Genomic DNA, 57,671 nt, shown 5'->3' with positions numbered 1-57,671 from the left:
CCAGGGCGGCGAGGTCGCCAAGACCATCGTCGGCGCCAAGCCGAAGGCCGCCATCCTGCGCGACCTGGACGGTTTCATCGAGGTCAAGACCGCCTGACCCGTCGTGTGTTTCACGTGAAACGGGGCCGACCCTACGAGGGGCCGGCCCCGTTTCGCATGGCCGGTGACCGTCACAGGGGCCGCAGCACCGGTTCCTTCCGCGCCCTCGCCCCGCCCAGCAGCCGGTCCAGGGCCAGTTCCACGTCTTCCTTCCACGACAGCGTCGTGCGCAACTCCAGCCGCAACCGCGGATGGGCCGGATGGGGGCGTACCGTCTTGAAGCCCACCGCCAGCAGATGGTCGGCCGGCAGCAGGCAGGCAGGTCTCTCCCAGCGGGCGTCGCCGAAGGCCTCGATGGCCTTGAAGCCCCGCCGCAACAGGTCCTTGGCGACCGTCTGGACCATCACCCGGCCCAGGCCCTGCCCCTGATAGCCCGGCATGATCCAGGCGGTGATCAGCTGCACGGCGTCCGGGGAGACCGGGCTCGTCGGGAAGGACGCGGCACGCGGTACGTAGGCGGGAGGAGCGTAGAGGACGAAGCCCACGGGGACATCGTCCACGTAGACCACCCGGCCGCAGGATCCCCAGTCCAGGAGGACGGCGGAGATCCACGCCTCCTTCTCCAGTTCCGCGGTACCCGCTTTCACGGCAGCTTCGCCGGTGACGGGATCGAGCTCCCAGAACACACAGCTCCGGCAACGCCCGGGCAGGTCCTGGAGGTTGTCCAGCGTGAGCGGTACGAGCCGACGACCCATGACCGCATCGTAACCACTGCCCCCTGCTTCTTCGAGGGTGGACATCTCGACAAACAGGGGGCAGTGGGAAACGCGAGGGGAGGAACTACTCCCCGGAGAGGCCCTGCTCCAGTACCCGGCCCTCGCCCGGCGCCAGGGTTCCCAGGATCCGCTCCAGATCCTCCATCGACGCGAACTCGACGGTGATCTTGCCCTTCTTCTGGCCCAGGTCGACCTTCACCCGGGTCTCGAACCGGTCCGACAGACGTGTCGCGAGCTCGCTGAGCGCAGGCGACACCCGGCCGCCGGCCCGCGGGCCCTTGGGCTTCACGGTGCTCGAAGGCTCCGAGCCCAGCAGGGCGACGATCTCCTCGACCGCGCGCACCGAGAGCCCCTCGGCCACGATCCGCTGCGCGAGACGGTCCTGTTCCTCGGTGTCCTCCACCGACAGCAGGGCCCGGGCGTGACCCGCCGACAGCACCCCGGCGGCCACCCGGCGCTGCACCTGGGGCGAGAGCTTCAGCAGGCGCAGGGTGTTCGAGACCTGCGGACGCGAGCGCCCGATCCGGTCGGCCAGCTGGTCGTGGGTGCAGTTGAACTCCCGGAGGAGCTGGTCGTAGGCGGCCGCCTCCTCCAGCGGGTTCAGCTGCGCCCGGTGCAGGTTCTCCAGGAGGGCGTCGAGCAGGAGCTTCTCGTCGTCCGTCGCCCGGATGATCGCGGGGATGGTCTCCAGCCCCGCCTCGCGGCAGGCACGCCAGCGCCGCTCGCCCATGATCAGCTCATAGCGGCCGGGGGACGCCGCCTGCCGGACGACCACCGGCTGGAGCAGGCCCACCGTCTGGATCGAGGTCACCAGTTCCGCGAGGGCGTCCTCGTCGAACACCTCGCGCGGCTGCTTCGGGTTGGGCGTGATGGCGTCCAGCGGAAGCTCCGCGAACGTCGCGCCGGCCACCGCGTCCGCCTGCGGCTGCGGCGGCGCCGCTTCCGGCTCCAGCGGCATCAATGTTTCACGTGAAACATCGGCCTGCGACAGCGCTGCGAGCTTCGCCGCGGCGATGCCCCGTTCCGACGTCAGGACCGGTACCGCCGACGGGGACGTGGACCCCGCGCCCATCGTCGGCGTCTTCTCCTGGGGAGCGGCCGGGATCAGCGCGCCGAGCCCCCGCCCCAGACCCCTACGTCGCTCACTCACTGGATCCCCTCCGCCATGCTCTGCGTGCTGTTCATGCCCGCGCCCAGGTGGGCGTTCTGGGCGTCGTAATGGATTCCGGCTCCCCGGAGCGCGATCTCGCGCGCCGCCTCCATGTAGGAGAGGGCCCCGCTGGAACCCGGGTCGTATGTGAGGACCGTCTGCCCGTAGCTCGGGGCCTCGGAGATGCGCACCGACCGCGGGATGCTCGTACGCAGCACCTCCTTGCCGAAGTGCGTGCGCACCTCCTCCGCCACCTGCGAGGCCAGCCGCGTCCTGCCGTCGTACATCGTCAGCAGGATCGTGGACACGTGCAGGGTCGGGTTCAGGTGGGCCCGCACCAGGTCGACGTTGCGCAGGAGCTGGCCCAGCCCCTCCAGGGCGTAGTACTCGCACTGGATGGGGATCAGTACTTCCGCGCCCGCCACGAGGGCGTTCACGGTCAGGAGCCCCAGGGAGGGCGGGCAGTCGATCAGGATGTAGTCGAGCGGCTGCTCGTATGCCTGGATCGCCCGCTGGAGCCGGCTCTCGCGGGCCACCAGCGAGACCAGCTCGATCTCGGCGCCCGCGAGGTCGATGGTCGCCGGAGCGCAGAAGAGGCCCTCCACGTCCACCACCGGCTGGACGACCTCCAGCAGCGGTCGGCTGTCGACGAGCACGTCGTAGATGGAGGGCACGTCCGCGTGGTGGTCGATCCCCAGCGCCGTGGAGGCGTTGCCCTGGGGGTCGAGGTCGATCACGAGCACCCGCGCGCCGTGCTGCGCCAGGGAGGCCGCCAGGTTCACGGTCGTCGTGGTCTTGCCGACGCCGCCCTTCTGGTTGGCGACCACCATGATCCGGGTCTCCGCCGGCCGGGGCAGGGGCACACCGGTACGGCCGATGGACTCGACCGCCAGCTGTGCGGCACGACCGATCGGGGTGTCCTCGTCGTTGTCCACGAGGGGCGCGGGCGCTTCCGACCCGGCCACCGCCGGGGGTGCGCCCAGCGAAACGTCGTCGCCTGGCGGTTCAGAGCGGGGACCGGGGACCGGATCGGCCATCGGCCCCGCGAGGTTGGCGTCGGACCGCACGGTGTCACTCTCCTCGGCAGCGGGCTCGCGATGAACAGAGCCTGCCATGCCACCCGGGTGGTGAACCAGCGGGGCCCGTGCTCCTGTGGATGAATCCACCGTTGTGGACAACTCCGTCACCCCCGCGTCCCGGCGGGGGCGGGGGGCCGCAGCAGCCCGGCCGCGGCTGATGATTCCGTGCAGCAGAGAGCGACGTTTCACGTGAAACACGATGCCGGGACGGAGTCTTCAGCCCTCTACGACACTCCGAAATCCATACCTATAGGCATCAAACCGCCCCGCATCGCCCCTTCCGCGTGGCGCTCAGGAGGCCGTCAGCGGCGCCGACGCGTCCGGCCGACCCGCGCCGCCTTCGCCCGCTTGGCCGCGAACCGCACCCCGCCGGGGCTCTCCCCGACCTCCACCCGGACCACCGTGGACAGGGGGTCGACCACCCCTTCTCCGACCTGGAGCACTGAGGTCTTCACCACACCGAGCTTGCTGAGCGCGACCTTCGCCGAGACCAGCTCCTCCTCGGCCGTGTCGCCCTTGAGCGCCAGCATCTCGCCGTAGGGACGCAGCAGCGGCACGCCCCACCCCGCCAGCCGGTCCAGGGGGGCAACCGCCCGCGCCGTGACCACGTGCACCGGCTGGACCTTGCCGAGCACTTCCTCGGCCCGGCCGCGCACCACCGTGACGTGGTCCAGACCCAGCAGCTCCACGGCCTCCTGGAGGAAGGTCGTGCGGCGCAGCAGCGGCTCCAGCAGAGTGATCTTCAGGTCCCGCCGGACCAGGGCGAGCGGGATGCCGGGCAGGCCGGCGCCCGAGCCCACGTCGCACACGGTGACGCCCGCGGGCACCACCTCGGAGAGCACCGCGCAGTTCAGCAGGTGCCGTTCCCACAGCCGGGGAACCTCACGGGGCCCGATGAGGCCTCGTTTGACGCCCGCGTCCGCGAGCAGCTCCGCATACCGCACAGCTTCCGGGAAAAACTCACCGAACACCGCGCGCGCCTCTTCAGGCGCCGGGGGAAGCTCCGCTGCCTCCGTCACGGGGACCGTCCTTCCGTACAGAACCGCTCGCGCCACATCCGTGGTCGCTCGACTGCCAGGCTTACAAACATCGGCCCCGCCTGCGACACAGGCGGGGCCGACTCACAACATTCCGGGTCAGGCCGGAAGCACAACGACGAAGCGCTGCGGCTCCTCGCCCTCGGACTCGCTCTTGAGGCCGGCGGCGGCCACCGCGTCGTGGACGACCTTCCGCTCGAACGGGGTCATCGGAGCCAGCTTCAGCGGCTCGCCCGAGGCCTTCACGTCCGCCGCGGCCTTGGCGCCCAGGGCGGCCAGCTCCGCGCGCTTCCTGGCCCGGAAGCCCGCGATGTCCAGCATCAGCCGGCTCCGGTCCCCGGTCTCCCGGTGGACCGCGAGGCGGGTCAGCTCCTGGAGGGCCTCCAGGACCTCGCCGTCGCGACCCACGAGCTTCTGCAGGTCGCGGCTGGCCGAGTCGCTGACGATCGACACCGAGGCGCGGTCGGCCTCGACGTCCATGTCGATGTCGCCGTCGAGATCGGCGATGTCCAGCAGCCCCTCAAGGTAGTCGGCCGCGATCTCGCCCTCCTGCTCAAGGCGGGTGAGGGTGTCGCCACTCTCAGCGGCGGCGGTGGTGGTGCCTTCCGTCACGGGAGGGACTCCTTCTACTTCTTGGAGGGCTTGCTGGGGGGCGTCTGGCGCTTCGACTTCGACTGCCGCTTGGGCTGCTGCCGCTTGGTCGCGACACCGCCGCTCGCCGCGTCCGCGTCCGCGGTGGCCTCGGAACTCCTGACCACGGAACCGTCGGCCTGCGCGGCCATGCCCTGCTTCGACAGCGCGGTGATGAACTTGCGCTCGTTGTCGTTGCGGTCCGGGCCCTTGGCCACGATCGCCGCGACGATCTTCTTCTTGCTCCGGCCCTTGACGTCCCCGTGGGTGGAGACGTGCTTCAGCAGTCGGGTCAGGTACTGGTCCTGGGCCTTGCTGCCCGGGGTCGGGTTCTGGTTGATCACGTACATCTGCTGGCCCATGGTCCACACGTTGGTGGTCAGCCAGTACACGAGGACACCGACGGGGAAGTTGATGCCCATCACGGCGAAGATCACCGGGAAGATGTACATGAGCATCTTCTGCTGCTGCATGAACGGCGTCTTGACCGAGAGGTCCACGTTCTTCTGCATCAGCTGGCGCTGCGTGTAGAACTGCGACAGCGACATCAGGACGATCATGACCGCCGTCACGATCCGGACGTCGGTGATCGAGGCACCCAGGGAGGCGGCCTTCTCGGCGCTGTCCGTGAACTTCGCGGCCAGCGGGGCGCCGAAGATGTGCGCCTGACGCGCGCTCTCCAGGAGCGACTGGTTGATGACGCCGATGGTCTGGCCGTTGGCGATGGCCGAGAGCACGTGGTACAGCGCGAAGAAGAACGGGGACTGCGCCAGGATGGGAAGGCACGAGGAGAGCGGGTTGGTACCCGTCTCCTTGTACAGCTTCATCATCTCTTCGGACTGGCGCTGCTTGTCGTTCTTGTAGCGCTCCTGGATCGCCTTCATCTTCGGCTGGAGCGCCTGCATGCCACGCGTCGCCTTGATCTGCTTCACGAAGAGCGGGATCAGGCAGATGCGGATCAAGACCACCAGGGACACGATGGACAGGCCCCAGGCCCAACCGCTGTCCGGCCCGAAGATCGCGCCGTACAGGCTGTGGAACTGGACGATGACCCACGAGACTGGCGTGGTGATAAAGCTGAACAGACTGGCAATCGTGTCCACTAATCAGGCTCCTTGAGCATTGCGAGGTCGACGCAACGCACTGCGCAGCTGCTCGTGCCAACGCGGGCGTTTACGGGGTGGGACGTGGTCCACACCACCCGCGGACCACGGGTTGCACCGCAGGATCCGCCAGGCGGTCAGGGCCGTCCCCTTCACCGCACCATGCCGGTCGATGGCCGTGAACCCGTAGCGCGAGCACGAGGGGTAATAGCGGCACACCGGCCCGAGCAGCGGACTGATCGTCCACTGGTACAGCTTGATCAAAGCGAGCAGCGGGTACTTCATCGAGCCACGCCTCCGAGGAGCCGCACCAGAGCGGCGTCCAGGTCCCGGGCCAATTCGTCGACGCCGGCCTCACCCGCTCCGGGCAACGCCCGCACCACCACCAGGCTACCGGCGGGCAGCACGGAGAGGCGCTCCCGTACGAGGTGACGCAGACGACGCTTGACCCGGTTACGGATCACCGCGACGCCGACGGCCTTGCTGACGACGAAACCCGCACGCGGCGAGGGATGAGTCTCCCCCGGCTCGTGCGGGTCCGTGGCACCGCTGGTACGTAGGTGGACGACGAGGAGCGGGCGACCGGCCCGGCGGCCTCGGCGTACCGCGCTCGCGAAGTCCTCGCGCCGCCTCAGCCGATTTTCGGGAGACAGCACGACGTCACGACCTGCGTGTTGTTACGCGGAGAGGGCGGCGCGGCCCTTGCTGCGGCGGTTCGCCAGGATGGCGCGACCGGCGCGGGTACGCATACGCAGGCGGAAGCCGTGGGTCTTGGCACGACGGCGGTTGTTCGGCTGGAAGGTGCGCTTGCTCACTCGGGGGCTCCAGAAAATGAATCGTTGTGGCGGTACATCGCCTGGCTGTCACCGTGCGCCCACGAGGAACTCGCGTGTTCGCCCGAGTGGACACCGCTAAATGATCACGGTCAGTGATCTTCGCCCATCGGTAGGCAGGCGGCAGCAGCCATCGACAACTCGACCTCGCTACGGTACGCGGGGCTACGCCATCCGGTCAAACCGAGCGCCCTCTGCCCCACACTGTGCACAGGCTGTGGACAACGACTTGAACCGCACCCACCGGCCTGACTACCGTTGTCTGATCCCCGTTTTTTGTCCCGACCGTCCCAAAGAACCACACATTCGTGGGACGAGGGACCTGTGAGAGAGCGTGCTCTGTGGCTGACGTACCTGCCGATCTTGCCGCAGTGTGGCCACGCGTGCTCGAAAAGCTGCTCGGCGAGGGTCAGCAGGGGATCGAGCCGAAGGACAAGCAGTGGGTGGAGCGCTGCCAGCCGCTGGCCCTCGTCGCCGACACCGCCCTGCTCGCCGTCCCCAACGAATGGGGCAAGCGGGTCCTGGAGGGCCGGCTCGCCCCGCTGATCAGCGACGCGCTCAGCCGCGAGTGCGGCCGCCCGATCCGGATCGCCATCACCGTGGACGACTCCGCCGGCGAGCCCGCGCCCCCCGCCGCGCCCGCCCCCTCCTCCCGCGAGTCCTACGAGCCCTACGGCGGCCAGCGCCCCGGGTCCGGCCCCGGCGAGGAGCAGCTGCCCACGGCCCGCCCCGCCTACCCGGAGTACCAGCAGCCGCGCCCCGAGCCCGGCGCCTGGCCCCGCGGCGGCCAGGACGACTACGGCTGGCAGCAGCAGCGCTTCCCCGAGCGGGACCCCTACGCCTCCCCGCAGCCCGGCTACCTCCAGCAGCCGGAGGCAGGCGGCTACGACCAGGGCGGTTACGAGCAGCAGAAGTACGAGCCGCCCTCCTACGAGCAGCAGCCGTACGAGGGGGGCACGTACGAGCCCCAGAAGTACGAGCAGAAGGGGTACGAGCAGCAGTCCTACGACCAGCCGTCGTACGAGCAGCCGGCCGCCCGGCCCGCCCCGGGCCGGCCGACGCCCGCGCCGCCGCCGTCGGCCCCGTCCGGCGGCTCCACCTCGGGTCCGCTGGAGCCGACCGCCCGGCTCAACCCCAAGTACCTCTTCGACACCTTCGTCATCGGTGCCTCCAACCGCTTCGCGCACGCCGCCGCGGTGGCCGTCGCCGAGGCGCCGGCGAAGGCGTACAACCCCCTTTTCATCTACGGGGAGTCGGGTCTCGGCAAGACGCACCTGCTGCACGCCATCGGGCACTACGCGCGGAGCCTCTACCCCGGCACCCGGGTGCGGTACGTGAGCTCGGAGGAGTTCACCAACGAGTTCATCAACTCCATCCGCGACGGCAAGGGCGACGCGTTCCGCAAGCGCTACCGCGAGATGGACATCCTGCTCGTCGACGACATCCAGTTCCTCGCGAGCAAGGAGTCGACGCAGGAGGAGTTCTTCCACACCTTCAACACGCTCCACAACGCCAACAAGCAGATCGTGCTGTCCTCCGACCGGCCGCCCAAGCAGCTCGTCACCTTGGAGGACCGGCTCCGCAACCGCTTCGAGTGGGGCCTGATCACCGACGTCCAGCCGCCCGAGCTGGAGACGCGGATCGCGATCCTGCGCAAGAAGGCCGTCCAGGAGCAGCTCAACGCCCCGCCGGAGGTACTGGAGTTCATCGCCTCGCGGATCTCGCGCAACATCCGCGAGCTGGAGGGGGCGCTGATCCGGGTGACGGCGTTCGCGAGCCTCAACCGGCAGCCGGTGGACCTGGGGCTGACCGAGGACGTCCTCAAGAACCTGATCCCCGGCGGCGAGGACAGCGCGCCCGAGATCACGGCCGCCGACATCATGGCGGCCACCGCGGACTACTTCGGCCTGACCGTGGACGACCTGTGCGGATCCTCGCGCAGCCGGGTCCTGGTGACGGCGCGGCAGATCGCCATGTACCTGTGCCGCGAGCTCACGGACCTCTCCCTGCCGAAGATCGGCGCCCAGTTCGGCGGCCGCGACCACACCACCGTCATGCACGCGGACCGCAAGATCCGCGCCCTGATGGCGGAGCGGCGCTCCATCTACAACCAGGTCACCGAGCTCACCAACCGCATCAAGAACGGCTGACGGCGGCCCCCGGCCGGCGCGTCGGGGGCCTCTCGAACCCCACACAGGGCGCTCCCGGATCCCACCGGGGGCGCCCTTCGTCGTTCGCGCGCCCCTGCTCTGTTCGAATACGCCCCCGGGAGCGGCAGTTGTCCACAGATTCCCCAACTTTCTTCCGTCCACAGCATGGGGACAGCGATCCTCGCCCACAATCTGTCCACAGGAGCACCGGTTGAGGGTCCATCAGCCCAGGTCACACGGCTGTGGAATTGTGCGCAAGCGTCATCCACAGGCTGTGGACAGAAAAATCATCCACAGGCTCATCCACTCCTCCGTCCACCGCCGACTCACAGGTTCCCGCATCCTGTGCACAGGTTCCCGACGGTTCTCCACACCGTTGTCCACTGTTCGGCAAGCGGCCCCCTCCCCTCACCTCCAAGAGTGAAAGCCGTCACACGGATGTCGACGTTTCGCCTGTGGACTTCTGGGGAAAAGCTGGGGACACACCTGTGGAGTAGTGCGGGTCCCCTGGGGACGGCCTGTGCAGAACTTTCCTTTCTCCACAGAGACACCGTGTTGTCCACCGGTGCCACCCACAGGGTGTGGGGATAAAAAACCCGGCATGACCTGCGAGAACGAGCTTTTCCACCGTTTCCACAGGCCCTACTACTACCCCCATAGACAGTTAGCGCGGATTCGGTTTTCAAGCAGGGCCTGTGCACAACTCGTCGAGCGGCCGTCCCGCCGCCTCGCTCCCGACTTGACCGCCAGCCGCAACGACTGTCGGCGCCGTACGTCAGACTGGTCACCGGCATCGGTCGAGGCATCGACGACCGACGACGAAGGCCGGCAGACGAGCGAGCAACAGCAGGAGGCGGTTCCGGTGAAGATCCGGGTGGAGCGCGACGTACTCGCGGAGGCGGTGGCCTGGGCTGCACGCAGCCTCCCGGCCCGGCCGCCGGTGCCCGTGCTCGCGGGCCTGCTGCTCAAGGCCGAGGACGGGACCCTGTCCCTCTCCGGCTTCGACTACGAGGTCTCGGCCCGCGTCTCCGTCGAGGCGGACGTGGAGGAGGACGGCACCGTCCTCGTCTCCGGCCGGCTCCTCGCCGACATCTGCCGCGCCCTCCCCAACCGTCCGGTGGAGATTTCCACAGACGGTGTACGGGCGACCGTGGTCTGCGGCTCCTCGCGGTTTACCCTCCACACCCTGCCTGTGGAGGAGTACCCGGCACTCCCGCAGATGCCCACCGCCACCGGCACCGTCCCCGGCGAGGTCTTCGCCTCCGCCGCCGCCCAGGTGGCCATCGCCGCCGGCCGCGACGACACGCTGCCCGTGCTGACCGGTGTCCGCATCGAGATCGAGGGCGACCGCGTCACCCTGGCCTCCACCGACCGCTACCGCTTCGCGGTCCGCGAGTTCCTGTGGAAGCCGGAGAACCCGGACGCCTCGGCCGTGGCCCTGGTGCCCGCCAAGACCCTCCTCGACACCGCCAAGTCCCTCACCAGCGGTGACACCGTCACCCTGGCGCTCTCCGGCTCCGGCCAGGGCGAGGGCCTCATCGGCTTCGAGGGCGCGGGCCGCCGCACCACCACCCGCCTGCTCGAAGGCGACCTGCCGAAGTACCGCACGCTCTTCCCGACGGAGTTCAACTCGGTCGCCGTGATCGAGACCGCCCCGTTCGTCGAGGCCGTCAAGCGCGTGGCCCTGGTCGCCGAGCGCAACACCCCCGTCCGCCTCAGCTTCGAGCAGGGCGTCCTCATCCTGGAGGCCGGCTCCAGCGACGACGCACAGGCTGTGGAGCGCGTCGACGCGACGCTGGAGGGCGACGACATCTCCATCGCCTTCAACCCGACCTTCCTGCTCGACGGCCTCAGCGCGATCGACTCGCCGGCCGCCCAGCTCAGCTTCACCACGTCGACCAAGCCCGCGCTGCTCAGCGGCCGCCCCGCGGTCGACGCCGAGGCGGACGAGGCCTACAAGTACCTGATCATGCCGGTCCGCCTCTCCGGCTGACCCCCGTCCGGTACGCGGACGCCGGGCCCGGTCCCGCACCAGCGGGGCCGGGCCCGCGCCGTGCGGAGCGCCCCGCGCCACCGCCCGGCGTAGGCTCGGACCCGGCGGGCCGCCCAGGAGAAAACGGCCGGAAACCACCCGGCCCCCGGGCAGCCCCGATACAGACGGCCCCAACGCTTAAGGAACCCACCTGATGGAGCTCGGTCTCGTCGGTCTCGGCAAGATGGGCGGCAACATGCGCGAGCGCATCCGCCGCGCAGGCCACACCGTCATCGGATACGACCGCAACCCGGACCTCGCGGATGTCCACAGCCTGCGGGAGCTTGTGGACAGCCTCCAGGCCCCCCGCGTGGTGTGGGTCATGGTCCCGGCAGGCGCCGCGACGCAGTCCACCGTGGACGAGCTGGCGGAGCTGCTCTCCCCCGGCGACGTCGTCGTGGACGGCGGCAACTCCCGCTGGACGGACGACGAGAAGCACGCCAAGGAGCTGGAGGCCAAGGGCATCGGCTTCGTCGACTGCGGCGTCTCCGGCGGCGTCTGGGGCCTGGAGAACGGCTACGCGCTGATGTACGGCGGCGACGAGAAGCACGTCGCGGCCGTCCAGCCGATCTTCGACGCCCTCAAGCCCGAGGGTGACTTCGGCTCGGTGCACGCGGGCAAGGTCGGCGCCGGCCACTTCGCGAAGATGGTCCACAACGGCATCGAGTACGCCATGATGCAGGCCTACGCCGAGGGCTGGGAGCTCCTGGAGAAGGTGGACTCGGTCACCGACGTCCGCGAGGTGTTCCGCTCCTGGCAGCAGGGCACGGTCATCCGCTCCTGGCTGCTGGACCTGGCCGTCAACGCGCTGGACGAGGACGAGCACCTCGACCAGCTCCGGGGCTTCGCCCAGGACTCGGGCGAGGGCCGCTGGACCGTCGAGGCGGCGATCGACAACGCGGTGCCGCTCCCGGCGATCACCGCCTCCCTCTTCGCCCGCTTCGCGTCCCGCCAGGACGACTCCCCGCAGATGAAGATGATCGCGGCGCTGCGCAACCAGTTCGGCGGCCACGCGGTCGAGAAGAAGTAACCGCACCACAGCAGCACCAGCACAGCAGCAGGAAGCCGGGGGAGGTCGGCGCCGTATGCACGTTTCGCATCTCTCGTTGGCCGACTTCCGCTCGTACGCCCGGGCCGAGGTCCCCCTCGCCCCGGGCGTCACGGCTTTCGTGGGCCCCAACGGCCAGGGCAAGACCAACCTCGTCGAAGCCGTCGGCTACCTGGCCACCCTCGGCAGCCACCGGGTCTCCTCGGACGCCCCGCTCGTGCGCATGGGCGCCGACCGGGCCGTCATCCGGGCCGCCGTGACCCAGGGGGAACGCCAGCAGCTGGTCGAGCTGGAGCTCAACCCCGGCCGGGCCAACCGGGCCCGCATCAACAGGTCCTCGCAGGTCAGGCCCCGGGACGTGCTGGGCATCGTGCGGACCGTGCTGTTCGCCCCCGAGGACCTCGCCCTGGTCAAGGGCGACCCCGGTGAGCGGCGCCGGTTCCTGGACGAGCTCGTCACCGCCCGCTCCCCCCGCATGGCGGCCGTCCGCTCCGACTACGAGCGGGTGCTCAAGCAGCGCAACACCCTGCTGAAGTCCGCGGCCATGGCCCGCCGGCACGGCGGCCGGTCCATGGACATGTCCACCCTCGACGTGTGGGACCAGCACCTCGCCCGCGCGGGCGCCGAGCTGCTCGCCCACCGGCTGGACCTGCTCGCCACCCTGCTGCCGCTGGCCGACAAGGCGTACGAGCAGCTCGCGCCCGGCGGCGGCCCGCTCGGCCTCTCCTACAGGTCCTCCGCCGGCGAGGACGTCGACGGCGGCGGGGCCCGCACCCGCGAGGCGCTCTACGAGGTCCTGCTCGCCGGCCTGGCCGGGGTGCGCAAGCAGGAGATCGAACGCGGGGTCACCCTGGTCGGCCCGCACCGCGACGACGTGCTGCTGCGCCTCGGCGAGCTCCCCGCGAAGGGGTACGCCAGCCACGGCGAGTCCTGGTCGTACGCGCTGGCGCTGCGGCTGGCCTCGTACGAGCTGCTGCGCTCGGAGGGCAACGAGCCGGTGCTGGTCCTGGACGACGTCTTCGCCGAACTGGACGCCCGGCGCCGCGAGCGGCTCGCGGAACTGGTGGCTCCGGGCGAGCAGGTCCTGGTGACCGCGGCGGTGGACGACGACGTGCCGGGGGTGCTGACGGGGACCCGCTTCGCGGTGTCCGGAGGTGAGGTGACCCGGCTGTGAACGACGGCGAGGAGCAGAAGCGGAAGGCGCCCGAGCCCTCCGGGGTCGACCTGGCCCGCCAGGCCCTGGCCGCCGCCCGCGAGCAGGCCCGGGCCCGCGGCAACGCGGTCGGCGGGAAGAAGCGCCAGCAGCAGTCCGGGCTGCGGTCGGGCGCGCGGGCCGACGGCAGGGACCCGATGCCGTTGATGGCGGCGCTGGACCGGCTGCGCACCGAACGCGGCTGGGAGATGCCGATCGCGGTGGCCGGGGTGATGGAGCGCTGGGCGGAGATCGTCGGCCCGGAGATCGCCGCGCACTGTGAACCGGAACGCTACGAGGACCGTGAGCTCCTCGTGCGGTGTGACTCCTCGGCCTGGGCCGCCCAGCTGAAGCTGCTCGCTCCGCAGCTGGTGGCGCGGCTCAACGCGGAGCTCGGGCAGGGCACCGTCCGGCTGATCAAGGTGCAGGGGCCCGGCGGGCGGCCGAAGCGGTACGGGCCCCTGCGGGCGCCCGGCAGCTCGGGCCCGGGGGACACCTGGGGCTAGTCCCGGTCGCGGGGTGAGCCGTGCCGGGACCCGGGGTTCCGGCCCCGGATCCCGCGCGCCCCGGACGTCGGCGGGGCCGGATGTGGTCCATGGGGGCGGAGGGGTCCGGCAGGGCTGCGGTTCCCGTGGCCGGTGCGGTGTCCCTCACCGTAGCGACGGGTTGACAGGCCGAAGCGCTGGATGCCCGCGTGAGCCTCTTTGAGCCCCTCCCCGGATATGGGGAGTCGGAGAGTGGAGGTTCAGGGCGGCACATGCGGACTCAGGCACCGGCAAACCCCCACTCATGTCAGCGGTACCGGTAGACTGGAGACAATCCCGCCCGTTCGCGGGGTGACACCGACAACGCAGACAACGCAGATCGACGCGGCCGCTCCCGCCGGCGCACACGCTGGTCCGGAGTACGGGCTGCGCTGTGCCAGAAAGGGCGCTTCGTGGCCGATTCCGGCGACTCCAACGAGAAGAATTACGACGCCAGTGCGATCCAGGTCCTGGAGGGCCTGGACGCGGTCCGCAAGCGGCCGGGTATGTACATCGGCTCGACGGGTGAGCGTGGTCTGCACCACCTCGTCTACGAGGTCGTCGACAACTCGGTCGACGAGGCGCTGGCCGGGCACGCGGACACCATCGACGTGACGATCCTCGCCGACGGCGGGGTGCGCGTGATCGACAACGGCCGGGGCATCCCCGTCGGCATCGTGCCGTCCGAGGGCAAGCCGGCCGTCGAGGTCGTCCTCACGGTCCTGCACGCGGGCGGCAAGTTCGGCGGGGGCGGGTACGCCGTCTCCGGCGGTCTGCACGGCGTCGGTGTGTCCGTCGTCAACGCCCTGTCGACCAAGGTCGCGGTCGAGGTCAAGACGGACGGCCACCGCTGGACCCAGGACTACAAGCTGGGCGTGCCCACGGCCCCGCTGGCCAAGAACGAGGAGACCGACGAGACCGGCACGTCGGTGACGTTCTGGGCCGACGGCGACATCTTCGAGACCACCGAGTACTCCTTCGAGACGCTGTCGCGGCGCTTCCAGGAGATGGCCTTCCTCAACAAGGGCCTGACCCTCTCGCTCACGGACGAGCGCGAGTCGGCCAAGGCCACCGCGGACGCCGACAACCCCGACGCGGACGCGATGGAGCCCAAGGCGCGCACGGTCCGGTACCACTACGAGGGCGGCATCGTCGACTTCGTGAAGTACCTCAACTCGCGCAAGGGCGAGCTGATCCACCCGACCGTCATCGACGTCGAGGCCGAGGACAAGGAGCGCATGCTCTCGGTCGAGATCGCGATGCAGTGGAACTCGCAGTACACCGAGGGCGTCTACTCCTTCGCGAACACGATCCACACGCACGAGGGCGGCACCCACGAGGAGGGCTTCCGCGCGGCGCTGACCGGCCTGGTCAACCGCTACGCGCGGGACAAGAAGCTGCTCCGCGAGAAGGACGACAACCTCGCCGGCGAGGACATCCGTGAGGGTCTGACGGCCATCATCTCGGTCAAGCTGGGCGAGCCCCAGTTCGAGGGCCAGACGAAGACCAAGCTGGGCAACACCGAGGCCAAGACCTTCGTGCAGAAGGTGGTCCACGAGCACCTCAGCGACTGGTTCGACCGCAACCCGGTCGAGGCCGCGGACATCGTCCGCAAGGCGATCCAGGCGGCCACGGCCCGCGTCGCGGCCCGCAAGGCCCGCGACCTGACCCGCCGCAAGGGCCTCCTGGAGAGCGCCTCGCTGCCGGGCAAGCTCTCGGACTGCCAGTCGAACGACCCGACCAAGTGCGAGATCTTCATCGTCGAGGGCGACTCCGCCGGCGGCTCCGCGAAGTCCGGCCGCAACCCGATGTACCAGGCCATCCTGCCCATCCGCGGCAAGATCCTGAACGTCGAGAAGGCCCGGATCGACAAGATCCTCCAGAACACCGAGGTCCAGGCGCTGATCAGCGCCTTCGGCACCGGTGTGCACGAGGACTTCGACATCGAGAAGCTCCGCTATCACAAGATCATCCTGATGGCGGACGCCGACGTCGACGGCCAGCACATCAACACCCTGCTGCTGACCTTCCTCTTCCGCTTCATGCGCCCGCTGGTCGAGGCCGGACACGTCTACCTGTCCCGCCCGCCGCTGTACAAGATCAAGTGGGGTCGCGACGACTTCGAGTACGCCTACTCGGACCGCGAGCGCGACGCCCTGGTCGAGCTCGGCAAGCAGAACGGCAAGCGCATCAAGGAAGACTCGATCCAGCGCTTCAAGGGTCTGGGCGAGATGAACGCCGAGGAGCTGCGCGTCACCACCATGGACGTGGACCACCGCGTGCTCGGCCAGGTCACGCTCGACGACGCGGCCCAGGCCGACGACCTGTTCTCGGTGCTGATGGGTGAGGACGTCGAAGCGCGGCGTTCCTTCATCCAGCGCAACGCCAAGGACGTCCGCTTCCTCGACATCTGAGTCGGCCCGACGCTGACCGCCCGAAAGGACTTCTGACCGGCAATGGCCGACGAAACCACCCCCACCGCAGAGAACGCCGCGGAGGAGCAGCCGCAGCTGCGCATCGAGCCCGTCGGGCTCGAAACGGAGATGCAGCGCTCCTACCTCGACTACGCGATGTCCGTCATCGTCTCCCGCGCGCTGCCCGACGTACGGGACGGCCTCAAGCCCGTCCACCGGCGTGTGCTGTACGCGATGTACGACGGCGGCTACCGGCCCGAGAAGGGCTTCTACAAGTGCGCCCGCGTCGTCGGCGACGTCATGGGCACCTACCACCCGCACGGTGACTCCTCGATCTACGACGCCCTGGTCCGCCTGGCCCAGCCGTGGTCGATGCGCATGCCGCTGGTGGACTCCAACGGCAACTTCGGCTCCCCGGGCAACGACCCGGCGGCCGCCATGCGCTACACCGAGTGCAAGCTGATGCCGCTGGCCATGGAGATGCTCCGGGACATCGACGAGGAGACCGTCGACTTCCAGGACAACTACGACGGCCGCAACCAGGAGCCCACCGTCCTGCCGGCACGGTTCCCGAACCTGCTGGTGAACGGTTCCGCCGGCATCGCCGTCGGTATGGCCACCAACATCCCGCCGCACAACCTGCGCGAGGTCGCGGCCGGCGCCCAGTGGGCGCTGGAGCACCCGGACGCCACGCACGAGGAGCTCCAGGACGCGCTCATCGAGCGCATCAAGGGCCCGGACTTCCCGACCGGCGCGCTCGTCGTGGGCCGCAAGGGCATCGAGGAGGCGTACCGGACCGGGCGCGGCTCCATCACGATGCGCGCGGTGGTCGAGGTCGAGGAGATCCAGAACCGCCAGTGCCTGGTGGTCACGGAGCTCCCGTACCAGACCAACCCGGACAACCTGGCGCAGAAGATTGCCGACCTGGTCAAGGACGGCAAGATCGGCGGCATCGCCGACGTCCGTGACGAGACCTCGTCCCGGACCGGCCAGCGCCTGGTGATCGTGCTCAAGCGCGACGCCGTCGCCAAGGTCGTGCTGAACAACCTCTACAAGCACACCGACCTGCAGACGAACTTCGGCGCGAACATGCTGGCGCTGGTGGACGGGGTGCCGCGCACCCTGTCGATCGACGCGTTCATCCGCCACTGGGTGCAGCACCAGATCGAGGTCATCGTCCGCCGTACGCGCTTCCGTCTGCGCAAGGCGGAGGAGCGGGCCCACATCCTGCGCGGCCTGCTCAAGGCGCTGGACGCCATCGACGAGGTCATCGCCCTCATCCGGCGCAGCAACACCGTCGAGATCGCGCGCGAGGGCCTGATGGGCCTCCTGGAGATCGACGAAATCCAGGCCAACGCCATCCTGGAGATGCAGCTGCGCCGCCTGGCGGCCCTGGAGCGCCAGAAGATCGTCGCCGAGCACGACGAGCTCCAGGCGAAGATCGACGAGTACAACGCGATCCTGGCCTCGCCGGAGAAGCAGCGCTCCATCGTCAGCGAGGAGCTGGCCGCGCTCGTCGAGAAGTACGGCGACGACCGCCGCTCCAAGCTGGTGCCGTTCGACGGTGACATGTCCATCGAGGACCTGATCGCCGAAGAGGACATCGTCGTCACCATCACGCACGGTGGCTACGTCAAGCGCACCAAGACCGAGGACTACCGCTCGCAGAAGCGCGGCGGCAAGGGCGTGCGCGGCACGAAGCTGAAGCAGGACGACCTCGTCGACCACTTCTTCGTCTCCACCACGCACCACTGGCTGCTGTTCTTCACGAACAAGGGCCGCGTCTACCGGTCCAAGGCGTACGAGCTCCCGGACGCCGGCCGCGACGCCCGCGGGCAGCACGTGGCGAACCTGCTGGCCTTCCAGCCGGACGAGAAGATCGCCCAGATCCTCGCGATCCGCGACTACGAGGCGGCGCCCTACCTGATCCTGGCCACGAAGGCCGGCCTGGTGAAGAAGACGGCGCTGAAGGACTACGACTCGCCCCGTTCGGGCGGCGTCATCGCCATCAACCTCCGCGAGACGGAGGACGGCAGCGACGACGAGCTGATCGGCGCCGAGCTGGTGTCCGCCGAGGACGACCTGCTCCTCATCAGCAAGAAGGCGCAGTCCATCCGCTTCACGGCGACGGACGAGGCGCTGCGCCCGATGGGCCGCGCCACCTCCGGTGTGAAGGGCATGAGCTTCCGCGAGGGTGACGAACTGCTCTCGATGAGCGTTGTCCGGCCGGGTACGTTCGTGTTCACCGCGACCGACGGCGGATACGCCAAGCGGACCGCGGTGGACGAGTACCGCGTCCAGGGCCGTGGCGGTCTGGGCATCAAGGCCGCCAAGATCGTGGAGGACCGCGGGTCGCTCGTCGGCGCGCTGGTGGTGGATGAATCGGATGAGATCCTCGCCATCACGCTCGGCGGCGGTGTGATCCGTACGCGCGTCAACGAAGTCAGGGAGACGGGCCGTGACACCATGGGCGTCCAGCTGATCAACCTGGGCAAGCGGGATGCCGTGGTGGGTATCGCCCGCAACGCCGAGGCCGGTCAGGAAGCTGACGAGGTCGACGAGATCGAGACAGGGATCGAGGCCGCGGCAGCCGAGGGTACGGCCGCCGAGGCCGCCGGGGACGCAGCGTCCCCGGATCGGGAGCACGAGGAGTAAGTCGTGAGTGGAGCCACGGGCGCCGGACCGGCCAAGACTGGAGCGAACGGTGCCCGTGGCCCCGCCGCGGACTCCGAGGGCGGGGACACCCCCGCCGAAGGCAGGGGGGGAACGGTGACGGACACCCGAGGACCGCAGGCGAAGCCGCAGTCCCAGTCCAAGCAGAAGCAGAAGCCCGCTGCCGCGGCCAAGGACGCCGCCGAGCAGCCCTACCACCCCCCGCAGGCGTACGCGGCTCCCAAGAAGCCGGCGACGCAGCGGGGGCCCGTTCCGGGGACCCGTACGACGCCCCGGACGCGCAAGGCGCGGCTGCGGGTGGCCAAGGCCGACCCGTGGTCGGTGATGAAGGTCAGCTTCCTGCTGTCGATCGCGCTCGGCATCTGCACGATCGTGGCGTCCGCGGTGCTGTGGATGGTCATGGACGCCATGGGCATCTTCTCGACCGTCGGCGGCACGATCAGCGAGGCCACCGGCTCGAACGAGGGCAACGGCTTCGACCTCCAGTCGTTCCTGTCGCTGCCGCGCGTGCTGATCTTCACCTCGGTCATCGCGGTGATCGACGTGGTGCTGATGACCGCCCTGGCGACGCTGGGCGCGTTCATCTACAACCTGTCGGCGGGCTTCGTGGGCGGCGTGGAGCTCACGCTGGCCGAGGACGAATGACCCGCTGACTGACCTGCGGGAAAGGCCCGCGGGAACGGATTTGGGTTCCACAGCGTCTGTGCGCTAATCTTCAGGAGTCAGCGCGCAGGCGCGGAGGGGCTATAGCTCAGTTGGTTAGAGCGCATCCCTGATAAGGATGAGGCCACAGGTTCAAATCCTGTTAGCCCCACAGTGACGAAGACCCCCAGGCCACCGGCCCGGGGGTCTTCTTCGTTGGTCCGTCCAGGGACCCCTAGATAACCGATCGGTATCGGTCGGTGTGTATTGTTGGCGCCCAGAAGTCCCCAACGTCAACGAAAGACGAGGTCGCGCGGTGAAGAAGCTGCTCCTGGTCGCACTGGCCGCCATCGGCGGGCTCCTCGTGTACCGCCAGATCCAGGCGGACCGCGCCGAGCAGGACCTGTGGACGGAGGCTACCGACTCCGTGCCTTCCGGTTCCGGCGTGTGAGCCCCACGTTTGATCTCATGAAGCCCCGGCTGCCGCTGCTGCCGGGGCTTCGTGCTGTTCCGGGGCGCCCGGTCCCCGTCCGCGTCGTCGGGCGGGGTGGGGAGCAACTGGGCAAGCCCGGCAAGGGCCTTGTGCGCCCTTGTGGCGCTCTGGAACCGGCTTGGGGGTTCCGGGGTGCGGCGCGTGCATGATCACGCCGCACAGCGGCGCCGGGACCCCGTGCGCTGCCGCCCCCGCCGCCCCCGGTGCGTCAGTTCTGGTGGGCCTCGTAGTGGGCCACCGCTTCCGCGGTGCGCCCCGCGCCGTACACCCGCAGGAACTCGGCCAGTTCGGGGTGGCTGGGGGCGAGGGCGTTCGCCGCGTCGATGATGTCGCCGGCCGCCGAGACGGACCGCAGCAGCGACTGGATCTCGCGGACCACCCGCTTGACGGTCGGGGCGCCGGAACTCGTGGCGGTCTGACCGTTGTTGCTGAGGACGGAACCGCCCTGGGTGTTCTTGATCTCGTCCATCCGGTCGGTGGCCTCGCCGGCGCTGACGCTGCCGTCCGCGACCTGCCCGGCGAGGTCCTGGAGGGCCTGGACCCGCTGGACGACGGCCGGGTTGCCGATCTTGGCGCGCTGCCCGCTCATCAGCTGGGACAGCATGGGCGCCGACAGTCCGAGGACAGCAGCGAGGCGAGCCTGGTTCAGGCCGAGGTCGTCTATGAGCCGTCGGAACAGGGCGCCGAGCGGTTCCCCGTACCAACTGCGCTGAAGCTCCCGGGCTCTGGCGGTGGCCTCTTGCTGTACTGCGTCCACGCTTACTACTCCCCTTCGCTGGTGCGAACCTCGCGAGCATCTTACGGAGCGTGGTCGCGGGGCGGGAGTCCCTATCATTTTGCGGGATGAGGGGGTGCACCGGGTACTCTGTCCTGCGGAACGGACACTCCCTCCCGGGGGAGGAGCCGCGTCCGGACGCACGGGGCCTTAGCTCAGTTGGTAGAGCGCTGCTTTTGCAAGGCAGATGTCAGGAGTTCGAATCTCCTAGGCTCCACTTCACGAAACCCCCTGACCTGCGGAAACGCCGGTCAGGGGGTTTCGTCGTCCCCGCCCTGGGGCCCGCCCCCGACGCGCCTGGGGCCCGCCCCCGGCCCGCCCCGGTCCCGGTCCGTTCCCGCCCCGGTCGGGGTCTCCTGGAGGATCCCCGGAAGGAGTCTCGGGCGGCGCTGGACGGACCGCGGCCCCTGCCGGTACGTATCCGGACAGTCCGGAAAAGACATCGGCCCTTCAGGACCACCGAGGGATCTGATCGGGAAGGCGGGGCGTCACTATCTCCCCGGAAGTCCGAGAAGGGGGACACGGTGAGTGACAGCCAGACGGCACAGCGGGCGAGGCGGGCCCTGCTGGTGATGCCCGGACCGGGGCTCGTACGCGCGGCCCGCGCGGCGGGTCTGGAGGTCTGGGCGGCCCTGGACCACAGGCTGGAGGTGGAGCCGGGCATCCGCGCGGAACTGCCGCCCGAGCGCATCCTGCGGGTGGACTTCGCGGAGGCCGCCGAGCTGCGCGCCGTCCTGACGGACACGGCCCGTCACCGCGGGATCGGGCACATCCTCTACCTCCCCGGAGCCCTGACGGGCGGGGCCTCGGCGGCGGCGGAGGCGGTGGCCCGGGAGCTCGCGGAGGGCCGGGAGGAGCAGGGGGACGCGGTACCCGGCCTGCCGGACGCGGCGGCCATGCGGCGCGTCCTGAACGCCAGCGGGATCTCGGCCGTGCGCGCCGAGGAGGCGGCCACCGTCGCCGAGGCCCGCGCGCTGGCCGAGGCCTTCCCGCTGCCGGTGGTGATCAAGTCCGCCGACGCGGCGGGCGTGTGGCACACGGCCCCCGTACGGGACCACGCGGCCCTCGCCGACTGGGCCGAGGGGGCCGTCGCCGGCCGGTACCCGGGCCCGCACCTCGTCGAAGAGCTGCTGACCGGGCCGCAGTTCAGCGTGGAGACCTTCTCGGTGGGCGGTATGCACCTGGTCGCCGGCATCACGGCAGAGGGTCACGAGGAGCCCCTCTCCGAGGAGGACCGCGCGGGCGTACGCGCGACCGTGCGGGCGCTGCTGGACCTCGCGGGGTACGAGTGCGGGACGACCCGCACGGACGTCCTGATCACCGCCCGGGGCTCCCGGATCGCGGCCTCGCGGGAACCGTACGGGAACCCGGCGCGCGCAGCGGCGCAAAGCGGTGCGCCGGCCTGACGGCCGGTTATCGGACAGCGGTAACGAGCCAGGTTTGCAAGGGAGTTGGACAGGTATCGGGACGGGAACGCTCCGGTATCGCCCTGGCCCAATCTCAGTGATGTCGAAAGCGGCCCACCGCAACGGGGGCCGCACACCGCAGACATCAGGGGGATGGCGATGAACAGCAAGCTGGCGGGCCTGGCGGGAATCTTCGCGGCGGCGGCTCTGGTCCTGGGCCTCGGAGCCACGGTCCAGGCCCCGGACGCGGGCCCGTCGGCGGGCCACCAGGTCCTCGCCGACGACCGCGGCCCGGCGGCCCCCTCCCCGGCCCCGGCCCCCTGACCGGGCCCGCACCCGGAAAGTGACGTGCCCCGCACCGGAGAACCGGTGCGGGGCACGTGCGCGTCCGCCGGTCAGCCGGCGCGGCAGCGTTCCGGGATCCCCATGAAGGCGAAGATCTCCTCCGCCTTCGCCCACTGCTGCGACGCGGCCGTGAGGTCCCCCATGGCCTCCGAGGCCCTCGCCAGGCCGACCAGGGCGTCGGCCTCCTCGGGACGCAGGCGCATCCCCGTCGCGATCTTGTAGGCGTGGCCGTGCAGGGCGCGCGCGGCCTCCCATTCCCCCCGGCGCACGTGCCGGCGTCCGAGCAGGTTCTCCACCTTCGCCAGCCGGATCGGGGCACCGTTGGCCCGGGCCAGCGCCAGGGCCCGCGCCGCGAAGCCGGAGGACTCCTCCTCGTTGCCCAGCCGGTCCGCGACCTCCGCGCACAGCGCGAGCAGCACGGCCCCGTCCACCTGCTCCCTGGCCCAGTCGCACAGGCCGTGCGCCGTGCGCAGGGAGGCGGACGCCTCCTCGTACGCCCCGCGGCCCGCCTGGGCGAAGGCCAGGTCCGTCAGCGCCGTGACCTCCCCGCTCCGGTACCCGAGGCTGCGGCTGATCCCCAGCGCCCGGCGCGCGGTCTCCTCGGCCTCCGGGTAGCGTCCGCAGCGCTCGTGCAGCGTGCTGAGCATGGTGAGGCCTTCCGACTCCTCGCGCCGCGCGCCCAGTTCCGCGGCCATCCCGATCGCCCGCTCGATCAGGGGGACGGCCGCGGTGTACTGGCCGAGCGTGGACAGCAGCAGGCCGATGGTGGACTCGCTGTGGGCCTCGATGTGCCGGTCGCCGAGCCGTACGGCGGTGTCCCGGCTCTCCGCGGCGACCTCCAGGCCCTCCTCGAACCGGCCGAGCTTCCAGCAGGCGGCGCCGAGGTTGGCCAGGCTGACGGTCAGCAGGTGCGGGTCGTCGAGCCGGCGGGCGGCGGCCACCGAGAGGCGGCCGAGGCTCCAGAAGTCGTCGAACCGGCCCCGCGCGTGCAGATGGAACGCCAGGTTGCGGCTCAGGCAGGCCGTGTAGCGGTCGTGACCGCGCTGGTCCGCGAGGGTGACCGCGGCCATGAGGCCCTCGTGTTCCTGGTCGAACCAGCGGCCCGCCAGGTCGGCGCGGGTGAGGGGCGGCAGTTCGCCCTCGTACGGAGGGATGCCGGTGGGCCGGTGCTTGCGGCCCGGGAACAGCACCTCGCAGGCGGTGTCCGTCGCCGTCAGGTAGTAGCCGAGCAGCCGCTCGACCGCCGCCGCGTCGGCGGCCTCGGTCGCCGGGACGCGCAGGCTCTGGGCGAAGCTGCGCACCAGGTCGTGGAAGGTGTAGAGGCCGATGTCGGGCTGCTGGACGAGGTGTACGTCGAGCAGGAACTCCAGGGTGTCCTCGGCGTCCCGGACGGTCGTGCCGAGGAGCGCGGCCGCCGTGTGGACGTCGATGTCGGCGCCCGGGTGCAGGCTCAGGATGCGGAAGGCCGTGCGGTGCTTCTCGTCCATCGCCAGGTACGACAGCCGCAGTGTCGCCGCCACGCTGCGCTCGCCCGAGCTCAGCTCGTCCATCCGGCGGGTCTCGTCCCGCAGCCGCTCGACCAGGTAACGGACGGTCCAGCGTGGCCGGTTGCGCAGCCGGGCGGTGGCGATGCGCAGGGCCAGCGGCAGGTGCCCGCACAGCTCCGCCAGTTCGGCGGCCGCCTCCGGCTCGGCGGACACGCGGGCCGCGCCGAGCGTCTGCGTCATCAGGTCGGTGCTCTCCTCGGGCTTCATCAGGTCGATGGAGACCCACTCGACCCCGTCGAGGTCCAGCAGCCGGGCCCGGCTCGTGACCAGCACCAGGCAGCCCGGCGTGGCCGGGAGCAGGGGCCGGATCTGGGCGGCGTCGACGGCGTTGTCGAGCAGCAGCAGGATCCGCCGGCCGTCCAGCGCCGCCCGCCAGAGGGCGGCGCGTCCCTCCAGGTCCTCGGGGATGCGGTCACCGGGGGCGCCGAGGGTGCGCAGCAGGGTGTCGAGCGCGGCGGCGGGCGTCACCGGGGTCTCGCCCGGGGTGAACCCGCGCAGGTCGATGAGGAGCTGGCCGTCCGGGTAGCGGTCGGCCAGCCGGTGGGCGGCCCGGACGGCGAGGGAGGTCTTGCCCATGCCGCCCATGCCGTCGATGGCGATGACGCGCGAGTACCGCTCCTGGTCCGGGCGGCCGTCCCGGACGAACGCGAAGAGCTCGTTCAGCTCCTCGGCCCGGCCCGTGAAGTCGGGCAGGTCGTAGGGGAGCGTGCACGGGGCGTCGGCGGCGGGGCCCGGCGGCGCCGCCGGCGCCTCCTGGACGGGCGCCGGTACGGGTGCGGGCGGGGCGGCGGGTTCCGGGGCGGCGTCCGCCGGCGGCTGCGGTTCCCGTGCCCCGGGTGCCGCGCGCTCGGGGCCGGCCAGTTCGGGGCCGTCGCGCAGGATCGCCTCGTACAGCTTGGCCAGCTGCGGCCCGGGGTCGATGCCGAGCTCCTCCACCAGCAGCTCGCGCACCCGTCCGTACTCCTGGAGCGCCTCGGCCTGCCGGCCGGTGCGGTACAGGGCGAGCATCAGCTGCCCGCGCAGGGTCTCCCGCAGCGGGTGCTCGGTGATCAGCGCACGCAGCCCGGAGACCAGCTCGCCGCTCTCCCCGAGGGTCAGGCGCAGGCCGAAGTACTGTTCGGCGGCGGACAGCCGGCGCTCCTCCAGCGCGGTCGCCACGGTGTCGATCACCGGCCCCCCGGCGCCGGACAGGACGGGACCCCGCCACAGGGCCAGGGCGGCGGCCAGGTGCTCGGCGGCGGTGGTCAGCCGCCCGTCCTTCGCGGCCTGGCCGGCGGCCTGCACGAGGGCGTCGAATTCGAGCAGGTCGAGCTGCCCGGCGGTCACGGCGGCCCGGTAGCCGGGGCCGTCGGTGACGATCACCGCACCGCCGTCGGGGAGGCGCCTGCGCAGGTCGGCGACGGCTTTGCGCACCTGGTGCGAAGCCGTTGCAGGTGGATCCTGCTCCCAGGCCGCCTCGACCAGCCGGGCGACGGTCACCACCCGGCCGGATTCCAGCAGCAGCATGGACAGGACGCGCTCCTGGATCGCCCCACCCAGTCTCAGCCGCCCCCCGGCGGCCCAACTCTCAAGGGATCCGAGCACGTTGAAGCGCAGCGGATTCCCTTGGGGAATCGCTTCGCCTCTCTCTCCGGACCCTGGTTCTGTCGCGGTCATCGACAGCTGATACCCCCCCAGCCCAACAAATCCCCAGGTAGGGGCCTTTGCCAACGGGATCATAGGCGGTTCCCCTGTGTGCGGTAAGGCTCCGGGAAGGGAACGGGAATCCGAACGCGGAGGCTGTGCGGGTCGACAGGACCGGCCCGGACGGCCGGTGTCGCCAGGCGCATTCGACACAGCGAGCGGCAAAGGAGCAGAAGGTGGGCAGACTGGAGAGACCCCTCGCCCCGGACGCGGGACCCGTCACCGCGTTCGCCCGGGAGCTGCGCAGGCTCCGCACCGCCGCGGGCAGCCCCGGCTACCGCGACATGGCCAACCGGGCGATGTTCTCCGCGTCGGTGCTCTCCGACGCGGCCGCCGGATACCGGCTCCCGACCCTCCAGGTGGCCCTCGCCTTCGCCGAGGCCTGCGGCGGCGACCGGGCGACCTGGGAGCGCCGCTGGCGCGAGGCCGCCGGGGCGGAGGGGGCCGAGGGGGTCTCCCGTCCGGCCGCCAAGAGCGTGCAGCAGCACCAGGAGGCCGAGTTGCGCGCCGCCGCGGTACGGGCCGCGGTGCCGCCGCCCGCTCAGCTGCCGATGGCGCCGCACCGGCTCGTCGGGCGCGGCCACCTGCTCCAGCGGGCCCGGGTGCTGACGGACTCCCGGGAGGGCGGGGACACCGCGCCCCGGCCGCTGGTGATCACCGGTCAGGTCGGCGCGGGCAAGTCGGCGTTCGCGCTGCGGCTGGCCCACGAGCTGGCGGCGGACCTGCCGGACGGACAGCTGTACGTCGACCTCGACCCGGCCGCCGACGGCCGCAAGGACGCCCACGGGATCGTGGGGGGCTTCCTGGAGGCGCTCGGCATGCCCGCCGAGCGGATCCCGAACGACACGGGCCCGCGCTTCGGTCTGTACCGCTCGCTGCTGGCCCGCCGCCGGGTTCTGGTGGTCCTCGACGGGGTGCAGCACGAGCGCCAGGTGCGCGAGCTGCTGGCCGCCGCGCCCGAGAGCCGGATGATCGTCACCAGCCGCTCCCGGCTGCTGGGCCTCGACGGGGTGAACCGGATGCGGCTGCCGGTGCTGGAGCGGGACGAGTCGGTGGAACTGCTGGTGGGCCTGCTCGGCGAGGAGCGGGCCGGCGCCGAGCCGCGGGCCTGCCTGCGTCTGGCGGAGGCCTGCGGGGACCTGCCCGCGGCACTGAACCTGGCGGGCCGGCGCATCGCGGCCCGGCCCGAGTGGATGCTGGAGGACTGCGTCTCGGAGCTGCTCGGCGAGGGCGTGCAGGCGCCGGGGCTCTTCCTGTCCCGGCTGCGGGCCGGGGACGACAGCCTGAACCGGCGCCTGGACGCCGCCTACCGCTCGGCGGTCCCGTGGGCCCGCCCCCTGCTGCGGCGGATCGCCGCCTCCGGACGGCTGTCCGTGGACTCGGTGGTGTACGAGTGCGCGGACGCGCTCGTCCACGCGGTGGAGCGGTCGGCGGAGCCGGTCGAGGACCTCCTGGAGAGCCTGCTGGACGCGGGCCTGCTCGCGCCCTCCGACCTGCCGGGCCAGTACGGACTGCCGCCGGTGGTACGGGCCTTCGCGCTGGCCCAGCCCGAGCCGGAGGCGCCCCCCGGTGCCGCGGCCGCCACTCCGGCCGCGGCCGCGGCCGCCGCGGGGGAGGACGCGGAGCTGCGGGCGGACTGCGCCGTGCGCCGGGCCCGCGCCCTGATCCGGCTCGCCGAACTCCGCGCGGACCCGGCGCCGTTGCACGAGGCCCTGGCGGCGCTGGAACCCCTGGGCGCCGACCCGGACGTCCTGCCTGCCCTGGGCGCCGTCCTGCTGGCCCTCCTCACCCACACCTCCGACCCGGCGCACCGCACGGCCCTGGCGGAACGCGCGGCGGAAGCCCTGGAGACGGCCCTGTCCCACCTGGAAGCCCCCGCCCCGCCCCCGGAGGCCGGCCCGGACCCGTCCGGGGACCCGGCCCGGGACGCGGAGCGGGAGCGTGCGGCCGAAGGCCCGTCCCGGCCCCCCTCCCCGGCGACCGGCCCGGACCCGTCCGGGGACCCGGCCCGGGATCCGGACCGGGCGGCCGGGCGTGCGGCCGAAGGCGCGGACCGGGGTACGGGTGCGGCGGCCGGCCCGGACCCGTTCGAGGTCCCGGGCCGGGGTTCGGGCCCGGTGGGTGGGCACGCGGCCGAAGGCGCGGACCGGGGTACGGGTGCGGCGGCCGGCCCGGGCGCGTTCGAGGTCCCGGGCCGGGGTTCGGGCCCGGTGGCCGGGCACGCGGCCGAAGGCGCGGACCGGGGTACGGGTGCGGCGGCCGGCCCGGGCGCGGGCCGGGACGCGGGGCCGGTGGGTGGGCGTGCCGCTGGAGACGCGGGACGGGGCGCGGGGCCGGCTCCGGGCGGGCGGGGCGTTTCCGGGGCGGGTGCCGTGCGGGGGCGGCGGGCTGCGTGGGTGCGGGTGGACCTGGCCGGGGCCCTGCGGTACCTGCCGCGCCGGCTCGAAGAGGCGCGGGCGCAGCTGCTGCGGGCGCTCGACGAAGGGGTCGGGGACCCCGAGCTGCGGCTCGCCGCGCTGCTCGGCCTCGCCCGCGTGCACCGCGCGCGGTACGCCCGCGACGGGGACCCCGCCGCCCTGGAGGAGGCGGCCGAGGCGTACGGGCGGGCCCGGCGGCTGATCCCCCGGGACGGCGACGCCTACGCGGAACTGCTGCCCGAGTGGGGCGACGTGCTCCTGGAGCGGGCCCGCGCCGCCGACGGCCGCCGCTTCGCCTCCACCGCCGTACGGGTGCTGCGCGAGAGCCGGGCGGCGGTGGCCCAGTCCGACCCGGGGGCCGCGTACCGGCTGCTGCGGCTGGCCTCAGGGCTGCGGCTGCGGCACACCTACGAGGGCGACCTCGTCGACCTCCGCGAGGCCGAGTACCTGCTGGAGCTGGCCGCCCGGCAGAGCCGCGCCGCTCTGGAGCGGGCCCGCGCCTGGCGCGACCACGGCGACGTCCAGCAGGAGATCCACGCCCACACCCGCACCACCGACCGCCTGGACCGGGCGGCGGACTCCTACCGCCGGGCCTGGCGGGCCGCCCTGGAGGCCGGCCGCGACGACCCCGCGGACCCCGCCGCCCCCGGCGACACCGCCGCCCTGCGCCTCGCCGCCCGCGTCCAGGAGCTGCGCGGCGGGGTCCTGGAGCGCCTGGCCCGCCCCCGCGCCGCCCTGGACGCGTACCGGGCCGCCCTGGAGCTGTGGCAGCGCCAGGGACTGCCGGACGGCGAGCGGCCGGAGGCCGTCCGGCAGCGCATCGCTGCCCTGGAGAGCGGCGGATGAGCCGTTTCCCCCCGCCGGACCGCGGGAAAGGGCAGTGGACCACGGCATTCCACCGCAATCCACATTCCACGGTGCGAAGGGGGACGGGCAGCCCATGGTGACCGGACGTCAGGAAGTGGCCCCACCCCCCGATCCCCGCGCCCACCCCCGACCCTGCCCCGGGCAGCTCCCCGACCTCTCCGGGCTCGACCTGCCCGCCCTGCGCGGCATCGCCCACCCGGTGCTCGCCGAGGTCATCGAAGGGCTCGTGGAGCGGGTGACCCACCCGGCCGAGATCCTCAACGCCTTCGACTCGGGCGTCGCCTGAGCCACCCCACACCCCGCGCGCCCGCGCCCGTACCGCCCGGAGTTGACCACTTTCCGCCGTTAGCCGGACCCCGGCGGGGGGCAGGGATGGACCGTTCCGGGGGCCGGGCCGGGGGCCGGGCACCCAGCGGTGGCCGGGGGAGGGGGCACGGGTGATGGGCCGAGCGATCACGGGCGGGCCCGCACTGCCCGCACCCCACAGCCCCGCCGTCCTCGCCGCCCAGGCCCGTCACGCCCGCCACGCCCCCTGGCCGTACGCCCGCCTCGACGTACCCGCCCTGCGCGCCGCGGGCCACCGACCGCACCCCGTACGGCAGTTCGTGCTCAAGACGCACAGCCGCTGCAACCTCGCCTGCACGTACTGCTACGTCTACGAGATGGCCGACCAGAGCTGGCGCACCCGCCCCGCCGCCATGGCGCCCGCCACCGCCCGGCGCGCGGCCGAACGCATCGCCGAGCACGCCGCCGCGCACGAACTGCCGCGCGTGGACCTCGTCCTGCACGGCGGCGAACCCCTCCTCGCCGACCCCGCCGAACTCGCCGCCCCCGTCGAGGCGGTACGGGCCGCGCTGGCCCGGCGCTCGCCCCGCACCCGGGTCACCGCGAGCGTGCAGACCAACGCCACCCTCCTCACCCGCGGCCGGATCGCCGCCCTGGCCGCCGCCGGCATCCGGATCGGGGTCAGCCTCGACGGCGGACTCCCCGCCCACAACGCCCGCCGCGTGGACCACGCGGGCCGGCCCGGCTTCGGCGCGGCCGCCCGCGGCCTGCGGCTGCTCGCCCGGCACCCGGCCGGCTACGCCGGGGTGCTGTGCGTGGCCGACCTCGCCCAGGACCCGGTGGAGACGTACGAGTCCCTCCTCGCCTTCGCCCCACCCGCGATCGGGCTGCTGCTGCCCCTGGCCAACTGGAGCACCCCGCCGCCCGGAACCACCGGCCCCGCCGCCGGCACCCCGTACGCCGACTGGCTGATCGCCGTCTTCGAACGCTGGTGGCACGACGGGACCCGGCGCACCCGCATCCGGATCTTCGAGGAGGTCATCGCCCTGCTGCTGGGCCTCCCCGCCGCCACCGAGAGCCTCGGCCTGGCCCCCGCCGCCACCGCCGTGGTGGAGACCGACGGCAGCATCGAACAGGCCGACTCCCTGAAGTCCGCCTACGAAGGGGCCGCGGCCACCGGCATGACCCTCGACACCCACCGCTTCGACGACCTCCTCGACCACCCCGGCTTCGCCGCCCGCCAGCTCGGCCGCGAGGCCCTCGCCGAGGAGTGCCGGTCCTGCGAGCTGGTGCAGGTCTGCGGCGGCGGCCACTACCCCCACCGCTACCGCGAGGGCGAGGGCTTCCGCCAGCCGTCCGTGTACTGCGCGGACCTCCAGGCCCTGATCCGCCACATCGCCCGCGCGGTCCACACGGCCGCCACGAACCGGCGGGCCGCCTCATGACCCGTCCCACCGCCCCCGCCCCCGGCTCCGGGGCCCCGCCCCCGGCCGCCCTCGCCCGGTTCGCCGTAGGAGCCCCCGTCCTGGAGGCCCTCGCCTCCACCGAACCCTCCCCCGAAGGGACCCGGCTCGTCGGCGACGTCCGGCGGTCCAAGCGGCTGCTCCTCCTGCGGGCCGTCCTCGACGCCGCCCCCGGCCCCCAAGCGGGGGAGTGGTGGGGACTGCTGGAGGACGCCGAACGACAGGACCCCCACGCCGTACGGGACGTCCTGCACTACCCCTCCACCGGGGTGTGGGCCGAGGAGACCCTGCGCCGGCTGCACGCCCCGCACGGCCCCGCCCCCGACCTCGGGCACCTCGGCGCCCTCGCCGTGGCCGCCGCGCTGCGCGCCGGGATCGGCTTCAAGACCACCCTGCGCCCCGCCCACGGCCGCCTCGCCCTGCCCACCCTCGGCCTGCTGCTCCCCGACCGGCCCGGCCCCCTCGCCCTGACCGAGCGCTCCTGGGACACCTCCGACGTCCTCCCGCTGCACCCCCTGCCCGGCGGCCGCACCTCCCTCGACGACCTCGACCCCTACCGGGCCCCCGCCCCCGGCCACCCCGCACCCGTGCGCCCCGCCCGCCGGCTCACCCCCAAGGGCCACAGGCGCTGGGACACCCAGTGGACCGGTGCCCTCACCCTCCTGGAGCGCTACGACGCCGCCCGGGCGGACGAGGCGGGCCGCCTGCTGCGCTCCCTCGTCCCGCTCGGCGGCGGCTCCCGCTCCAACGGCGCCACCCTCCCCGCCGCGGCCGGATCCCTCCTCGCCCGCGGCCAGTCCCCGCCCGCGCTGGCGGCGACCCTCGTCCACGAGGTGCAGCACGGAAAACTCGCCGCGCTCACCGACGTCCTCACCCTCCACACCGCCGACCGCACCCCCTGCCACTGGGCCCCCTGGCGCACCGACCCGCGCCCCCTGGAGGGGCTGCTGCACGGCACCTACGCCCACCTGGCCCTGGCCGGCTACTGGCAGCGCGCCGCCCTGTACGGGGCCCGCGGCGCCTGGGCCCGGCACGCCCGGACCCGCGCCCAGGTGGCCGCCGTCCTGCCGGTCCTGCGCGGCCACCCCCGACTCACCGCCACAGGAAGGCAGTTCGTCGAGGCCATGGCCGGCGCCGAGCGGGCCATGGACGCCCTCCCGCCCCCCGGCGACCAGCACGCCACCGCCCGCCGCGCCCTCGAACGGGAACGCCGCGCCTGGTGCGCGGCACACCCCGAACTCGCGGAGTCCGCAGGGGCCTGACGGGCCGTCCGCTGCGGTACCTTTCAAGCCCGCCCCTCGCCCCGCCGCCCCCGGAACCCCCCGGCCGCGGCGGCGCCCCGCACCGCCCCGCACCCCGTCCACCGCCCGGACACCCCAGGGAGACGGCCGCATGACCGGTACCGGTACGCGACACGACCGCGACGGAGCCGCCCAGCCCCAGCGCTTCGTCATCAGCTTCGCGGGCTTCAACCGCCCCTGGGCGGTGTGGATCGCCCACCGCCTGGAGGAACACGGCCACCGCGTCGCCCTCCAGCGCTGGGACCCCCAGACCGGTCCCGGCATCACCGAGGCCCTCGACGACCTCGCCCGCTCCGGCGGCAGGGTCCTCGTCGTGCTCAGCGAACGCTACTTCTCCGTCGGCACCCACACCGACGAGGAGTGGAACACCGCCCTGCGGACCGTCACCGAGGCCCACCCCGACCGGTTCGCCGCCGTCTGCCTCACCGACGCCCCGCTGCCCAGCGCCGTCGCCGCCCTGGAGAAGACCGACCTGTGGGGCCTGGACGCCTACGAGGCCGAGTACCGCGTCCTGCGCCGCCTCGACCTGCCCACCGACCGCATCGGCACCGAGAGCGGGCGGCGCGGCCCCCGCTTCCCCAACGACCCGCCCGAGATCTGGGGCCGCGTCCCGCGCCGCAACCCCCGCTTCACCGGCCGCAACGACGTCATCGGCCGGCTGCGCGCCGCCCTCACCGAAGCCCCGCCCGGCGCCTCGACGGTCACCCTCCTGGGGCTGTCCGGCGTCGGCAAGACCCAGGTCGCCACCGAGTACGCCTACCGCTTCGCCTCCGAGTACGACGTCGTCTGGTGGGTCCCCGCCGAGGACCGGCCCACCCTCCGCGAACGCCTCGCCGACCTCGCCCCCGAACTCGGCCTGCCGCGCGGCGCCGGCAGCTACGGCGAGCAGATCCGCGCCGTCCTGGAAGCCCTGCGCCGCGGCAACCCCTACCACCGCTGGCTGATGGTCTTCGACGGCTGCGACAACCCCGACGACCTCACCGACCTGCTGCCCTCCGGCGCCGGCGACGTGATCATCACCTCCCGCAACCGCGAATGGGCCGCCCGCCACACCAGCCTCGTCGAGGTCCCCCTCTACGCCCGGCCCGAATCGGTCACCTTCATCCGCCGCCGCGCCCGCCGCCTCACCGGCGAGGAGGCCGACCAGCTCGCCGAGGCCCTGGAGGACTACCCCCTCGCCCTCGACCAGACCGCCGGCTGGCTCGCCGACTCCCCCCTGGGCGTCGGCGAATACCTCGACCTCCTCCAACGGCGGCTCGACTCCCACGAGGCCGTCACCCTCTCCGACGACTACCCGCTGCCCTTCCCCACCGCCCTGGCCATACTCCTCAACAACGTCCGCGAGAACTTCCCCGACGCCCTCGCCCTGCTCCGGCTGTTCGTCTTCTTCGCCCCCGGCCGGGTCCCGCTGCGGCTGCTGCGCGAGTTCCCCGCCGAGGACGTCCCCGAAGACCTCGCGGGCATCGTCAACGACCAGATCCGCTGGAACGCCGCCCTCAACAAGCTCGTCCAGTTCTCCGTCGTCCGCCTGGAGTACTCCGACCTGTCCGTCGAGGAGGGCGGCGGCCTGGAGACCGTCCAGCTGCACCGCATGGTCCACAACATCGTCCGCGAGAACCTCGCCGAGGACGAGGCCGACCAGCTCTCCCGCGCCGTCCGCCAGGTCCTCGCCGCCGCCGACCCCGGCCGCCCCTCCGACTCCCGGCTCTGGCCCCGCTACGCCGAACTCATCCCGCACCTGGAACCCGCCGGAGTACTGACCAGCAGCAACCCCCGCATCCAGAACTTCCTGCTGCACTGCCTGCGCTTCCTGATCCTCGCCGGCGAGTACCGCACCTGCCTGCGCCTGGCCGAACAGACCGACCACGTCTGGCGGGCCATGCTCGGCGACGACCACGACCAGGTCCGCGAACTCAGCTACCACTACGGCGGCGCCCTGCGCATGCTCGGCCACTTCCGCCAGGCCGAGGCCCTCGCCCGCCAGGTCGCCGACCGGCTCATCGCCGAACGCGGCGACCGCGACCTGGAAACCCTCCGCGCCACCAGCACCTACGCCGGCGTCCTCCTCAGCACCGCCAAGTTCGACGAGGCCCGCGCGCTCCTCGAACACGCCTTCGCCCGCTACCGCGAACTCCTCGGCGAGGACGACGCCACCACCCTCAACGCCCAGAACAACGTCGCCGTCGCACTGCGCCTCCTCGGCCGCTACCAGGAGGCCTACGACACCGACCTGGACACCCTGCGCCGCCGCGAACGCGTCCTGCGCGTCCGCCACATCGCCACCCTCTCCTCCGGCATCGGCTGCGCCATGGGCCTGCGCCTGATGGGCCGCTACCGCGAAGCCCTCGCCCGCCAGGAACAGGGCCTCAAACTCCACGTCCAGGTCCTCGGCGCCAACCACCCGCAGACCCTGCGCGCCGAACACAACCTCGGCCAGTGCCTGCGCCGCACCGGCGACATCCCGGGCGCCGGCGCCCGCCTGCGCAGCGTCCTGGAACGCTCCACCCGGGTCTTCGGCGCCGAGTTCCCCTGGACCCTGATGGTCGCCTCCGACTACGCCACCTACCTGCGCGAGTACGGGGACATCGAAGAGGCCCGCCGGATCTCCGAGGAGGTCGTCCGCGGCTACCAGTCCCAACTCGGCCTCGCCCACCCGTACAGCATCGGCACGGTCGGCAACCTCGGCCTCGTCCTGCGCGCCCAGGGCGAGCGCACCGAGGCACTGAACCTGGCCGAACAGGCCCTGGTCGGCATGCGCGGCGCCCTCGGCGAGCGCCACCCCTGGACCCTGGGCTGCGCCCTCAACGCCACCGGCCACCGCAACATCACCGGCCGCCTGGAGTCCGCCCTGGAGCTCAGCCGCGAGACGCTGCGCGCCGCCGAACAGGTCCTGGGCCCCGACCACCCGATGGCCCTCAGCGCCCAGATCGCCCTGGCCGCCGACCTCCGCTCGGTACGGGAGGACGCCGAGGCCGCCAAACACGAGGACGCCGGCCTCAAGGCCCTCACCCGCACCCTGGGCCCCCAACACGTCCACACCGTCTCGGCCCGCCAGCAGACCCGCCCGTACTGGGACTTCGAACCCCAGCCGTAACCGGCCCCGCCGGCGACCGGGGCGCGGGGTCCGGGCGGAGCCCCGGCAGCGGCGGGAAGGCCGGAAGGCCCGGCCCCCACCGAGTGGGGGCCGGGCCTTCCGTCTCCGTGCAGGTCGCGGTGGCGACTACGCCTCGAAGACCTCGTTGATCAGCAGCTGCTGCTCGGCCTGGTGGCGCTTCGCCGAGCCCACCGCCGGGGAAGAGCCGTGCGGACGCGAGATGCGCCGCAGGCGCTCGCCCGCCGGGATGTCCGCGCCGACCGCCAGGTCGAGGTGGTCGATCAGGTTCAGCGCGATGAACGGCCACGCACCCTGGTTCGCCGGCTCCTCCTGCGCCCAGATGTACTTCGCCGCGTTCGGGAACTTGGCGATCTCCGCCTGGAGTTCGGCGCCCGGCAGCGGGTACAGCCGCTCGATGCGGATGATCGCCGTGTCGGTGATGCCGCGCTTCTCCCGCTCGGCCTCCAGGTCGTAGTAGACCTTGCCCGCGCAGAAGACGACCTTGCGGACGGCGTTCGGGTCGACCGTGGTGTCCCCGATGACCGGACGGAACGAACCGCTCGTGAACTCCTCCGCCTTCGACGCCGCGGCCTTCAGACGCAGCATCGACTTCGGGGTGAAGACGACCAGCGGCTTGTGGTGCGGGTTGTGGACCTGCCAGCGCAGCAGGTGGAAGTAGTTCGACGGCAGGGTCGGCATCGCGACCGTCATGTTGTTCTGCGCGCACAGCTGGAGGAAGCGCTCCGGGCGGGCGGACGAGTGGTCCGGGCCCTGGCCCTCGTAGCCGTGCGGCAGCAGCAGCGTGACGCCGGAGGTCTGGCCCCACTTCTGCTCGGCCGAGGAGATGAACTCGTCGACGACGGTCTGGGCGCCGTTGACGAAGTCACCGAACTGGGCCTCCCACAGCACCAGCGCGTCCGGGCGGGCCAGCGAGTAGCCGTACTCGAAGCCCATGGCCGCGTACTCGGAGAGCAGCGAGTCGTAGACGTTGTAGCGGGCCTGGTCGTCCGACAGGTGCTGCAGCGGGGTGTAGTCCTTGCCGGTCTCCCGGTCGATGAGGACCGCGTGACGCTGGCCGAAGGTGCCGCGGCGGGAGTCCTGGCCGGACAGGCGGACCGGCGTGCCCTCCATCAGCAGCGAACCGAAGGCCAGGGTCTCGCCCATGCCCCAGTCGATGGTGCCGTCGTCGATCATCGCCGCGCGGCGCTGCAGCTGCGGCAGCAGACGCGGGTGGACCGTGTGGCCCTCGGGGATGTTGACCTGGGACTCGGCGATCCGCTTGACGACGTCCTGCGAGATCGCCGTGTTCACGGCCACCGGGAACTCGGCCTGCGGGGCCGGCTCCGGCGTGGCGACCGCGGGCTGCGTGGCGGCCTCGCGGACCTCCGCGAAGACCTTCTCCAGCTGGCCCTGGAAGTCCTGGAGCGCCTGCTCGGCCTCTTCCAGGGTGATGTCGCCGCGACCGATGAGGGACTCGGTGTACAGCTTGCGCACCGAGCGCTTCTTGTCGATCAGGTCGTACATCAGCGGCTGCGTGAACGCCGGGTTGTCCGACTCGTTGTGACCGCGGCGGCGGTAGCAGATGAGGTCGATCACGACGTCCTTGTTGAACGCCTGGCGGAACTCGAAGGCGAGCCGCGCGACGCGGACCACGGCCTCCGGGTCGTCGCCGTTCACGTGGAAGATCGGCGCCTCGATCATGCGGGCCACGTCGGTCGCGTACATCGACGAACGCGAGGACTCCGGGGCGGCGGTGAAGCCGACCTGGTTGTTGATCACGACGTGGACGGTGCCGCCGGTGCGGTAGCCGCGCAGCTGCGACATGTTCAGCGTCTCGGCGACCACGCCCTGGCCGGCGAACGCGGCGTCGCCGTGCAGGGCGACGGGCAGGACGGTGAAGTCCGTGCCGGCCTTGCCGATGACGTCCTGCTTGGCGCGGGCGACACCCTCCAGGACCGGGTCGACGGCCTCCAGGTGCGAGGGGTTGGCGACGAGCGAGACCTTGATCTGCTCCCCGTCCAGGCCCGTGAAGGTGCCCTCGGCGCCCAGGTGGTACTTGACGTCGCCGGAGCCGTGCATGGACTTCGGGTCGAGGTTGCCCTCGAACTCGCGGAAGATCTGCGCGTACGACTTGCCGACGATGTTCGCCAGGACGTTCAGGCGGCCGCGGTGGGCCATGCCGATGACGACCTCGTCGAGGCGGGCCTCGGCGGCCGAGTCGATGACGGCGTCGAGCAGCGGGATGACGGACTCGCCGCCCTCCAGCGAGAAGCGCTTCTGGCCGACGTACTTGGTCTGCAGGAAGGTCTCGAAGGCCTCCGCCGCGTTCAGGCGGCGCAGGATGCGCAGCTGCTCCTCGCGCTCCGGCTTGGAGTGCGCGCGCTCGATGCGGTCCTGGATCCAGCGGCGCTGCTTCGGGTCCTGGATGTGCATGAACTCGACGCCGGTGGTGCGGCAGTACGAGTCGCGCAGGACGCCGAGGATGTCGCGCAGCTTCATCATCGACTTGCCGGCGAAGCCGCCGACGGCGAACTCGCGCTCCAGGTCCCACAGGGTGAGGCCGTGCTCGGTGATGTCGAGGTCGGGGTGCTTGCGCTGCTTGTACTCCAGCGGGTCGGTGTCGGCCATGACGTGGCCGCGGACCCGGTAGGAGTGGATGAGCTCGAAGACGCGGGCGGCCTTCGTGACGTCGTCGTCGTGCGAGGCGTCGATGTCGCGCATCCAGCGGACCGGCTCGTACGGGATCCGCAGCGACTCGAAGACGTTGTCGTAGAACTCGCCTTCGCCGAGGAGGAAGTTCGCGACGATGCGCAGGAACTCGCCGGAGGCCGCACCCTGGATGACCCGGTGGTCGTAGGTCGAGGTCAGGGTCATGACCTTGGAGATGCCCAGCTTGTTCAGGGTGTCCTGCGAGGTGCCCTGGAATTCGGCGGGGTAGTCCATGGAGCCGACGCCCATGATGACCGACTGTCCGGGCATCAGGCGGGGCACGGAGTGGACGGTGCCCAGGCCGCCGGGGTTGGTCAGGGAGACCGTGACGCCGGTGAAGTCGTCCATCGTCAGCTTGCCGACGCGGGCGCGGCGGACGATGTCCTCGTAGGCCTGCCAGAACTCGAAGAAGTTCAGGGTCTCGGCCTTCTTGATGCCGGCGACGACGAGCTGGCGGTCGCCGTTCGGCTTGACCAGGTCGATCGCGAGGCCGAAGTTCACGTGCTCCGGCTTGACCAGGGTCGGCTTGCCGTCCTTCTCCTGGAAGGAGTAGTTCATCGACGGCATGGCCTTGATGGCCTGCACCATCGCGTAGCCGATGAGGTGGGTGAAGGAGATCTTCCCACCGCGGGCGCGCTTGAGGTGGTTGTTGATGACGATGCGGTTGTCGAACAGCAGCTTCACCGGGACGGCGCGGACGGACGTGGCCGTCGGGACGTCGAGGGAGGCGTTCATGTTCTTGGCCACGGCGGCGGCGGGGCCGCGGAGCGTCACCAGCTCGGGGCCCTGAGGGGCCTCGGTGGCGGGCGCGGCCTTCTGCGCCGGAGTGGTGGCGGCCGGAGCGGGGGCCTGGGGAGCGGGCGCGGCCGGTGCGGCGGCCTGGGCCTGGGAGGTGACAGTCACAGCAGGGGCACCAGAGGGGGTGGCAGGAGCAGGGGACGGAGCTGACACGGGTGTGGACGCAGAAATGGGCGCGGCGGGCGCCGCCCCCGTGGCGGCGTCGGCGGCCTGCGGGATCCCGGCCGGGGCGGTGGCGGCCTGTGCGGAGGCGCCATCCGTCGTCGCGGACTTCTCGGGAGCGGGACCGTCCGACTTCACCGGAGCGGCAGCGCCCCCCGGCTTGTAGTCGGCGAAGAAGTCCCACCAGGCCCGGTCGACCGAGTTCGGGTCCTGGAGGTACTGCTGGTAGATCTCGTCGACGAGCCACTCATTCGCGCCGAAGCCTGAGGCAGGGGTCTTCCCGCCTTCTGCTGCGTCGGTCGTGGTGCTCGGGTTACTGGGGGACTGTGGCGACACGGCGGCAACCGCCCTCTTCCGCTTCACAAGGTATGGACAGCGGGAATAAAGGCTACGCCTCCCGGGCGGTGCAATGCAGGCCGGGCGGGACTTCCGTCACGCAGGTCACACCGAACGGCGGGTTTCGTCGCGTGGAATGGCGGGAAACAAGCGTGGTTCGGGTAGGGGGCAGCGAGGTTGCGACCCCCGCGGCCTCGCACCCCTGACGACCCCGGGCACGTGTGGCCGAGATCATGTCCTTCGCACTCGAACCCTACGTCAAGACAGCACCGGCGAGCTGCCCGGAAGGGTGACGAGGATTCGGCAACCACGTGACGATTCGGCCACGCGGATATCCCCTCCGTGCAGGCCGACGGCCCAGCGGGCGATCGCCAGCCCCAGCCCCGTGCCCCCGTCGCCGCCGCCAGCCGACCCGCGGTTGAAGCGCTCGAAGACCCGGTGGCGCTCCGCCTCCGGGATTCCGGGCCCCTCGTCCACGACCTCCAGGGCCAGGCTCCCGGGCGTGTCGCCGCAGCGCGCCCGGACCGTCACCCGGCCGTGCGCCGGACTGTGCTTCACCGCGTTGTCGATCAGGTTGGCCACCACCTGGTGCAGCCGCTCCGCGTCGGCGTACGCGGTCAGCTCCGGAGGATGCACGTCCAGGTGGAGGTGCACGTCGTTACGGGTGTGCCCACCCGAACCGGAAGACAGCCCAGGCCGCCCCGCAGCCGCCAGCCCCGACTCCTTCAGCACCCCCGACAGGTACGGCCACACCTCGAAGCGGCGCGCCTTCAGCGGCACCACCCCGTTGTCCACCCGCGACAGGTCCAGCAGCGTCTCCACCAGCCGGCCGAGCCGCTCCGCCTGCTTCAGCATCGTCCGCATGGTTTCCGGATCGGCCTCCGAGACCCCGTCCACCACGTTCTCCAGCACCGCCCGCAGCCCCGCGATCGGAGTGCGGAGCTCGTGCGAGACGTTCGCGACCAGCTCTCGACGGTGCCTGTCCTCGGCCTCCAGATCGTCGGCCATCCGGTTGATCGTCGACGCCAGATCACCCAGCTCGTCCCGCCGCCCGGCCCCGCGCACCCGGCGCGTGTAGTCCCCGTGCGAGATCGCCCGGGCGACCGTCGTCATCTCGTCCAGCGGCGCCGTCAGGCCGTGCGCCACGAACTGGGTGATCAGCATCGAGGCGATCACCGAGAAGACGGTGATGAACCGCAGCTCCGTGTCCGTGCGCAGCGCCACCATCAGCAGGCCCGTGGTGATGAAGACCGACACCACGACGAGCGTGCCCAGCTTCGTCTTGATCGAGAACGGCGAGAACGGCCGCAGGCCGCCCCCGGGACGCCCGCCGCTCACGCCTGCGCCGGGGTCTCCAGGGCGTACCCGACGCCGTGGACCGTACGGATCCGCTCCGCGCCGATCTTCCGGCGCAGGGCCTTGATGTGGCTGTCGACCGTCCGGGTGCCCGAGGCGTCGGCCCAGTCCCACACCTCCGCCAGCAGCTGCTCCCGCGACAGCACCGCCCGCGGGCTCCCCGCCAGACAGACCAGCAGGTCGAACTCGGTCGGCGTCAGGTGCACGTCCTCCGCCTGCACCCGCACCCGCCGCTGCGCGTGGTCGATCTCCAGGTCCCCCAGCCTCAGGGTCGCCCCGCGCGGGGCCGTCGCGGCCTGCGTGGCCCGCTCGACCCGGCGCAGCAGCACGTGGACCCGCGCCGCCAGCTCGCGCATGGAGAACGGCTTCGTCATGTAGTCGTCCGCCCCGACCCCGAGGCCGACCAGCATGTCGGTCTCGTCGTCCCGGGCCGTCAGCATCAGCACCGGGACCGGCCGCTGCGCCTGCACCCGCCGGCACACCTCCAGCCCGTCGAAGCCGGGCAGCATGACGTCCAGCACCAGCAGCTCGGGCAGCCAGCTCTCGGCGGCCGCGACCGCGGCCGGACCGTCGTGGGCGGTCTGCACCTGGAAGCCCTCGGCGCGCAGCCGGGCCGCGATCGCGTCGGCGATGGTGCGGTCGTCCTCGACCACCAGCACGCGCCGCTGGGCACCTGGGGTGGCCGCGGCTCCGCTGTGGGTCGTGTGCGTCTGTTCCATGTCCCGCCCCTGATGATCCGCGTGATGGCTGGGGTGCAGCGTAGAGGAGGCACAGGCCTGCGGCCATGGAGGGTTCGGACAGGACCCGGCCGCATGCGGAATCAGAGATTCATCCCGGATTCCTCATGCGGCGTCGAATCCGGGGAGGGCCTCCAGCACCTTGGAAAGCGCCCGCGGCAGCACCGTCTGGTCGGCCGCCACCTCGAAACCGCCGTGCGCGAAGGAGTACGTGAACCCGTCGCGGACCGGCGGCTCGGCGGTCGCCGTGCGGGGCAGGTGGGCGAAGTCCGCCGCGCGGAGCGCCGTACGCAGATCCTCCAGGCCGGCGGGGGTGAGGCGGCCCCTGCGGAGGTCCTTGTCCTGCTCGCCGAGGAGGGTCCAGGAGCCGTCGCCGTTGACGAGGAGGGTGCGGGTCCGGCCGGCGAAACCGCCGCTGCGGGTGACGCGCAGGAGGCGCTCGGTGGACGGGGCCGCGGTGGACGGAGGGGCGGGCCGGGGGCCGGCGGGGGTGGTGGCCGGCGGCTGCGGGGCGGTGGCCGAAGGGGAGGACGCGGGGGAGGCCGTGGCGGAGGCGGGTGCCGTGGCCCCCGCCGGAGCCGGGCCGCCCGGGGACCCGTCGCGGTCGCACCCCGCCAGGGACACCGCGGCCAGCAGCACCGCCGCCGCGGCCCCGGCCGCTCGCATCGCTCGCACGCCCACCTCCAGCGGGTCACCGGTACGCCCCCGAGTATGGAGGCCCCGACCCGCTACGGAAAGCACCCCGGAGGACGTCATCCGCCGCTCGGCCCCCTGGCGCTGGTTCCCGCCGCTGCTCGCCTTCCTCCTGCTCGGCCTGTGGGGGCTGGCGCGCGGCCCCGGCGGCGGCAGCATGTGGCGCGACGAGTCCACGACCTGGCAGGCGGCCCACCGGCCGGCCGGCGCGCTCTGGGCGCTGCTCGGACAGGTCGACGCGGTCCACGGGCTGTACTACGGGGTCATGCACGCCGTGTTCGCCCTGTGGGGGGACGGCGGCGCGGGCGCCGGCGGCGGCGGCCTGTGGGCGCTGCGGCTGCCGTCCGTGGCGGGTACCGCCCTCGCCGCCGGCGGGGTGGCCGCCGTCGCGCACCGGCTGGCGGGGGAGCGGGCCGCGCTGTGGGCGGGCGTGGTGTACGTCCTGCTCCCGCCCGTGCAGATGTACGGCCAGGAGGGGCGCTCGTACGCCCTGGTCGCCGCAGCCGTGGCCTGGGCGACCCACCTCATGCTGCGGGGCCGGTGGGCCGCTTACGCCGTGGTGCTGCTCCTGGGCTGCTGGCTGCACGAGTTCGCGGCCCTGGCGCTGCTCGCGCACGCGTTCACCGCCTGGCGGGAGAGGGGCTGGCGGTGGGCGGCCGGGGCGGTCGCCGCCGGGCTGGCGCCGCTGGCCGTGGTGAGCGCCGGGCAGGCCGGGCGGCAGCTGGGCTGGCTGGGCCGGCCCGGCTGGCAGGACTGGGCCGCGTACGGGGTGCTGGTGGTCGCGGTGGTGCTGCTGGCCCGGGGGGAGCGCCGGGCCCGGGGGCGGGGGCCGGACGTGGTCCGGGTCGCGGTGCCCCTGGCGCTGCTGCCGCCGGGGCTGCTGATGACGGTCTCGCTGGTCCACCCCTGGTACGTCGACCGGTACGTCCTGTACGCCCTGGCCGGATTCGCCCTGCTGGCGGGGGTCAGGGCGGCGGGGGCGCGGCCGGTTCGGGGAGCGGGCACCCGGCGGTGGCTGCCGTGGATGCTGGGGGCCGCGCTGCTGGTGCCGGTGGGGGTGTGGTCGGCGTGGCTGCGGACTCCGGAGAGCCGCAAGGACGACGTCCTCGCGGTCGCCGCGGCGGTACGGGAACGGGCCCGGCCGGGGGACGCCGTGCTCTTCATGCCCGCCCGCAGACGGGAGTGGCTGCTGTCCTCGCCCAGGGTGTACGCGGGGCTGCGCGACGTGGCCCTGGCCGGACCCCCGGCCGCCTCGCACACCCTCCACGGCACGGAGCTCCCGGCGGACGGCGTGCGGGCGGCCCTGCTGTCCTCGCCCCGGGTGATAGCGCTCCTGGACCCCGCGGGCCAGCCGCTGGACCCGTACCCGGCCGAGGCGGCGAAACGCGACACCCTGGCGGCCGCCTTCGACCGCTGCTCGGTGACGGAGGTCCGCGGGGCGCGGGTGGCGGTCTACGCGCGCCGGGGCGGGTGCGCGTGAGGCGGCACGAGGGCGGGGGCGGCGGCCGTCCCCCGCCGTTCGGCGGGATCCCGGCCATCCAGGGCCCCGGGCCGCCCGCGGTGGGCGAGGATGGCCGGGAGATCGTTTCCGACCCCGCCCCGGAGGCTCCGCATGCCCGTGCCCGAGACACCCGTGCCCGCGATACCCGGGCCCCTCGTCACCGTCGACTGGCTCGGCGGGAACCTCCGCCGGGTCGTGGTGTTCGACGCCTCCGTCGGGGCGCTGCGGGCCGGGGGCACGAGGATTCCCGGGGCCCGGCCCTTCGACCTGGACGGCGGTCTCTCCGACCACGGCGCCCCCGTCCCGCACACCATGCCGACGGCGGCGGCGTTCGAGGAGGCCGTGCGGGACCTCGGCGTCGACGACGCCGACGCGGTGGTCGTGTACGACGCCGCCGGCATCTACTCCAGTGCCCGTGCCTGGTGGATGTTCCGGGCCATGGGCTTCGACCGGGTCGCCGTGCTGGACGGCGGGCTGCCCGCCTGGAGGGCCGCCGGTCTGCCCGTCGAGGCCGCGGCGGCGGCGTACGGGGGGCCGCGCGGGTCCTTCACCGCCCGGCCGCGCCCCGGGCTGTTCGTGGACGCCGACACCGTCGCCGCCGCGCTCGGCGACCCGGCCGTCGCCGTACTCGACGCCCGGACGCGGGAGCGGTTCGCCGGTACCGCCCCCGAACCGCGGCCGGGGCTGCGCGGCGGGCACATGCCGGGCGCCCTGAACCTGCCGTTCGGCGAGCTCCAGGGGCCCGACGGGCGGATGCGCCCGGCCGGGGAACTCCGGGAGGTCTTCGAGGCGTTGGCCGGACGGCGCGAGCGGTTCTGCTTCAGCTGCGGCTCCGGGGTGACGGCGTGCGTGCTCGCACTGGGGGCGACCCTGGCCGGGTACGGGGAGGGCGCCGTGTACGACGGCTCGTGGAGCGAGTGGGGGATGCCCTCGGACCGGCCCGTGGCGGTCGGAGGCTGAGACGGGGGCCGGGGGAGGCGGCCGGGGGCAGGGGTGGGGCTGGCACCACCCCCGGTTGGGATGCCCGCACCCGCGCGGTCCGGGGCCGCACTGGGCAGGCTTGTCGGTATGGCACCTCACACCGCGTCAACCCGCCTCGCCGCCACGGCCCTCGGGGCCGTTCTCCTGCTGTCCGGCTGCGCCCTCACCGGGGTGGGCCCCGAGAAGACCGCCGACGCCGACGCCACCGTCTCCGAGGCGGTGACGGCGGTCGAGCTGAAGGACGTCCGCAGCGGTGACGTCGAGGTGGTCCCGGGCCCCGGGCCCGGGGTGGGCGTCCGCCGGGTCGTCCACTACCGCGGCGGCACGGCGCCCGCGCCCGGGCAGCAGGTCTCGGGCGGGGTGCTGACCTTCAGCGACGGCTGCGAGGACGACTGCTGGATCGACTACCGCCTGGAGGTGCCGGCGGCGGCGCGGGTACGGGTCGAGAGCAGCAGCGGGGACATCACCGTCAAGGGGGTCGCCCGCGCCGAGCTGACCTCGTCCTCCGGAGACGTCCGCGCCGAGGGGATCACCGGCCCGCTGAAGGTGCGCACCAGCTCGGGGCGGATCACCGCCACCCGTCTGGAAGGGGCCGAGGCCGAGTTCCGGGCGAGCTCCGGGGACGTGGGGGCGGAGTTCGCGAAGGCCCCGGCCTCCGTGTCCGTCACCACCAGCTCCGGCGACGTCGGACTCAAGGCCCCGCAGGGCCCCTACCGGCTCTCCACCGACACCTCCGCCGGGACCCGCCGGATCTCCCTCGTCGACAGCCCCGACGCCCGGTCGACCATCACGGTCCGCACCAGCTCGGGGGACATCACCATCGGGGCGCCGACGGCCTAGTCCTCGTCGAGGACGGCATCGACCTCCACCTCGACCAGCCAGGCGGGGTCGATGAAGCGCGAGACCTCGACGAAGGTGGCGGCCGGGCGGATGCCGGCGAAGCGTTCGCCGTGGGCTCGTGCGGCCTCCTCCCAGCGGGTGACGTCCGTCAGCATGATGCGGGTCCGCACGGTGTGTCCGAGCGAGGCGCCCGCCTCCTCCAGGGCCCGCTGGGCGATGTCCAGGCACCGGACCGTCTGGGCGTACACGTCGCCCGGGCCCACCGTGGAGCCGTCGTCCCCGATCGGCGCCGTGCCCGCCACCGCCACGTGCCGTCCCACGCGCACCGCGCGGGAGAAGCCGATCCGGGGTTCCAGCGGGGAGCCCGAGCTGACGGTCCGTCGTATGTCTGCCATGGGCTCATGGTGCTACGGAGAGGGCCGCCGAGGTGTTCGCCCCCGGCGAACGCCTGTTGGGGAACATCGGCAGGCGCAGAAGCATTGAGTCGGCATAGCTCAACTTCACTGCCGGAGGGAAGATCATGGCTTCGACGTCCGTAACGCTCACCCTGCCCGTGCTGCCGCTCGACGACGAGGTCGTGCTGCCCGGGATGGTCGTCCCGCTGGACCTGTCCGACGCCGAGGTGCGCGCCGCCGTCGAGGCCGCGCAGGCGGCGCGGGGCAGCGGGAAGCCCCGGGTGCTGCTCGTACCGCGGGTCGACGGCAAGTACGCCGGCATCGGTGTGCTCGGGACCGTCGAACAGGTCGGGCGGCTCTCCGACGGCGATCCCGGGGCGCTGATCCGCGGGCGCGGCCGCGTCCGGATCGGCGCCGGGACCACCGGGCCCGGGGCGGCGCTCTGGGTCGAGGGGGAGACCGTGGAGGAGAAGGTGCCCGACCCGCTGCCCGGGGCGGTCGCCGAGCTCGTCAAGGAGTACAAGGCCCTGGCGACCAGCTGGCTCAAGAAGCGCGGCGCCTGGCAGGTCGTGGACCGGGTGCAGCAGATCGAGGGGGTCTCGGCGCTCGCCGACAACTCCGGCTACTCGCCCTTCCTGACCGTCGCGCAGAAGGTCGAACTGCTGGAGACCGTCGACCCGGTCGCCCGCCTGCGGCTCGCCGTCAAGGCGCTCAGCGACCACCTCGCCGAGCAGGACGTCGCCGAGTCCATCGCCAAGGACGTCCAGGACGGCGTCGAGAAGCAGCAGCGCGAGTTCCTGCTGCGGCGTCAGCTGGAGGCCGTCCGCAAGGAACTGCGCGAGCTGGGCGGGGAGAAGGAGGGCGAGGAGTCCGACGACTACCGCGCCCGCGTCGAGGCCGCCGACCTGCCCGAGAAGGTGCGCGAGGCCGCCCTCAAGGAGGTCGACAAGCTGGAGCGGTCCAGCGACCAGAGCCCCGAGGGCTCCTGGATCCGCACCTGGCTGGACACCGTCCTGGAACTGCCCTGGAACGAGCGCAGCGAGGACCGGTACGACATCCAGGGCGCGCGGGCCGTGCTGGACGCCGAGCACGCCGGGCTGAACGACGTGAAGGACCGCATCACCGAGTACCTCGCGGTGCGCAAGCGGCGCGGCGAGCGCGGGATGGGCGTCATCGGCGGCCGGCGCGGCGGTGCCGTGCTGGCGCTGGTCGGGCCCCCCGGCGTCGGCAAGACCTCGCTCGGGGAGTCCGTGGCCCACGCCATGGGCCGCAAGTTCGTCCGCGTCGCCCTCGGCGGCGTACGCGACGAGGCCGAGATCCGCGGCCACCGCAGGACCTACGTCGGCGCCCTGCCCGGCCGCATCGTCCGGGCGATCAAGGAGGCCGGGTCCATGAACCCGGTCGTGCTCCTCGACGAGATCGACAAGGTCGGCTCCGACTTCCGCGGCGACCCCGCGGCGGCCCTGCTGGAGGTGCTGGACCCGGCGCAGAACCACACCTTCCGCGACCACTACCTGGAGGTCGAGCTCGACCTGAGCGACGTGGTCTTCCTGGCCACGGCCAACGTGCTGGAGGCCATCCCCGAAGCCCTGGCCGACCGGATGGAGCTGGTGCGCCTCGACGGCTACACCGAGGACGAGAAGGTCGTCATCGCCCGCGACCACCTGCTGCCCCGCCAGCTGGAGCGCGCCGGGCTGACCGGCGAGGAGGTGGTCCTGGAGGAGGACGCCCTGCGCAAACTGGCCGGCGAGTACACCCGTGAGGCGGGCGTGCGCACCCTGGAGCGGTCCATCGCGCGGCTGCTGCGCAAGGTCGCCTCGCAGCACGAGCTGGGCGAGCGGGAGTTCCCGTTCTCCATCGGCGCGGGCGAGTTGCGCGGCCTGATCGGCCGGCCGCACCACGTGCCGGAGTCCGCCCAGGACCCGGCGGAGCGGCGCACGGCGGTCCCGGGCGTGGCCACCGGTCTCGCCGTGACCGGCGCCGGCGGGGACGTGCTCTTCGTCGAGGCCTCCCTGGCCGACCCGGAGACGGGCGCCGCCGGGCTGACCCTGACCGGGCAGCTGGGCGACGTGATGAAGGAGTCGGCGCAGATCGCGCTGAGCTTCCTGCGCTCGCACGGAGCCGAGCTGGAGCTCCCGGTCGCCGACCTGAAGGACCGGGGGGTGCACATCCACTTCCCGGCGGGCGCCGTCCCCAAGGACGGGCCGAGCGCGGGCATCACCATGACGACCGCGCTGGCCTCCCTGCTCTCCGGCCGCCAGGTCCGCACGGACGTGGCCATGACCGGCGAGGTCTCGCTGACCGGGCGGGTGCTGCCCATCGGCGGGGTCAAGCAGAAGCTGCTCGCCGCCCACCGGGCCGGGCTGACCACCGTGATCATCCCGAAGCGCAACGAAGCCGACCTGGACGACGTCCCCAGCGAGGTGCTGGAGGGGCTGGAGGTGCACCCGGTGACCGACGTGCGCCAGGTGCTGGAGCTGGCCCTCGCCCCGGCGGTGGTCTCCTTCACCAAGGCCGCCTGACCGGCGGCGCGGCGTCACCGGAGGCCCGGGACCCCCGATCGGCGGGGCCCCGGGCCTCCGGCGCGCCACCTGGGAAATACTGGACCCGTACAGGGGTGCCAGGCTCGCACCCCTCCACGGATGGGAGCGCACGTGCACGGCAGTGAAGACCAGGAGTTCCTCGCGCTGGAGCGGGAGCTGTCCGTCTTCCTGCGGCGGGCCCGCGCCTCCTCGGGCGAGATGGCCCGCGCCCTGCACCCCGAGCTGGAGCCCGCCGCGTACGGGCTGCTCGTCCGGCTGGAGGCCGCCGGCCGCCAGCGGGCCACCGAGCTGGCCGCCTACTTCGGCGTCGGCAAGGCCACCATGAGCCGCCAGCTGCGCGCCCTGGAGCTGCTGGGCCTGGTCGCCCGCGAGCCGGACCCCGCCGACGGCCGCGCCTTCCTCGTCGGCCTGACCGACGAGGGCCGGGACCGGTTCCTGCGCGTCCGGGGCGCCCGGCGCGAGCAGTACATGCGCAAGCTGGCCGACTGGGACCGCGGCGAGGTCGCCGAGCTGGCCCGGCTGCTCAACCAGCTGAACTCCGGCGAGGAGTAGCCGCCCCGGGCGTCGGCGGGCGCTCACAGCTCCGCGTACACCGCCGAGGCGTCGTCGTGGCGCTTGTGCCGGCCCGGCGGGCGCAGCGGATCGGCCTCGATGGCCCGGACCCGCCGGATCAGCCCCTGCGCGCCCTCGTCCCGCAGCACGTCCAGGCAGGCGGCCCAGTCGCCCTGCCCGAACGTGTCCGTCCACCGGCTCGCCCCGTCCGTCAGCGCGGCCAGCGCGCCCACCCGGGCGCGCGGGGTGCGCCCGATGACGGCCCGGACCGCCACCGACGGGTCGGCGGCGGCGGTGAAGAACCCGCCCTCGGCGTTGCGCAGCGCGTCCGTCGCCGCCACCGAGCCGCGCACCCCGTGCGGGAGGCGGTCCAGCCGGTTGTCCAGGACGGCCGTGACCCCGCCGCCGGGCGCCCGCAGCAGGAGCACCGAGTCCGAGAGCACCAGGTGCTCCACGCAGGTCTCGTCCCAGCGCGCCATCACCACCGTCGCCTGCGGTGTGCGGACGTGAGAAAGGTCACAGGTGCCCCGGTGTGCGTCGGCCGTGTCCCCGATGGCCCGTGCCAGGATCCGGTCCAGGGGCATGTCCCGCCGCGATCCGGACAGTTCGGTCAATCGGCCACCCAGCCGGGTGGCGAACCAGGGCACTCCGTGCGCGCAGCCGTCGTCCCCGCGGGGCGGAGTGACCCCGTCCAGGACGACCACAACACCCCCTCCCGCCGCAGGTGTCGACGCCGACACCCAGTCCTCGTTGGGGCGTTCCGCGCTGCCGGGGGCCGAGGCGAGGTCGATGCGCATACGGACATTCTGCCCACCGGAGGCCTTTGGCGCCGTTCAGGTACGTACCAATGCCGGAAAGGTACTGCCGGTAAATGTGGGCGGGCATATTGCCAAAGCCCGCCTCGATCTTTCAACCGCCCGTCCACGGAGGGCCTCTGGCACGCCGTGCCCGAGTTGGTCGGCCACTCCTCCGTGATGTTCACTCCTTCGAGTGGCCGGGTGGGCGATGTGCGGCTCTCCTCCCAACACACTGCGAAGGTCTGAGGCGGTACGAGGGGGCAGGGGGCGTTTACTTGTTGACCGGCCGTTACCTCGGCCACACGAGTAGACGAGCACGACCCCACGTACAGGATTGCGAGCACCGGTGCAGAAGAAGCGGTCTCGGAAGAACGGCACCGCCAGCGCCGACGGACCCGCCAAGGCAGGACGCCGTGTGCGCGTCCGCAGCAGGCTGGTCGTCGGAGTAGCAGTCGCCGGACTCACCGTCCTCGCGGCCGGCACCCCCGCCGTCGTCTCCGCCACCAGGGAACTGGACGACTCCCAGCGACTCGTCACCCTCGCCGAGCAGACACAGCACGCCCTCACCCTCGTCCACCTCCTCGGCGACGAGCGCGACGCCGTCGTCGAGTACGTGGCCAAGGGCCGGCCCGGCAACGCCAAGGCCCCCGTCGACGAGCGCACCGCGCGCACCGACCGCCAGCTCGCCGAACTCCGCCCGGAGGCCGACGAGGACCTCGCCCGCGCCCTCGGCCACGTCAAGGCCGCCCGCGCCGAGGCCGTCGACGGCAAGGGCACCCCGGTGGCGGCCCAGCAGGCCTACGCCGGCGTCATCACCGAACTCCTCGCCCCCGGCGACCGGCTCGCCGAGCTCACCCCGCCGCGGGCAGAGGCCGCCCTCGCCGTCACCCGCCCCATGGCCCCGCTGGGCCAGGCCGTGGACCAGGCCTCCGCCACCCGCGGGCTGCTGCTCGCCGCGCTGGCCGTCCCCCGCGCCGAACAGGCCCCGAACAACGCCCTCGCCGACGAACTCAGCGGCGCCGCGCAGCGCTCCCGCGTCCGCGAACAGGCCGCCCTCGACGACTTCAACCGGGCCGCGCGCCCCGACGTGCGCCAGACCCTCGCCGCCACCGTCACCGGCCCCGAGGTCAAGAGCGCCGAGGACCAGCTCAAGCGGCTCACCGAGCGGCCCGCCCTGACCCCCGCCGAACGCAAGGCCACCGACCCCGGCGCCCTCGCCGCCGCGCTGACCGCACGCATCGACCGCATGCGTTCCGTCGAGGCCACCCTCGCCGGCCAGCGGGCCACCGCCCTCGCCACCCTGCGCGACGACGACGTGACCCGGCTGGAGCTGGTGGTCGCCGGACTCGGCGCCCTCTTCCTCTTCGCCATCGGCTTCGCCACCGGCGTCGCCCGCTCCCTGACCCGGCCCCTGTCCGTCCTGCGCCGCGGCGCCGAGCGGCTGGCCACCCCGGAGGGCTCCCAGGAGCCGGTGCGCTTCACCGGCCGCAACGACGAGTTCGCCGAGGTCGTCCGCCACCTCAACGCCGTGCGCGAGCAGACCGTCGCCCTCCACACGAAGATCGCCGGCCTCGACGCCGACCGGCGCAGGCTCATCGGCCGCAACGAGGCCCTGGCCTCCAGCCGCGAAGCCCGCGAGAAGGAGCTGGCCTCCACCCGCAAGGCCCTCGAAGGGGAACTGGCGGAGCTGCGCGCCGGGCTCGAAGAGCACCGCCGCGTCATGTCGACCACCTCCGTCTCGCTCTCCCTGCGCACCCTCGGCCTCGTCGAGCGCCAGCTCGCCGTCATCGAGGAGCTGGAGTCCAAGGAAGGCGACCCCGACCGGCTCGCCACCCTCTTCAAGCTCGACCACCTCGCCACGGTCATGCGCCGCCACAACGAGAACCTCCTGGTCCTCGCCGGGCAGGAGCACGGCCACGGCCAGAGCCTGCCGGTGCCGCTGGTCGACGTCATGCGCGCCGCCGTCAGCGAGATCGAACGCTACGAGCGCGTCGACCTGACCGCCCTGCCCTCCTACACGCAGGTCGCCGGGCACGCCGCCGACGACATCTCCCACGTCGTCGCCGAGCTCCTGGAGAACGCCACCACCTTCTCCCCGCCGGAAGCCAAGGTGAAGGTCTCCGGACTGATCACCGACGCCGGTGACGTGGTGCTGTCCGTCGTCGACGAGGGCATCGGCGTCACCGGGGACCGGCTCGACTCCCTCAACTCCCGCCTCTCCACCCCCGAGGCCTACGACGAGGAGCCCGAGGCCGAACACGGCCTGGGCCTCGGCCTGTACGTCGCCGGCCGGCTCGCGGCCCGCCACGGCGTCACCGCGGAGCTGCGCGCCGCCGCCCACGGCGGCACGGAGGCCGTCGTCGTCATCCCGGCCTCGCTGCTGCCGGACGCGCCCCCGGTCTCCCCGGTCCACAGCCTGGGATCCTCCGGCGCGCCCGCGTACCAGCTGCCCGGCGTGATCGCCGAAGCCAACGAGCACACCCTCCCGCCCCGGCTGCGCCCGCGGCCGGCGGAGGAGCCGGCCCCGGCCCCTGACGAGACCGCCAAGGTGGTCACGCTGGCCGAGGCGTTCGAGGCGGAGGCCGCCGCCCCCGGGCGCGAGGGCGCCCAGGCCGGTACCGCGCAGGCCGCGGACGCCGTGGACGGGGATGCCGAGGACGCGGGTGCCGTGGACACGGATGTCGTCGACACGGATGCCGTGGACGCGGATGCCGTGGACGGGGACGCCGTGGACGCGGATGCCGTGGACGGGGATGCCGGGATAGGCGCCGCCGCGGAAGCGGACGGGGAGCGCGGGGCCGCCGGGATCGAGGCGGACGACACCGACCCGGCCGACTACGACGCGTCCGAGGGCTTCGCCGCCGCGGACCTGGTGGCCGAGGCCTTCGGGACGGGTGCCTTCTCGAAGAAGGCCGCCGGCACCGACCTCCACGACGAGGAGCGGCCCGCCCGGGTCGTGCCGCTCGCCGAAGCCTTCGACGACGGCCGGATGCCCCCGGCGGACCAGGTCTTCACGGCCGGCGCCGAGACGCCGCCGGCCGCCGACCCGCACGCCGAGGAGCCCCCGGCCGGCTTCGAGGACGCGGCACCGCCCGCCGATCAGGTCTTCACGGTGCCCGCCCCCGCGGCGGAGGCGCCGGGCGGGGCCGGTCCCGGGGAGGAGCTCCTCGCGCGGGTCGTGGCCGACGCCGACGCGGACGCCTTCGCGGCGGCCGACCCCGCCCGGGAGGACGCCGCCGGTGAACCGGGCACCGCGCCCGGTGGCCCCGTACGCAAGGCAGGACTGCCGCGCCGTGAACGCGGCGACGCCGACCAGGGCGGACACCGGCGGGCGTCCGACGCGGACGACGGCTTCGTCCCCCGCCAGGGCAGCCACCCCGATCCCGTCAACGAGGCCGTCACCGCCAAGGGCCTCCCCAAGCGCACCCCGCGCGCCGTGGCCGCCCCCGGCGGCGGCGCCGGACGCCCCGCCGCGGCCCGCCCCGAGCCGCGTCGGGTCGACGCCGAGGAACTCCGCCGCCGTCTCGGCGGTTTCTACCAGGGCGCCCAGGACGGACGCCGGGTCGTCGCCGCCGAACTGGCGCAGGACCAGCGGCAGACCCCGGGGGGTCCGGGGGCCCAGGAGGCCCACGGGCAGGGACACACAGACCAGGGGGACACCGCACAGGAGGCACGCACATGACCGCGCCCAGTACGTACGGACTGAGCAGCCAGGCCCGCAACCTGCAGTGGCTGCTGACCGACCTGGTGGAGGAGGTGCCCGGGGTCAACTCCGTCGCCGTCGTGTCCTCGGACGGGCTGCTGCTGCTCTCCTCCGAGTCGGCACCGGAGTCGGGCAAGGGCGCCCGGCCCAAGGGTCCCCGCGGGGCCTCGGCCGACCTCGCCACCATCGTGTCCGGGCTCGGCAGCCTCACCACGGGCGCCGCCTCCCTGATGGAGTTCGGCTCGGTCAAGCAGACGATGGTGGCGATGGAGAACGGCTCCGTCTTCGTCATGTCCATCAGTGACGGCTCCCTGCTCGGCGTGCACGCCACGCCCGACTGCGACATGGGAGTCGTCGCCTACCACATGGCCCTGTTCGTCGGCCGCGCCGGCCACGTCCTGACCCCGGAAGTCCGCAGCGAGCTGCGCCAGTCGATGGAGAACACCCCGTGAGGAGTACGGCCTCCGACCGGCTGCCGATACGCGGCGCCGACCGGCGCCCCGCCCGCGTCCGCCCGTACTCCCTCACGGGCGGCCGCACCCGCTTCACGCAGGTGCTGCTGGTGGAGACGTTCGTCGCCACCCTGGACGCCGGACCGGCCAAGACGCCCGACCGGATGCCCGAGATGCGGGCCATCGTCGAGGTCTGCCGGCGGATGCGGACCATCGCCGAGATATCCGCGCTGCTGAAGCTGCCGCTCGGCGTGGTCCGGGTCCTGGTCAGCGACCTCGCCGACCAGGGCCGGATCCGCGTCTACGGCACGGGGCACGGCACCGGCCGCCCCGAACGCGCGCTGCTGGAAAGGGTGCTCGATGGCCTTCGCCGTCTCTGATGCCGTCTCGGGCCCGGACACCGCGCTCCTGCTGGACGACGAGCCCGTCCAGCCGTGGCAGTACGACCGCTCGCGCGCGCCCGTCGCCGTCAAGGTGCTCGTCGCGGGCGGGTTCGGCGTCGGCAAGACCACCTTCGTGTCCTCCGTCTCCGAGATCACCCCGCTGCGCACCGAGGCGGTGATGACCCAGGCCAGCGTCCCCACCGACGACCTGACCGGGACCCCGGACAAGAGCACGACCACCGTCGCCATGGACTTCGGCCGCATCACCCTGGCCGACGACCTCGTGCTGTACGTGTACGGGACCCCGGGCCAGGAGCGGTTCTGGTTCATGTGGGACGACCTGGTGCGCGGCGCCATCGGCGGCCTGGTGCTCGCCGACACGCGCCGGCTGCGCGACTGCTTCCCCGCCCTCGACTACTTCGAGAGCTGCGGGCTGCCGTACGCCGTCGCCGTCAACCACTTCGAGGGCTCGAAGCCGTACGAGCCGGAGGACGTGCGGGAGGCGCTCACCATCCCGCCGGACGTTCCCGTCGTGATCATGGACGCGCGGCGCCGGGCCACGGTCGTCGAGTCCCTGCTGACCCTGGTGGGCCACGCGCTGGACGCCACGCCCGCGTAGCCGGCCCGGCCCGTGGTTCCCGCACGCAGCCCCGTACCGCCCGTACTGCTCAGATTGAGCCCGTACTGCTCAGATTGAGAACGTGAGATGCGCAGGATACTTGTCGTGGGGGCCGGGCAGTCCGGCCTCCAGCTCGCCCTCGGCCTCCAGGCGAAGGGCTACGAGGTCACCCTCATGTCCAACCGGACGGCGGACGAGATCCGCACCGGACGGGTCATGTCCACGCAGTGCATGTTCGACTCCGCCCTCCGGCACGAGCGCGACCTCCAGCTGAACTTCTGGGAGCGGCAGGCCCCCAGGATCGAGGGCCTCGGCGTCTCCGTCGCCGCCCCCGACGGCGGCCGCGCCGTCGACTGGCTCGGCCGGCTCAAGGGCTACGCCCAGTCCGTGGACCAGCGCGTCAAGATGGCCGGCTGGCTCGACGTGTTCGTGCAGCGGGGCGGACAGCTGGTCATCCACGGCGCGTCCGTCGCCGACCTGGACTACTTCTCGCGCGCCTACGAGCTGGTGCTGGTCGCCGCCGGCAAGGGCGAACTCGTCTCCATGTTCGGGCGGGACGCGGCACGCTCCCCGTACGACAGCCCCCAGCGCGCGCTGGCCGTCGCCTACGTGCACGGGCTCGCCCCGCGCCCCGAGCACCCGGACACCGACGCCGTGCGGTGCAACCTCGTACCCGGCGTCGGCGAGCTGTTCGTGATGCCGACGCTGACGACGTCGGGCCGGGCGGACATCCTGTTCTGGGAGGGCCTGCCGGGCGGCCCGCTCGATGTCTTCCAGGGCGTCAACGACCCGGGGGAGCACCTGGAGCTGACGCTGGAGCTCATGGAGAAGTTCGTTCCGTGGGAGTACGCCCGCGCCACGAAGGTCGAGCTGACGGACGCGGGCGGCACGCTGGCCGGCCGCTACGCGCCGGTGGTCCGCAAGCCCGTCGGGCGGCTGCCGGGCGGCGGGCTGGTGCTGGGCGTGGCGGACGTGGTCGTCGCCAACGACCCCATCACCGGGCAGGGGTCCAACGCCGCCGCGAAGTGCGCCGCCTCCTACCTCTCGTCGATCCTGATGCACGGCGACAAGCCGTTCGACGAGGCGTGGATGAAGGCGACCTTCGACAAGTACTGGTTCACCACCGGCAAGCCCGTCACCCAGTGGACCAACGCCATGCTGGGCGCCCCGCCGGAGCACGTGCTGAACCTGATCGGAGCGGCCGGGCAGCACCAGCGCGTGGCGGATCGATTCGCCAACGGCTTCGACAACCCGGCCGACTTCGACTCCTACTTCTACGACGCGCAGGACACGGAGGACTACCTGGCGGCCGTGGCGGAGGAGGCCGGCCCCTCCTCCGCGTCATAGCCGGCGTCGTAGCCGCTGTCGTCCCCCGTCGTCGCGGCCTCCGGTAGCGGTGGCGGCGTGAAGTGCGCCAGCGGGGTCCCGTCCGGGTCGGGACGGACCGCGCCCAGCAACGGGTTCGCCGCGATCGGGGACACCTTCACCCGGGCGCCGGGGCGGGGGGCCTGGATCACCTTGCCGTCGCCGATGTACAGGGCCACGTGGGTGGCCTTGGGGAAGTAGACCACCAGGTCACCCGGGCGCAGCCGGTCCAGCGGCACCCGGGGCAGCTGCGCCCACTGCTCCTGGCTGGTGCGCGGGATGGGCCGTCCGGCGTGCTCCCAGGCCTGCGAGGTCAGCCCGGAGCAGTCGAAGGAGGCCGGCCCCTCGGCGCCCCACACGTACGGCTTGCCGATCTGGGCCGTCGCGTAGCGGAGGGCGGCGTTGCCCTCGGCCGTGGGCGGGGTCGTCCGGGCGGGCAGCCGGCCCGAGTCCACCAGCGTGCGCTGCGCACCGGCGGTGACGGCCGCCTCCCGGGAGCTGAGCCGGGCGAGTTCGGCGGGGGTGAGGGAGGCGAGGAGCCGCTCGACCTCCTTGAGCCGGCCGGTGACCTGCCGCTGGGCGTCCCTCTGCTGCGCGGCGAGGCCCTGCTGCGCGTCGAGGGCCTTGCGTGCGGCGTCCGCGAGCGTCCGCGCCTGTTCCCGGTCCCGCTCCAGCCGCGCCACGACCCCGGCCCGCCGGGCGCCTTCGCGTGCGGCGAGGCGGCGCTGGTCCAGGGCCTGCTGGGGGTCGCCGGAGAGCAGCATCCTCAGGTACGGGGAGAGCCCGCCGCCCTGGGCCCCCTGGTACTGCTCCCGGGCCAGCCGCCCGGCGGTGGCCCGTTCGGAGTCCAGGGCGGAGCGCGCCCGGCCGAGGGCGGAGGTGAGCTGCGCCTCCTCCGCCCGGCGGGCCTTGAGGGCGACCTCGGCGGCGTTGTAGGCCTCGGCGGCTTCCTCGGCCTGCTGGTACAGCCCCTGGAGCCGGGTGAGCAACTCCCCGACGGGCTCGGCCCGGGCGGGGGGCGGGGGCGCGGCGGCGACGAGAAGGGCGGCGGCGAGGCAGCTGATGCCGCATCCGAGTAGTCGGTTTGTCATGTAATCACCTCCGCTGGCCGATGCTGCCACGGGGGAGCGCGGGGTCCGACGAGGCGTCACGGCGGGTGCGCGGGGCTCACCCGGGTGGATGCGGGGGGCTCCGCCGGGCGGGGGTGGGCGGCGGAGCGGGGTCGGGGAGGGGCGGGGTCCCCTTGACCGGTCTCAGGGAGGGGTTGGGGCTTTCCCGTCCGTCTCATCGTCCTTCCGTGTCGGGCCGGCCTGTCAAGGGCGCTCCTTCGTCGCGTCGCTGCGCGATGGCCTTCGGCCACCCTTGACAGGCCGTCCCGCCCCGGAAAAACGAAGACTGCCGGGAAACCCCCAAAGGAACGGGACGGTCGATTGATGGACACACGGCCGGATCAGCGATGAGGCGAGGTGGTCGGGGGCCGGTAGACCAGCCATCGGGCCCGCCGTGAATTCCCTCCGGGACGGCCCTCCGCGTCAGATCGCTACGCGCTCCTCCCGGCTTGGCGTCTGCCAGCCGTCTGGGCCGCTGCCTGCACCGCAGGACGACGTGAGCGTCATCCGGGACCTGTGGGCGCATCAGATCGCTACGCGCTCCTGGGATTCCGGCGCCCGCAGTCCGTCTGGGCCGCTGCCTGCACCGCAGGACGACGTGAGCGTCATCCGGGACCTGTGGGCGCATCAGATCGCTACGCG

Annotated in this window: 45 protein-coding genes and 2 tRNA genes (1 of these 47 running past the window's edge); 29 read left to right on the top strand and 18 right to left on the bottom strand. The window is 72.8% G+C overall.

Translation table 11 applies throughout. The features are described 5' to 3' along the window. Nucleotides 1–97 carry the final stretch of a thioredoxin gene (gene trxA, locus WDV06_RS01990; RefSeq protein ID WP_395507822.1) on the top strand. The gene continues 245 nt to the left of window position 1, outside the view, so only the last 97 of its 342 coding nucleotides appear in the window; its start codon lies beyond the left edge, outside the window; its stop codon occupies nt 95–97. Between the two features lie 73 nt (nt 98–170). Here the strand turns inward: trxA and WDV06_RS01985 are convergent, their stop codons facing one another. The 9 genes from WDV06_RS01985 to rpmH form a co-directional block, all read right to left on the bottom strand. After that, nucleotides 171–794, bottom strand: a complete 624-nt coding sequence (locus WDV06_RS01985) for a GNAT family N-acetyltransferase (protein WP_395507821.1) — start codon at nt 792–794, stop codon at nt 171–173. 85 nt (nt 795–879) lie between these two features. After that, entirely contained in the window at nt 880–1,965 is a 1,086-nt protein-coding gene (locus WDV06_RS01980) for a ParB/RepB/Spo0J family partition protein (RefSeq protein WP_395507820.1), read from the bottom strand. After that, nucleotides 1,962–3,080 (bottom strand): ParA family protein, encoded by a 1,119-nt coding sequence (locus WDV06_RS01975; protein ID WP_395507819.1) that lies wholly within the window; start codon nt 3,078–3,080, stop codon nt 1,962–1,964. Before WDV06_RS01975 ends, WDV06_RS01980 begins: the two co-directional genes overlap by 4 nt. Before the next feature lie 266 nt (nt 3,081–3,346). After that, nucleotides 3,347–4,063, bottom strand: coding sequence for a 16S rRNA (guanine(527)-N(7))-methyltransferase RsmG (gene rsmG, locus WDV06_RS01970; protein ID WP_042810509.1), 717 nt, complete (start codon nt 4,061–4,063; stop codon nt 3,347–3,349). Between the two features lie 117 nt (nt 4,064–4,180). Next, nucleotides 4,181–4,693, bottom strand: a complete 513-nt coding sequence (locus WDV06_RS01965; RefSeq protein WP_395507818.1) for a Jag family protein — start codon at nt 4,691–4,693, stop codon at nt 4,181–4,183. A 14-nt stretch (nt 4,694–4,707) separates the two neighbouring features. Further along, nucleotides 4,708–5,814 carry a membrane protein insertase YidC gene (gene yidC / locus WDV06_RS01960; protein ID WP_395507817.1) on the bottom strand — a complete coding sequence of 369 codons (1,107 nt, stop codon included), beginning with the start codon at nt 5,812–5,814 and terminating at the stop codon, nt 4,708–4,710. Nucleotides 5,815–5,817: 3 nt separating this feature from the next. Next, nucleotides 5,818–6,099 (bottom strand): membrane protein insertion efficiency factor YidD, encoded by a 282-nt coding sequence (gene yidD, locus WDV06_RS01955; protein ID WP_395507816.1) that lies wholly within the window; start codon nt 6,097–6,099, stop codon nt 5,818–5,820. Beyond that, the gene (rnpA, locus tag WDV06_RS01950) at nt 6,096–6,470 is read right to left on the bottom strand and encodes a ribonuclease P protein component (RefSeq protein ID WP_395507815.1); all 375 of its coding nucleotides are present in this window, start codon (nt 6,468–6,470) and stop codon (nt 6,096–6,098) included. The genes yidD and rnpA overlap by 4 nt, the downstream gene beginning before the upstream one ends. A 21-nt stretch (nt 6,471–6,491) precedes the next feature. Beyond that, a complete protein-coding gene (rpmH, locus tag WDV06_RS01945) occupies nt 6,492–6,629 on the bottom strand; it encodes a 50S ribosomal protein L34 (RefSeq protein ID WP_018547628.1) in 138 nt (45 codons plus the stop codon). A 359-nt stretch (nt 6,630–6,988) separates the two neighbouring features. Between rpmH and dnaA the strand changes: the two genes are divergently transcribed. From dnaA to WDV06_RS01895, 10 genes are all read left to right on the top strand, one after another. After that, a complete protein-coding gene (gene dnaA / locus WDV06_RS01940) occupies nt 6,989–8,797 on the top strand; it encodes a chromosomal replication initiator protein DnaA (protein WP_395507814.1) in 1,809 nt (602 codons plus the stop codon). 862 nt (nt 8,798–9,659) lie between these two features. Then, nucleotides 9,660–10,790 carry a DNA polymerase III subunit beta gene (dnaN, locus tag WDV06_RS01935; RefSeq protein WP_344160297.1) on the top strand — a complete coding sequence of 377 codons (1,131 nt, stop codon included), beginning with the start codon at nt 9,660–9,662 and terminating at the stop codon, nt 10,788–10,790. A 193-nt stretch (nt 10,791–10,983) separates the two neighbouring features. Further along, nucleotides 10,984–11,859, top strand: coding sequence for a phosphogluconate dehydrogenase (NAD(+)-dependent, decarboxylating) (gnd, locus tag WDV06_RS01930; protein ID WP_395507813.1), 876 nt, complete (start codon nt 10,984–10,986; stop codon nt 11,857–11,859). Nucleotides 11,860–11,914: 55 nt separating this feature from the next. After that, nucleotides 11,915–13,051: a DNA replication/repair protein RecF gene (gene recF / locus WDV06_RS01925; protein ID WP_395507812.1), complete on the top strand. Its 1,137-nt coding sequence runs from the start codon at nt 11,915–11,917 to the stop codon at nt 13,049–13,051. Next, nucleotides 13,048–13,575 carry a DciA family protein gene (locus WDV06_RS01920; protein WP_395507811.1) on the top strand — a complete coding sequence of 176 codons (528 nt, stop codon included), beginning with the start codon at nt 13,048–13,050 and terminating at the stop codon, nt 13,573–13,575. The genes recF and WDV06_RS01920 overlap by 4 nt, the downstream gene beginning before the upstream one ends. 410 nt (nt 13,576–13,985) lie before the next feature. Then, nucleotides 13,986–16,007, top strand: a complete 2,022-nt coding sequence (gyrB, locus tag WDV06_RS01915) for a DNA topoisomerase (ATP-hydrolyzing) subunit B (protein ID WP_395507904.1) — start codon at nt 13,986–13,988, stop codon at nt 16,005–16,007. Nucleotides 16,008–16,049: 42 nt separating this feature from the next. After that, complete coding sequence (gene gyrA, locus WDV06_RS01910) at nt 16,050–18,662, top strand: DNA gyrase subunit A (RefSeq protein WP_395507810.1); 2,613 nt, start codon at nt 16,050–16,052, stop codon at nt 18,660–18,662. Nucleotides 18,663–18,665: 3 nt separating this feature from the next. Then, a complete protein-coding gene (locus tag WDV06_RS01905; protein ID WP_395507809.1) occupies nt 18,666–19,325 on the top strand; it encodes a DUF3566 domain-containing protein in 660 nt (219 codons plus the stop codon). A 95-nt stretch (nt 19,326–19,420) separates the two neighbouring features. Further along, nucleotides 19,421–19,494 (top strand) — tRNA-Ile (locus tag WDV06_RS01900). Between the two features lie 144 nt (nt 19,495–19,638). Then, nucleotides 19,639–19,773: a DLW-39 family protein gene (locus WDV06_RS01895; RefSeq protein WP_208809277.1), complete on the top strand. Its 135-nt coding sequence runs from the start codon at nt 19,639–19,641 to the stop codon at nt 19,771–19,773. 250 nt (nt 19,774–20,023) lie between these two features. On the opposite strand, the gene WDV06_RS01890 is transcribed toward WDV06_RS01895, so the two are convergent. Then, the gene (locus WDV06_RS01890) at nt 20,024–20,572 is read right to left on the bottom strand and encodes a helix-turn-helix domain-containing protein (RefSeq protein WP_395507808.1); all 549 of its coding nucleotides are present in this window, start codon (nt 20,570–20,572) and stop codon (nt 20,024–20,026) included. Nucleotides 20,573–20,734: 162 nt separating this feature from the next. Between WDV06_RS01890 and WDV06_RS01885 the strand changes: the two genes are divergently transcribed. The 3 genes from WDV06_RS01885 (at nt 20,735) to WDV06_RS01875 (ending at nt 22,320) form a co-directional block, all read left to right on the top strand. Then, nucleotides 20,735–20,807: transfer RNA gene (locus WDV06_RS01885), tRNA-Ala, on the top strand. Between the two features lie 307 nt (nt 20,808–21,114). Further along, nucleotides 21,115–21,996: an ATP-grasp domain-containing protein gene (locus WDV06_RS01880; protein ID WP_395507807.1), complete on the top strand. Its 882-nt coding sequence runs from the start codon at nt 21,115–21,117 to the stop codon at nt 21,994–21,996. A 159-nt stretch (nt 21,997–22,155) separates the two neighbouring features. Beyond that, nucleotides 22,156–22,320 carry a hypothetical protein gene (locus WDV06_RS01875; RefSeq protein ID WP_395507806.1) on the top strand — a complete coding sequence of 55 codons (165 nt, stop codon included), beginning with the start codon at nt 22,156–22,158 and terminating at the stop codon, nt 22,318–22,320. Between the two features lie 71 nt (nt 22,321–22,391). On the opposite strand, the gene WDV06_RS01870 is transcribed toward WDV06_RS01875, so the two are convergent. Beyond that, nucleotides 22,392–25,394: an AfsR/SARP family transcriptional regulator gene (locus WDV06_RS01870; RefSeq protein ID WP_395507805.1), complete on the bottom strand. Its 3,003-nt coding sequence runs from the start codon at nt 25,392–25,394 to the stop codon at nt 22,392–22,394. A gap of 353 nt (nt 25,395–25,747) precedes the next feature. On the opposite strand from WDV06_RS01870, the gene WDV06_RS01865 reads away from it, so the two are divergent. From WDV06_RS01865 to fxsT, 5 genes are all read left to right on the top strand, one after another. Next, the gene (locus WDV06_RS01865; protein WP_395507804.1) at nt 25,748–28,834 is read left to right on the top strand and encodes an AAA family ATPase; all 3,087 of its coding nucleotides are present in this window, start codon (nt 25,748–25,750) and stop codon (nt 28,832–28,834) included. A 94-nt stretch (nt 28,835–28,928) separates the two neighbouring features. Continuing rightward, the gene (fxsA, locus tag WDV06_RS01860; RefSeq protein WP_395507803.1) at nt 28,929–29,141 is read left to right on the top strand and encodes an FxSxx-COOH cyclophane-containing RiPP peptide; all 213 of its coding nucleotides are present in this window, start codon (nt 28,929–28,931) and stop codon (nt 29,139–29,141) included. Between the two features lie 154 nt (nt 29,142–29,295). Beyond that, nucleotides 29,296–30,585, top strand: coding sequence for an FxsB family cyclophane-forming radical SAM/SPASM peptide maturase (locus tag WDV06_RS01855; RefSeq protein ID WP_395507802.1), 1,290 nt, complete (start codon nt 29,296–29,298; stop codon nt 30,583–30,585). Beyond that, nucleotides 30,582–31,865: an aKG-HExxH-type peptide beta-hydroxylase gene (locus tag WDV06_RS01850; RefSeq protein ID WP_395507801.1), complete on the top strand. Its 1,284-nt coding sequence runs from the start codon at nt 30,582–30,584 to the stop codon at nt 31,863–31,865. The genes WDV06_RS01855 and WDV06_RS01850 overlap by 4 nt, the downstream gene beginning before the upstream one ends. A 130-nt stretch (nt 31,866–31,995) precedes the next feature. Continuing rightward, complete coding sequence (fxsT, locus tag WDV06_RS01845; RefSeq protein WP_395507800.1) at nt 31,996–34,998, top strand: FxSxx-COOH system tetratricopeptide repeat protein; 3,003 nt, start codon at nt 31,996–31,998, stop codon at nt 34,996–34,998. Between the two features lie 126 nt (nt 34,999–35,124). Here fxsT and WDV06_RS01840 read toward each other — a convergent pair whose 3' ends face one another. The 4 genes from WDV06_RS01840 to WDV06_RS01825 form a co-directional block, all read right to left on the bottom strand. Further along, entirely contained in the window at nt 35,125–39,003 is a 3,879-nt protein-coding gene (locus WDV06_RS01840) for a multifunctional oxoglutarate decarboxylase/oxoglutarate dehydrogenase thiamine pyrophosphate-binding subunit/dihydrolipoyllysine-residue succinyltransferase subunit (protein WP_395507799.1), read from the bottom strand. Between the two features lie 258 nt (nt 39,004–39,261). Then, nucleotides 39,262–40,341 carry a HAMP domain-containing sensor histidine kinase gene (locus WDV06_RS01835; protein WP_395507798.1) on the bottom strand — a complete coding sequence of 360 codons (1,080 nt, stop codon included), beginning with the start codon at nt 40,339–40,341 and terminating at the stop codon, nt 39,262–39,264. After that, a complete protein-coding gene (locus WDV06_RS01830) occupies nt 40,338–41,078 on the bottom strand; it encodes a response regulator transcription factor (protein WP_395507797.1) in 741 nt (246 codons plus the stop codon). The genes WDV06_RS01835 and WDV06_RS01830 overlap by 4 nt, the downstream gene beginning before the upstream one ends. Nucleotides 41,079–41,201: 123 nt before the next feature. After that, nucleotides 41,202–41,771 carry a hypothetical protein gene (locus WDV06_RS01825; protein WP_395507796.1) on the bottom strand — a complete coding sequence of 190 codons (570 nt, stop codon included), beginning with the start codon at nt 41,769–41,771 and terminating at the stop codon, nt 41,202–41,204. 175 nt (nt 41,772–41,946) lie between these two features. On the opposite strand from WDV06_RS01825, the gene WDV06_RS01820 reads away from it, so the two are divergent. From WDV06_RS01820 to WDV06_RS01810, 3 genes are all read left to right on the top strand, one after another. Beyond that, nucleotides 41,947–43,269, top strand: a complete 1,323-nt coding sequence (locus tag WDV06_RS01820) for a hypothetical protein (RefSeq protein WP_395507795.1) — start codon at nt 41,947–41,949, stop codon at nt 43,267–43,269. 132 nt (nt 43,270–43,401) lie between these two features. Continuing rightward, on the top strand, nt 43,402–44,250 hold the full coding sequence (locus WDV06_RS01815) for a sulfurtransferase (RefSeq protein ID WP_395507794.1): 849 nt from the start codon (nt 43,402–43,404) through the stop codon (nt 44,248–44,250). A gap of 108 nt (nt 44,251–44,358) precedes the next feature. Then, complete coding sequence (locus WDV06_RS01810) at nt 44,359–45,111, top strand: DUF4097 family beta strand repeat-containing protein (RefSeq protein WP_395507793.1); 753 nt, start codon at nt 44,359–44,361, stop codon at nt 45,109–45,111. Here WDV06_RS01810 and WDV06_RS01805 read toward each other — a convergent pair. Beyond that, complete coding sequence (locus WDV06_RS01805; RefSeq protein ID WP_395507792.1) at nt 45,108–45,506, bottom strand: RidA family protein; 399 nt, start codon at nt 45,504–45,506, stop codon at nt 45,108–45,110. The two genes, WDV06_RS01810 and WDV06_RS01805, sit on opposite strands and share 4 nt — an antisense overlap. A 125-nt stretch (nt 45,507–45,631) precedes the next feature. Here WDV06_RS01805 and lon point away from each other — a divergent pair, with 125 nt between their 5' ends. Both lon and WDV06_RS01795 read left to right on the top strand, forming a co-directional pair. Then, nucleotides 45,632–48,028 carry an endopeptidase La gene (gene lon, locus WDV06_RS01800; RefSeq protein WP_395507791.1) on the top strand — a complete coding sequence of 799 codons (2,397 nt, stop codon included), beginning with the start codon at nt 45,632–45,634 and terminating at the stop codon, nt 48,026–48,028. A gap of 120 nt (nt 48,029–48,148) precedes the next feature. After that, the gene (locus WDV06_RS01795; RefSeq protein WP_395507790.1) at nt 48,149–48,601 is read left to right on the top strand and encodes a MarR family winged helix-turn-helix transcriptional regulator; all 453 of its coding nucleotides are present in this window, start codon (nt 48,149–48,151) and stop codon (nt 48,599–48,601) included. 23 nt (nt 48,602–48,624) lie between these two features. Here WDV06_RS01795 and WDV06_RS01790 read toward each other — a convergent pair whose 3' ends face one another. After that, nucleotides 48,625–49,398, bottom strand: a complete 774-nt coding sequence (locus WDV06_RS01790) for a hypothetical protein (RefSeq protein ID WP_395507789.1) — start codon at nt 49,396–49,398, stop codon at nt 48,625–48,627. 415 nt (nt 49,399–49,813) lie between these two features. On the opposite strand from WDV06_RS01790, the gene WDV06_RS01785 reads away from it, so the two are divergent. The 5 genes from WDV06_RS01785 to WDV06_RS01765 all read left to right on the top strand — a co-directional run bounded on the left by WDV06_RS01785 (nt 49,814) and on the right by WDV06_RS01765 (nt 55,902). Next, nucleotides 49,814–53,080 carry a sensor histidine kinase gene (locus tag WDV06_RS01785; protein WP_395507788.1) on the top strand — a complete coding sequence of 1,089 codons (3,267 nt, stop codon included), beginning with the start codon at nt 49,814–49,816 and terminating at the stop codon, nt 53,078–53,080. Beyond that, on the top strand, nt 53,077–53,553 hold the full coding sequence (locus WDV06_RS01780) for a roadblock/LC7 domain-containing protein (RefSeq protein WP_395507787.1): 477 nt from the start codon (nt 53,077–53,079) through the stop codon (nt 53,551–53,553). Before WDV06_RS01785 ends, WDV06_RS01780 begins: the two co-directional genes overlap by 4 nt. Then, on the top strand, nt 53,550–53,933 hold the full coding sequence (locus tag WDV06_RS01775) for a DUF742 domain-containing protein (RefSeq protein WP_045950061.1): 384 nt from the start codon (nt 53,550–53,552) through the stop codon (nt 53,931–53,933). Before WDV06_RS01780 ends, WDV06_RS01775 begins: the two co-directional genes overlap by 4 nt. Beyond that, nucleotides 53,914–54,555, top strand: coding sequence for a GTP-binding protein (locus tag WDV06_RS01770; RefSeq protein WP_395507786.1), 642 nt, complete (start codon nt 53,914–53,916; stop codon nt 54,553–54,555). Before WDV06_RS01775 ends, WDV06_RS01770 begins: the two co-directional genes overlap by 20 nt. Nucleotides 54,556–54,642: 87 nt before the next feature. Then, on the top strand, nt 54,643–55,902 hold the full coding sequence (locus WDV06_RS01765) for a styrene monooxygenase/indole monooxygenase family protein (RefSeq protein ID WP_395507785.1): 1,260 nt from the start codon (nt 54,643–54,645) through the stop codon (nt 55,900–55,902). Here the strand turns inward: WDV06_RS01765 and WDV06_RS01760 are convergent. After that, nucleotides 55,854–57,011, bottom strand: coding sequence for a C40 family peptidase (locus WDV06_RS01760; protein WP_395507784.1), 1,158 nt, complete (start codon nt 57,009–57,011; stop codon nt 55,854–55,856). The two genes, WDV06_RS01765 and WDV06_RS01760, sit on opposite strands and share 49 nt — an antisense overlap. Nucleotides 57,012–57,671: the final 660 nt, after the last annotated feature.

Source organism: Streptomyces racemochromogenes (genome assembly GCF_044129415.1).
In the GTDB taxonomy this organism is placed as follows: domain Bacteria; phylum Actinomycetota; class Actinomycetes; order Streptomycetales; family Streptomycetaceae; genus Streptomyces; species Streptomyces racemochromogenes_A.
Note: the sequence above shows the minus strand (reverse complement) of the source record. Positions and strands in the feature narration are given on the sequence as shown.

Coding starts and splice junctions, on each gene's coding strand:
- WDV06_RS01830 (WP_395507797.1), bottom strand. CDS start 41,078: ATGGAACAGACGCACACGACCCACAGCGGAGCCGCGGCCACCCCAGGT.
- WDV06_RS01805 (WP_395507792.1), bottom strand. CDS start 45,506: ATGGCAGACATACGACGGACCGTCAGCTCGGGCTCCCCGCTGGAACCC.
- WDV06_RS01795 (WP_395507790.1), top strand. CDS start 48,149: ATGGGAGCGCACGTGCACGGCAGTGAAGACCAGGAGTTCCTCGCGCTG.
- WDV06_RS01850 (WP_395507801.1), top strand. CDS start 30,582: ATGACCCGTCCCACCGCCCCCGCCCCCGGCTCCGGGGCCCCGCCCCCG.
- WDV06_RS01870 (WP_395507805.1), bottom strand. CDS start 25,394: ATGCTGCTGCTGGAATCCGGCCGGGTGGTGACCGTCGCCCGGCTGGTC.
- WDV06_RS01780 (WP_395507787.1), top strand. CDS start 53,077: ATGACCGCGCCCAGTACGTACGGACTGAGCAGCCAGGCCCGCAACCTG.
- fxsA (WP_395507803.1), top strand. CDS start 28,929: ATGGTGACCGGACGTCAGGAAGTGGCCCCACCCCCCGATCCCCGCGCC.
- WDV06_RS01760 (WP_395507784.1), bottom strand. CDS start 57,011: ATGACAAACCGACTACTCGGATGCGGCATCAGCTGCCTCGCCGCCGCC.
- WDV06_RS01810 (WP_395507793.1), top strand. CDS start 44,359: ATGGCACCTCACACCGCGTCAACCCGCCTCGCCGCCACGGCCCTCGGG.
- WDV06_RS01985 (WP_395507821.1), bottom strand. CDS start 794: ATGGGTCGTCGGCTCGTACCGCTCACGCTGGACAACCTCCAGGACCTG.
- WDV06_RS01975 (WP_395507819.1), bottom strand. CDS start 3,080: ATGGCAGGCTCTGTTCATCGCGAGCCCGCTGCCGAGGAGAGTGACACC.
- WDV06_RS01815 (WP_395507794.1), top strand. CDS start 43,402: ATGCCCGTGCCCGAGACACCCGTGCCCGCGATACCCGGGCCCCTCGTC.
- WDV06_RS01855 (WP_395507802.1), top strand. CDS start 29,296: ATGGGCCGAGCGATCACGGGCGGGCCCGCACTGCCCGCACCCCACAGC.
- WDV06_RS01770 (WP_395507786.1), top strand. CDS start 53,914: ATGGCCTTCGCCGTCTCTGATGCCGTCTCGGGCCCGGACACCGCGCTC.
- lon (WP_395507791.1), top strand. CDS start 45,632: ATGGCTTCGACGTCCGTAACGCTCACCCTGCCCGTGCTGCCGCTCGAC.
- gyrA (WP_395507810.1), top strand. CDS start 16,050: ATGGCCGACGAAACCACCCCCACCGCAGAGAACGCCGCGGAGGAGCAG.
- recF (WP_395507812.1), top strand. CDS start 11,915: ATGCACGTTTCGCATCTCTCGTTGGCCGACTTCCGCTCGTACGCCCGG.
- yidD (WP_395507816.1), bottom strand. CDS start 6,099: ATGAAGTACCCGCTGCTCGCTTTGATCAAGCTGTACCAGTGGACGATC.
- WDV06_RS01790 (WP_395507789.1), bottom strand. CDS start 49,398: ATGCGCATCGACCTCGCCTCGGCCCCCGGCAGCGCGGAACGCCCCAAC.
- WDV06_RS01765 (WP_395507785.1), top strand. CDS start 54,643: ATGCGCAGGATACTTGTCGTGGGGGCCGGGCAGTCCGGCCTCCAGCTC.
- gnd (WP_395507813.1), top strand. CDS start 10,984: ATGGAGCTCGGTCTCGTCGGTCTCGGCAAGATGGGCGGCAACATGCGC.
- fxsT (WP_395507800.1), top strand. CDS start 31,996: ATGACCGGTACCGGTACGCGACACGACCGCGACGGAGCCGCCCAGCCC.
- WDV06_RS01820 (WP_395507795.1), top strand. CDS start 41,947: ATGTGGCGCGACGAGTCCACGACCTGGCAGGCGGCCCACCGGCCGGCC.
- WDV06_RS01875 (WP_395507806.1), top strand. CDS start 22,156: ATGAACAGCAAGCTGGCGGGCCTGGCGGGAATCTTCGCGGCGGCGGCT.